This window comes from Flavobacterium suaedae, assembly GCF_014642915.1.
Lineage (GTDB): Bacteria > Bacteroidota > Bacteroidia > Flavobacteriales > Flavobacteriaceae > Flavobacterium > Flavobacterium suaedae.
In genome coordinates, this window is sequence record NZ_BMJE01000009.1 from 1 (window position 1) to 57,671 (window position 57,671).

General features: G+C 34.3%; 56 protein-coding genes and 1 pseudogene (1 of these 57 running past the window's edge). 32 read left to right on the plus strand and 25 right to left on the minus strand.

Going from position 1 to position 57,671, the window contains the following annotated elements; genetic code table 11:
• Both IEW45_RS13970 and IEW45_RS13975 read left to right on the plus strand, forming a co-directional pair.
• Positions 1 to 301 (plus strand): annotated as a pseudogene (locus tag IEW45_RS13970) (hypothetical protein); the annotation flags it as partial.
• A 1-nt stretch (position 302) separates the two neighbouring features.
• Positions 303 to 1,553, plus strand: coding sequence for a T9SS type A sorting domain-containing protein (locus IEW45_RS13975; protein WP_188621889.1), 1,251 nt, complete (start codon positions 303 to 305; stop codon positions 1,551 to 1,553).
• Positions 1,554 to 1,612: 59 nt separating this feature from the next.
• On the opposite strand, the gene IEW45_RS13980 is transcribed toward IEW45_RS13975, so the two are convergent.
• The 5 genes from IEW45_RS13980 to IEW45_RS14000 form a co-directional block, all read right to left on the minus strand.
• Positions 1,613 to 3,730: an outer membrane beta-barrel family protein gene (locus IEW45_RS13980; RefSeq protein WP_188621890.1), complete on the minus strand. Its 2,118-nt coding sequence runs from the start codon at positions 3,728 to 3,730 to the stop codon at positions 1,613 to 1,615.
• 66 nt (positions 3,731 to 3,796) lie between these two features.
• Positions 3,797 to 4,648: a TraB/GumN family protein gene (locus tag IEW45_RS13985; RefSeq protein WP_188621891.1), complete on the minus strand. Its 852-nt coding sequence runs from the start codon at positions 4,646 to 4,648 to the stop codon at positions 3,797 to 3,799.
• Positions 4,649 to 4,676: 28 nt separating this feature from the next.
• Positions 4,677 to 5,318, minus strand: a complete 642-nt coding sequence (locus IEW45_RS13990) for a DUF8845 family protein (RefSeq protein WP_188621892.1) — start codon at positions 5,316 to 5,318, stop codon at positions 4,677 to 4,679.
• Between the two features lie 6 nt (positions 5,319 to 5,324).
• Positions 5,325 to 5,819 carry an RNA polymerase sigma factor gene (locus IEW45_RS13995; protein ID WP_188621893.1) on the minus strand — a complete coding sequence of 165 codons (495 nt, stop codon included), beginning with the start codon at positions 5,817 to 5,819 and terminating at the stop codon, positions 5,325 to 5,327.
• Positions 5,820 to 5,859: 40 nt separating this feature from the next.
• Positions 5,860 to 6,921: a DUF3810 domain-containing protein gene (locus IEW45_RS14000; protein ID WP_188621894.1), complete on the minus strand. Its 1,062-nt coding sequence runs from the start codon at positions 6,919 to 6,921 to the stop codon at positions 5,860 to 5,862.
• A gap of 67 nt (positions 6,922 to 6,988) precedes the next feature.
• On the opposite strand from IEW45_RS14000, the gene IEW45_RS14005 reads away from it, so the two are divergent.
• Complete coding sequence (locus IEW45_RS14005) at positions 6,989 to 7,264, plus strand: (2Fe-2S) ferredoxin domain-containing protein (protein WP_188621895.1); 276 nt, start codon at positions 6,989 to 6,991, stop codon at positions 7,262 to 7,264.
• Between the two features lie 13 nt (positions 7,265 to 7,277).
• Positions 7,278 to 8,738 (plus strand): aminoacyl-histidine dipeptidase, encoded by a 1,461-nt coding sequence (locus IEW45_RS14010; protein ID WP_188621896.1) that lies wholly within the window; start codon positions 7,278 to 7,280, stop codon positions 8,736 to 8,738.
• A gap of 45 nt (positions 8,739 to 8,783) precedes the next feature.
• Here the strand turns inward: IEW45_RS14010 and IEW45_RS14015 are convergent, their stop codons facing one another.
• From IEW45_RS14015 to IEW45_RS14025, 3 genes are all read right to left on the minus strand, one after another.
• Entirely contained in the window at positions 8,784 to 9,350 is a 567-nt protein-coding gene (locus IEW45_RS14015) for a pentapeptide repeat-containing protein (protein WP_188621897.1), read from the minus strand.
• 8 nt (positions 9,351 to 9,358) lie between these two features.
• Complete coding sequence (locus IEW45_RS14020) at positions 9,359 to 9,847, minus strand: DUF6265 family protein (protein WP_229665960.1); 489 nt, start codon at positions 9,845 to 9,847, stop codon at positions 9,359 to 9,361.
• 129 nt (positions 9,848 to 9,976) lie between these two features.
• A complete protein-coding gene (locus IEW45_RS14025; protein WP_188621899.1) occupies positions 9,977 to 10,879 on the minus strand; it encodes an NAD(P)/FAD-dependent oxidoreductase in 903 nt (300 codons plus the stop codon).
• Positions 10,880 to 10,968: 89 nt separating this feature from the next.
• On the opposite strand from IEW45_RS14025, the gene IEW45_RS14030 reads away from it, so the two are divergent.
• The 4 genes from IEW45_RS14030 (at position 10,969) to IEW45_RS14045 (ending at position 14,281) form a co-directional block, all read left to right on the plus strand.
• Positions 10,969 to 11,343 (plus strand): Fur family transcriptional regulator, encoded by a 375-nt coding sequence (locus tag IEW45_RS14030; protein WP_188621900.1) that lies wholly within the window; start codon positions 10,969 to 10,971, stop codon positions 11,341 to 11,343.
• 79 nt (positions 11,344 to 11,422) lie between these two features.
• Complete coding sequence (gene prfA / locus IEW45_RS14035; protein WP_188621901.1) at positions 11,423 to 12,496, plus strand: peptide chain release factor 1; 1,074 nt, start codon at positions 11,423 to 11,425, stop codon at positions 12,494 to 12,496.
• 112 nt (positions 12,497 to 12,608) lie between these two features.
• Entirely contained in the window at positions 12,609 to 13,424 is an 816-nt protein-coding gene (pyrF, locus tag IEW45_RS14040) for an orotidine-5'-phosphate decarboxylase (protein ID WP_188621902.1), read from the plus strand.
• A 59-nt stretch (positions 13,425 to 13,483) separates the two neighbouring features.
• Positions 13,484 to 14,281, plus strand: a complete 798-nt coding sequence (locus IEW45_RS14045; RefSeq protein ID WP_188621903.1) for an ABC transporter substrate-binding protein — start codon at positions 13,484 to 13,486, stop codon at positions 14,279 to 14,281.
• 171 nt (positions 14,282 to 14,452) lie between these two features.
• On the opposite strand, the gene IEW45_RS14050 is transcribed toward IEW45_RS14045, so the two are convergent.
• Both IEW45_RS14050 and IEW45_RS14055 read right to left on the minus strand, forming a co-directional pair.
• The gene (locus IEW45_RS14050; RefSeq protein ID WP_188621904.1) at positions 14,453 to 15,172 is read right to left on the minus strand and encodes a DUF4197 domain-containing protein; all 720 of its coding nucleotides are present in this window, start codon (positions 15,170 to 15,172) and stop codon (positions 14,453 to 14,455) included.
• Positions 15,173 to 15,188: 16 nt separating this feature from the next.
• Positions 15,189 to 15,920, minus strand: coding sequence for a DUF4197 domain-containing protein (locus tag IEW45_RS14055; protein WP_188621905.1), 732 nt, complete (start codon positions 15,918 to 15,920; stop codon positions 15,189 to 15,191).
• A 162-nt stretch (positions 15,921 to 16,082) separates the two neighbouring features.
• Between IEW45_RS14055 and IEW45_RS14060 the strand changes: the two genes are divergently transcribed.
• The gene (locus IEW45_RS14060) at positions 16,083 to 16,745 is read left to right on the plus strand and encodes a VOC family protein (protein ID WP_188621906.1); all 663 of its coding nucleotides are present in this window, start codon (positions 16,083 to 16,085) and stop codon (positions 16,743 to 16,745) included.
• Between the two features lie 288 nt (positions 16,746 to 17,033).
• Complete coding sequence (locus IEW45_RS14065) at positions 17,034 to 20,450, plus strand: methylmalonyl-CoA mutase family protein (protein ID WP_188621907.1); 3,417 nt, start codon at positions 17,034 to 17,036, stop codon at positions 20,448 to 20,450.
• A gap of 67 nt (positions 20,451 to 20,517) precedes the next feature.
• Here the strand turns inward: IEW45_RS14065 and IEW45_RS14070 are convergent, their stop codons facing one another.
• Complete coding sequence (locus tag IEW45_RS14070) at positions 20,518 to 21,717, minus strand: hypothetical protein (protein WP_188621908.1); 1,200 nt, start codon at positions 21,715 to 21,717, stop codon at positions 20,518 to 20,520.
• A 182-nt stretch (positions 21,718 to 21,899) separates the two neighbouring features.
• On the opposite strand from IEW45_RS14070, the gene IEW45_RS14075 reads away from it, so the two are divergent.
• Positions 21,900 to 24,056 (plus strand): TonB-dependent receptor, encoded by a 2,157-nt coding sequence (locus IEW45_RS14075; RefSeq protein WP_188621909.1) that lies wholly within the window; start codon positions 21,900 to 21,902, stop codon positions 24,054 to 24,056.
• A gap of 2 nt (positions 24,057 to 24,058) precedes the next feature.
• Here the strand turns inward: IEW45_RS14075 and IEW45_RS14080 are convergent, their stop codons facing one another.
• Positions 24,059 to 24,916, minus strand: a complete 858-nt coding sequence (locus tag IEW45_RS14080) for a fructosamine kinase family protein (RefSeq protein ID WP_188621910.1) — start codon at positions 24,914 to 24,916, stop codon at positions 24,059 to 24,061.
• 157 nt (positions 24,917 to 25,073) lie between these two features.
• On the opposite strand from IEW45_RS14080, the gene IEW45_RS14085 reads away from it, so the two are divergent.
• Genes IEW45_RS14085 through IEW45_RS14110 form a run of 6 tightly spaced genes read left to right on the plus strand, consistent with a single transcriptional unit; the run spans position 25,074 to position 29,115 of the window.
• Positions 25,074 to 25,700: a tetratricopeptide repeat protein gene (locus IEW45_RS14085; RefSeq protein WP_188621911.1), complete on the plus strand. Its 627-nt coding sequence runs from the start codon at positions 25,074 to 25,076 to the stop codon at positions 25,698 to 25,700.
• 11 nt (positions 25,701 to 25,711) lie between these two features.
• On the plus strand, positions 25,712 to 27,070 hold the full coding sequence (locus IEW45_RS14090; RefSeq protein ID WP_188621912.1) for a 2TM domain-containing protein: 1,359 nt from the start codon (positions 25,712 to 25,714) through the stop codon (positions 27,068 to 27,070).
• 3 nt (positions 27,071 to 27,073) lie between these two features.
• Complete coding sequence (locus tag IEW45_RS14095; RefSeq protein ID WP_188621913.1) at positions 27,074 to 27,688, plus strand: 2TM domain-containing protein; 615 nt, start codon at positions 27,074 to 27,076, stop codon at positions 27,686 to 27,688.
• 12 nt (positions 27,689 to 27,700) lie between these two features.
• Positions 27,701 to 27,997: a 2TM domain-containing protein gene (locus tag IEW45_RS14100; protein ID WP_188621914.1), complete on the plus strand. Its 297-nt coding sequence runs from the start codon at positions 27,701 to 27,703 to the stop codon at positions 27,995 to 27,997.
• The gene (locus IEW45_RS14105; protein ID WP_229665961.1) at positions 27,990 to 28,316 is read left to right on the plus strand and encodes a 2TM domain-containing protein; all 327 of its coding nucleotides are present in this window, start codon (positions 27,990 to 27,992) and stop codon (positions 28,314 to 28,316) included. Before IEW45_RS14100 ends, IEW45_RS14105 begins: the two co-directional genes overlap by 8 nt.
• 43 nt (positions 28,317 to 28,359) lie before the next feature.
• Complete coding sequence (locus tag IEW45_RS14110) at positions 28,360 to 29,115, plus strand: LytR/AlgR family response regulator transcription factor (RefSeq protein WP_188621916.1); 756 nt, start codon at positions 28,360 to 28,362, stop codon at positions 29,113 to 29,115.
• A gap of 96 nt (positions 29,116 to 29,211) precedes the next feature.
• Here IEW45_RS14110 and IEW45_RS14115 read toward each other — a convergent pair whose 3' ends face one another.
• The 5 genes from IEW45_RS14115 to IEW45_RS14135 all read right to left on the minus strand — a co-directional run bounded on the left by IEW45_RS14115 (position 29,212) and on the right by IEW45_RS14135 (position 33,668).
• Positions 29,212 to 29,394: a CsbD family protein gene (locus IEW45_RS14115; protein ID WP_188621917.1), complete on the minus strand. Its 183-nt coding sequence runs from the start codon at positions 29,392 to 29,394 to the stop codon at positions 29,212 to 29,214.
• A gap of 93 nt (positions 29,395 to 29,487) precedes the next feature.
• A complete protein-coding gene (locus IEW45_RS14120) occupies positions 29,488 to 30,507 on the minus strand; it encodes a COX15/CtaA family protein (protein WP_188621918.1) in 1,020 nt (339 codons plus the stop codon).
• A 24-nt stretch (positions 30,508 to 30,531) separates the two neighbouring features.
• Entirely contained in the window at positions 30,532 to 31,977 is a 1,446-nt protein-coding gene (locus tag IEW45_RS14125) for a CCA tRNA nucleotidyltransferase (protein ID WP_188621919.1), read from the minus strand.
• An 8-nt stretch (positions 31,978 to 31,985) separates the two neighbouring features.
• Positions 31,986 to 32,561, minus strand: a complete 576-nt coding sequence (locus IEW45_RS14130; RefSeq protein WP_188621920.1) for an L-threonylcarbamoyladenylate synthase — start codon at positions 32,559 to 32,561, stop codon at positions 31,986 to 31,988.
• A 3-nt stretch (positions 32,562 to 32,564) separates the two neighbouring features.
• Entirely contained in the window at positions 32,565 to 33,668 is a 1,104-nt protein-coding gene (locus tag IEW45_RS14135; RefSeq protein WP_188621921.1) for a DegT/DnrJ/EryC1/StrS family aminotransferase, read from the minus strand.
• A gap of 104 nt (positions 33,669 to 33,772) precedes the next feature.
• Between IEW45_RS14135 and IEW45_RS14140 the strand changes: the two genes are divergently transcribed.
• Positions 33,773 to 34,885: a glycosyltransferase family 4 protein gene (locus IEW45_RS14140; protein WP_188621922.1), complete on the plus strand. Its 1,113-nt coding sequence runs from the start codon at positions 33,773 to 33,775 to the stop codon at positions 34,883 to 34,885.
• 2 nt (positions 34,886 to 34,887) lie between these two features.
• Here IEW45_RS14140 and IEW45_RS14145 read toward each other — a convergent pair whose 3' ends face one another.
• Together IEW45_RS14145 and IEW45_RS14150 are read right to left on the minus strand one after the other, a co-directional pair.
• Positions 34,888 to 35,691 carry a glycosyltransferase family 2 protein gene (locus IEW45_RS14145; RefSeq protein WP_188621923.1) on the minus strand — a complete coding sequence of 268 codons (804 nt, stop codon included), beginning with the start codon at positions 35,689 to 35,691 and terminating at the stop codon, positions 34,888 to 34,890.
• A 20-nt stretch (positions 35,692 to 35,711) separates the two neighbouring features.
• Positions 35,712 to 36,566 (minus strand): glycosyltransferase, encoded by an 855-nt coding sequence (locus IEW45_RS14150; protein WP_188621924.1) that lies wholly within the window; start codon positions 36,564 to 36,566, stop codon positions 35,712 to 35,714.
• A gap of 91 nt (positions 36,567 to 36,657) precedes the next feature.
• On the opposite strand from IEW45_RS14150, the gene IEW45_RS14155 reads away from it, so the two are divergent.
• Entirely contained in the window at positions 36,658 to 37,422 is a 765-nt protein-coding gene (locus IEW45_RS14155; RefSeq protein ID WP_188621925.1) for a lipopolysaccharide kinase InaA family protein, read from the plus strand.
• Between the two features lie 45 nt (positions 37,423 to 37,467).
• Entirely contained in the window at positions 37,468 to 38,301 is an 834-nt protein-coding gene (locus IEW45_RS14160) for a glycosyltransferase family 2 protein (RefSeq protein WP_188621926.1), read from the plus strand.
• Here IEW45_RS14160 and IEW45_RS14165 read toward each other — a convergent pair.
• Together IEW45_RS14165 and IEW45_RS14170 are read right to left on the minus strand one after the other, a co-directional pair.
• Positions 38,246 to 40,111 (minus strand): glycosyltransferase, encoded by a 1,866-nt coding sequence (locus tag IEW45_RS14165; RefSeq protein ID WP_188621927.1) that lies wholly within the window; start codon positions 40,109 to 40,111, stop codon positions 38,246 to 38,248. The two genes, IEW45_RS14160 and IEW45_RS14165, sit on opposite strands and share 56 nt — an antisense overlap.
• Positions 40,112 to 40,120: 9 nt before the next feature.
• The gene (locus tag IEW45_RS14170) at positions 40,121 to 40,936 is read right to left on the minus strand and encodes a 2,3,4,5-tetrahydropyridine-2,6-dicarboxylate N-succinyltransferase (protein WP_188621928.1); all 816 of its coding nucleotides are present in this window, start codon (positions 40,934 to 40,936) and stop codon (positions 40,121 to 40,123) included.
• Between the two features lie 141 nt (positions 40,937 to 41,077).
• Here IEW45_RS14170 and IEW45_RS14175 point away from each other — a divergent pair, with 141 nt between their 5' ends.
• From IEW45_RS14175 to IEW45_RS14215, 9 genes are all read left to right on the plus strand, one after another.
• On the plus strand, positions 41,078 to 41,812 hold the full coding sequence (locus IEW45_RS14175) for a class I SAM-dependent methyltransferase (RefSeq protein ID WP_188621929.1): 735 nt from the start codon (positions 41,078 to 41,080) through the stop codon (positions 41,810 to 41,812).
• Between the two features lie 11 nt (positions 41,813 to 41,823).
• Positions 41,824 to 42,279: a Holliday junction resolvase RuvX gene (gene ruvX, locus IEW45_RS14180; RefSeq protein WP_188621930.1), complete on the plus strand. Its 456-nt coding sequence runs from the start codon at positions 41,824 to 41,826 to the stop codon at positions 42,277 to 42,279.
• Positions 42,280 to 42,381: 102 nt separating this feature from the next.
• Positions 42,382 to 43,905, plus strand: coding sequence for a malate:quinone oxidoreductase (locus IEW45_RS14185; protein WP_188621931.1), 1,524 nt, complete (start codon positions 42,382 to 42,384; stop codon positions 43,903 to 43,905).
• A gap of 144 nt (positions 43,906 to 44,049) precedes the next feature.
• On the plus strand, positions 44,050 to 45,654 hold the full coding sequence (locus IEW45_RS14190) for a DUF6973 domain-containing protein (protein WP_188621932.1): 1,605 nt from the start codon (positions 44,050 to 44,052) through the stop codon (positions 45,652 to 45,654).
• A 13-nt stretch (positions 45,655 to 45,667) separates the two neighbouring features.
• A complete protein-coding gene (locus tag IEW45_RS14195; protein ID WP_188621933.1) occupies positions 45,668 to 46,003 on the plus strand; it encodes a hypothetical protein in 336 nt (111 codons plus the stop codon).
• Between the two features lie 29 nt (positions 46,004 to 46,032).
• On the plus strand, positions 46,033 to 46,560 hold the full coding sequence (locus tag IEW45_RS14200; protein ID WP_188621934.1) for a hypothetical protein: 528 nt from the start codon (positions 46,033 to 46,035) through the stop codon (positions 46,558 to 46,560).
• Positions 46,561 to 46,760: 200 nt separating this feature from the next.
• On the plus strand, positions 46,761 to 47,186 hold the full coding sequence (locus tag IEW45_RS14205) for a hypothetical protein (protein ID WP_188621935.1): 426 nt from the start codon (positions 46,761 to 46,763) through the stop codon (positions 47,184 to 47,186).
• Between the two features lie 63 nt (positions 47,187 to 47,249).
• On the plus strand, positions 47,250 to 47,774 hold the full coding sequence (locus IEW45_RS14210) for a hypothetical protein (protein ID WP_188621936.1): 525 nt from the start codon (positions 47,250 to 47,252) through the stop codon (positions 47,772 to 47,774).
• Positions 47,775 to 47,842: 68 nt separating this feature from the next.
• Entirely contained in the window at positions 47,843 to 48,469 is a 627-nt protein-coding gene (locus IEW45_RS14215) for a hypothetical protein (protein ID WP_188621937.1), read from the plus strand.
• A gap of 25 nt (positions 48,470 to 48,494) precedes the next feature.
• On the opposite strand, the gene IEW45_RS14220 is transcribed toward IEW45_RS14215, so the two are convergent.
• On the minus strand, positions 48,495 to 50,726 hold the full coding sequence (locus IEW45_RS14220; protein WP_188621938.1) for an FUSC family protein: 2,232 nt from the start codon (positions 50,724 to 50,726) through the stop codon (positions 48,495 to 48,497).
• Positions 50,727 to 50,921: 195 nt separating this feature from the next.
• Here IEW45_RS14220 and def point away from each other — a divergent pair, with 195 nt between their 5' ends.
• From def to mazG, 3 genes are all read left to right on the plus strand, one after another.
• On the plus strand, positions 50,922 to 51,509 hold the full coding sequence (gene def, locus IEW45_RS14225; protein ID WP_188621939.1) for a peptide deformylase: 588 nt from the start codon (positions 50,922 to 50,924) through the stop codon (positions 51,507 to 51,509).
• A 55-nt stretch (positions 51,510 to 51,564) separates the two neighbouring features.
• Positions 51,565 to 52,020, plus strand: coding sequence for a DUF5606 family protein (locus tag IEW45_RS14230; protein ID WP_188621940.1), 456 nt, complete (start codon positions 51,565 to 51,567; stop codon positions 52,018 to 52,020).
• Between the two features lie 89 nt (positions 52,021 to 52,109).
• Positions 52,110 to 52,883, plus strand: a complete 774-nt coding sequence (mazG, locus tag IEW45_RS14235) for a nucleoside triphosphate pyrophosphohydrolase (protein ID WP_188621941.1) — start codon at positions 52,110 to 52,112, stop codon at positions 52,881 to 52,883.
• Positions 52,884 to 52,891: 8 nt separating this feature from the next.
• Here the strand turns inward: mazG and IEW45_RS14240 are convergent, their stop codons facing one another.
• The 3 genes from IEW45_RS14240 to IEW45_RS14250 all read right to left on the minus strand — a co-directional run.
• Positions 52,892 to 54,715, minus strand: coding sequence for a toxin-antitoxin system YwqK family antitoxin (locus tag IEW45_RS14240; protein WP_188621942.1), 1,824 nt, complete (start codon positions 54,713 to 54,715; stop codon positions 52,892 to 52,894).
• A gap of 115 nt (positions 54,716 to 54,830) precedes the next feature.
• Positions 54,831 to 56,873, minus strand: a complete 2,043-nt coding sequence (locus tag IEW45_RS14245; protein WP_188621943.1) for a DUF349 domain-containing protein — start codon at positions 56,871 to 56,873, stop codon at positions 54,831 to 54,833.
• Between the two features lie 142 nt (positions 56,874 to 57,015).
• A protein-coding gene (locus IEW45_RS14250; RefSeq protein WP_188621944.1) for a shikimate dehydrogenase family protein crosses the window boundary here: on the minus strand, positions 57,016 to 57,671 show its 3' portion. It continues 94 nt past the right edge of the window; the window shows 656 of its 750 coding nt (coding positions 95-750); its start codon lies beyond the right edge, outside the window; the stop codon is at positions 57,016 to 57,018.

The window sequence follows — 57,671 nt, forward strand, 5'->3', positions numbered from 1 at the left end:
ACGTGGTGGAATATTAGCAGAAGAAGTAAGAATAAGAACTTATGCTACTTGGGCAGACTATGTATTTGCAGAAGATTACAAGCTACAACCGCTTAGTGAAGTAGAAGCTTATATAAAAAATAACGGTCATTTACCTAATATGCCATCTGCAGAGGAAGTGCAAAAAGAAGGCTTAGCTGTAAGTGAAATAATAAAATTGCAACAGGAAAAAATAGAAGAACTTACATTACACCTTATAGAGCAGGAAAAGGAAATGAAGCTTCTAAAAGAGCAAGTCCAACAATTACTAAATAAAGAATAATATGAAAAAATATATAAATACAATCTTTCAAGTGGGCTTTTTGCTTTTAGCAGGAGTCTCAATGGGGCAAAATGTATATGTATGTGATAATGGTGGTTTTGAATCAGGAAACACAACTAATTATAAATTTACTACAAAAGGACCTATAGATGAAGTTTATTGTACTGAAACGATAGGTACTGCATATACAGCAACTATTTCTTTAAATGATTTTACAGTCCCTGTAACACTTGTAGATAATAGCAATTTATCATCAGGAATTTATGACCCTACTTTGTATGCTGATGGAGTAAATATTAAAAGAGTAAATACAGGTAATTATGCTATTAAACTTAATGATAATAATGCTGATAAGGGATTGACCTCTATGAGTAAAATTTTTACACTAGATAGTGAGAAAGTAAATTTTTATTACTCTATTGTAACAGATCATAGTAGTAGTAATACTAATAAGGAGTCTCGGTTTATTGCAAGATTATATAATGCTTCTAGCTTAATTTATCAGGAATGTATTATAGTAGAAAATAGTAATACTTTATTTAGTATTACATCTTCCAAATCATTATATACAGGTTGGCAATGTATGGAGTTTGATACATCAACACCAGAGTTTGAAGAAGGAGATGAAATAACGCTTGAGCTTATAGTAATTGATGGAGGAAATGGGGACTATTATACTACTGTATATATAGATGATATATGTGATGGTTGTTGCCCTAATTGTCCAACTTTAAATACAGATGTGGGAACAAATCAGGTAGACTTGATGCAGGCAGTAACTTGTATTAATGCATATAATACAATACAGAGTGATGCAACCGGAGCTATATATCATGCAGGTGAAGAGGTTTTACTACACGATGGGTTTGAGGCGCTATATGGTTCTACAGATCATTTTTATATTGAAGGTTGTACGGATGAATATGTTTATCGCCAAGCAGCTACAGGCAGTCAAGATAAAGATGTTAAAAAACCTTCAAATCCGAACTCAAATGTAGTAAATGGAGTGCAAGAGTTTAAGGTTTACCCTAACCCTGTACAGAATGAGTTATATATAACCCCGGCGACAGATATGGAGATTGCTAAGCTGAGTTTATATGCAATAGATGGTAAAATGATTATGGAGTATATTCCTGAAATAGATTCTAAAGCTTATACATTAAATATAAGTTCTGTTACTCAGGGAGTTTATATTCTTACTGTAGAAACTACATCAGGAGAAGTAATATCATCTAAAGTGGTTAAAAATTAATTTTAGAGAATAGTATAAATAAACAAAAGCGGGATTAAATTTAATCCCGCTTTTTTATTTTAGTTACCAATTAAGCCTTCATCTTGCTTTTGGTTAGTATCATTTAAAATATTTGATTCCTCTTTCGCTAGCTTGTTTTTAGAAGGTATTTTGTAGCTTAAAGAAAAACCAATTCTTCTGGAATCATAACCGCTATTATACACAAAATCAGTGTCTATAAGGCTGAATTCTTGTTTGTTGGTGTTAAATACATCATTTATATATAAAGAAACAGATAAGTTATTAGATAAAAACTTTCTTGAAAAAGTTAGGTCTAAATGTTCATTAATTGGTCTTTCCGATTTGTAGAAGTAGTGATTTCCTCCCGTGTTACTGCTATTATAGGTCGCTGTAAATTTTACATTTGCAGGTAAAATAATTTGAGACATAAGGTTATAATTCCATATGCTTTTGCTTTCAACACCCGGTATATTATGCATTTGATTACCAACATACACATATAAAAAGTTAACCTCATCAGGGTTGAAATTGAATTTTAAAGTTTCATTTAGTCCCTTTGTAAAAAGCATATAAGGTATAGGAATACCAAAGTTGAAGTTACGTATAGTTATATTGGAGAAGTTTTCAGTAATATTGGCTGCTGCTCCTTCCGGTGTGTTTATTACACGATCTATTATTTGATTATCAGCATCAGTAACAGAGTAGCCTATAAAGAAGTACTCAAAGGCATTAAATTCAATTTCATAATTATTATAAATAGTAGGCTCTAAGTAAGGATTACCAAAAGCAGTTACATTAGGATTTTGGTATGATGTATTATTAGGATTTAACGAAGATGTATTTGGTAGTCTTATTTTTTTATTATAGCTGGCATTTATATGCATTTGAGGCATTATATTATATTGGACCACACCATTAGGAAAGAAACGGGTCTGTTTAAAAGGGCTTAGCTCATCAGTATCTGTATTACCGTCTATATCATAAGACTCCAATCGTCCACCTATAATAAACTCAAAATCTTTATAAGTTGCATGTGCTTCAGTATAGGCTGCTAATGAAGTTCTGGTATAGTCTAAGTTTCTCAGCCCAAAACTTTTTGTCTCAAAATCTAATAAGTTACCTAATACACCTGCACTTATTTTTGTTTTATCAAGGAATATTAACTCTTTAGAAAAATCAGATTTAAACTGATAGAAGTTTTGGTTACTGTTATTATCTAAAACAGGGGTTGGGTTATTTGTTGAGTTTAAATCTAAGTTACTGGTATTATCATTAAAGTTTAACTGAAAGTCCAGTTTTGTAAAAGGGTCTTCAAATCGTTTTTGATATGTTAATACAACATCATGATAAAAGTATTTAGACTTACTCCTATCGTTTGATGCGAACCCTAAACCATTAGCGTCAATGTAAGAACTGTTGTTATTAGTATTAATATCATAATTTACTAATAACCTATCCTTCTTAAAGTCAAACTTTAAACCTGTTTTTAAGTAGTAAAAGCGGTTATACCTGTCGGCTTGGGTTGCAGATAGTGTTGTATTATTACTGCTGTCATAAAACTTATTTTGCCTGTAGCTTTCGGTATAACTTTGCCCTCCTTGTACCTGCCAACTGAATAATTTATTGGCAGCACTAATTGTAACACTATTATTAAACCTGTGTCGCGCCTTGTCATAGTTTGTAAAACTATACCCATTAGCGTAAGTTAAGCTTAAATATTTTTTCGCTTTTCGGGATGATACTATATTAATAATAGCTCCGCCGGATGTTGCAGGGAACTCAGCACCTGGGTGGGTAATAACTTCAACCTTTTCAATAGCGTTTGCAGGCATTCCCTCTAAATAAGCAGAAAGTTCGTTTGAGTAGATATTTAAGGGACGACCATCCATATATACTTCCAGTTGCTTTCCTTGGTACATCATTCCTGCTACTTCGGAAATGATTAAGCCGGGAAGTTTTTTAAGTCCTTCCAGTAAAGAGCCTGAATTTAAATGAGATTGTTCTGAAAAATCGAATATTGTCCTGTCGGCTTTTCGTTCTACAGCTTTTTTCTTTTTACCGATTATAACTTCTTCTAATTCGGTTTTCATTTCTTTTATAGTATCATTAGCTGTTTCGTTTTGTGCAAATAAGCTAAATGAACTTATAAATAAAAGCGATGAAATAAGTAACCTCATAATTATATCTTTAGCGGATTAGGAATGGATGATGTAAAAATAGTTATATATTTTTATTGCAGGTATTTATTGTACTGCTTCTACCTTGTACCCTTGTTTTCGCAATAAATTAATTACACCGTTTTCTCCGGGTAAGTGTGCTGCTCCTACACCAAAAAAGGTAGGGTTATCCTTTACTGCTTTTTCAATATCTGCTATCCAGCTTTTATTTCTGTTATCCAGTAAAACATCACTATGCTCTTCGTACATTGAGTTATCTTCCTCTTTCATAAACTCGGCAATAGCTTTAAGGTCTTTGCTTTCGTATATGGCTATCATACGTTTGTACATCTCTTTACTTGATTCAATACCTTTCTCAGCTAATTTGGCTAAGTTTTCAGCCTGCTCTTCATAAGGTATAGCATCAAATATTTCCATTTGAGACTCTATTGTTTCTAAGCCATATACATCTTCATTTTGTTCTTTAGTTACTTTTAGCAGTTCGTTTTCTATAGACTGCATTGGGCAATCTAACATTGAAGGGAGTAACATCATCTCTACAAACGAAGGTTTAAAATTGTCCAGCATTTTTAAGGACATACCTATATTTTCAAGGAAAAGCATATTTAAAGCTTCGTACTGCTCAGCACTTACCATAGTGCTTATTTTTTTACCATCTTTCATCATCATACCCTGCATAGTTTTTACTTGCAGTTCAGGGTCATCCATGTCAATTTCAAGATATAGCTGATTAGTCTCATCCAGTGCCTTTAGTACTTTCTCGTCTAAAGTAGCATCGCAGGTTATGTGTATAGTTCCTAAAAGGTAAGAAGGTTGGGTTAATCCGTTACCTGATATTTTCCAAAGTAAGCTTTTTTCTTCCTGAGCGTTACTTACTAAAGATAGTAGTGCTGCAAGAGCCAGAAATATTTTTTTCATTTTTTTTAGTTATATAGATGAGATGGGGTTAAAAATCCAGTTTTTTTAGTTCATTGTAGTTACGGTTTAATCTCTTTAAAAGTAGTCCGTATATAAGTTTATAAAATAGCCAGAAAAGTAACAGTATTACGCCTGTAGCTAATAGTGCAAGTAATATATATAAAACGTAAAACCAACCTAAATTTCCATTCGCTTCAAACTTTTGCTCTGCACCTATAATATTAGGGTCATACATAAAGAACAACACAAAAAGTAACATCATCGAAATAAAGTTGTATACAATAACCGTTATAATATAGGTGGTTACAGCTTTTCGGGTTTTAAGTATACTTTGCATTAACCTTTTGGCATTATCGGTAACCTTTATTCTTCTGTAGTTTGTATAAAAAATAAACATAAAGTACAGAATAATTAAATAGTTAATTATCTCTAACGGAGTAGTAATATAATTAAGGTGTAAACTATTTATCCTTTTCATTTGTGAGCTGTCGCTTAATAAAAAAGAAATTACTAACCATAAAGTAAACTCTGTAATACTGATAACCAGTATCCATTTTACTATAGATGAAGAACGTTTATGCAACATTGCATAAATTTCTTTTGCAGAAAATTTAGGATAGTTATCCGTACTTTTCTTCCAGCTGTTTTTTAATTTATCTAAATCGTCCATAGTTTGTTATGGATTTAATATTTTTTTCAATTTTCCTTTTATTCTGTTCATTTTAACCCTTGCATTTACTTCGGTAATACCAAGAGTTTCAGCTATTTCTCCATAGTCCTTATCTTCCAGATACATAAAAACAAGTGCTTTATCAATATCATTTAGCTGATGTACTGCCTGATATAATAGCTTAATATGTTCTTCTTCCTCATAATTATATTCTTCCTGATTTATTTTGTGTAATTGATTGTCAAATTCAGTTGTTTTTACAGTTCTGCTCTTTTTTCTGTATAACGTAATAGCAGTATTAAGCCCAACACGATATGCCCAGGTAGTGAATTTAGAATCACCCCTGAATTTTGGGTAAGCTTTCCATAACTGTATGGTGATTTCCTGGAAAAGGTCCTTATGCGCGTCTTCGCTATTAGTATATAGCCTACAGATTTTATGAATGAGGTTTTGGTTTTCCTCAATTTGTTGCACAAAAGATTGTTCCAATTCTGAATTCATACTGTATAAGTGTGCAAAAGTTGCAAAATGTTACACAAGCCTATAAATCTTTTTCTTTATAGTAGTTAACTAAAAGCCCTACAAACTTACTGTAGGTTTTTAAGCCATCTTTTTGATGGTTGATTTTAAGGTAGTTATCGTAAAAGTATTTGAATATATCTTCTATAAACGATTCATACTTATCATGAAACTGCTCACTGTCTTCATAGTTAAGTAGTATACCTTTGTTTATTAATGGTAGTAAATCTTTTGCTTCCTGCTCATCAAATCGCTCTATATTACGTATGCAGTATTTTAAAGCGAAAGAATAACCGGAGTACTGAAAATAAATGTCATCATTATATATAGAAGTCATAAAACCGATAAAATTAGCCTCGCTTTCGGAAGCATAGCCCAACTGATGTGACATTTCGTGGCAGGCAGTAGTAGGCAGGTTATATAAAGGTAAATTACAGTTCACCTGAGCCTCATTAGTAAAAGGGTTAAGATAGCCACCAAACCCCATATAGGATAGAGGGGTGCTTATTAATGATGATTTTAAACTTTCATTTTTAAAAGTAAAATCAGGATATTTTTTAGAGAGTTTAGCATAACCATTTGGTGCAAGGTTGTAAATTTCTTCTACACTGTACGGGTTTACTACTTTAGCACTATCATTACTTGTAATTTGCAAGTGAAGGTTATTTGTTTTGTCAATTAGTCTTTTGGTGAAATCAATAAGTTCATCATGCGTATATTTTTTCTCTATACCCATTTTTTCGTGTAGCGGAACGCGATGGTAATTTACTGCCCACAAAAAATAAAAAAGAAAATAAAAAACAGAGAAAAAGCTACCTATGGTAAGCAGGTTAAATTTCCACTCTTTTCGCCATGTTTTACGGCGCCTCCATAGCCAGCGAATAATGAATATAATTACTATACCATAAATTATATCGCCTATAGAGAAACCAAAAATCCCAAAAATAATTCGTAATGTTTTGGATATGTAAGGATAAATGCCGTTACTGTAATAGTGCTCTACAAAATCAGGAAATAATGAAAGCAGGTTTATGATAATAATCTGGAGGATTAAAAACAGACACAGTATAATCTTTTTCTTCATTGGGTAAATAGATAGTGATTGTAAATATAAGTAGTATTTTTGTATCAGTATAATAGAGAAGTACCCGATGAAGAAGATTGAAGGAGCAGAAAAGGTTATTTTTATATGCGAGGGTAAAAAATGCGGTCGCTATAGTAAAGAACTGCGAAAAGCCTTTAAATCAGCTATAAAAGAAGCAGGTTTAAAAAAGGAAATTTTTGTAGCCCGAATGGGGTGTAGCGATAATTGCAAATGCGCCCCTGTACTATGTATACAGCCGGAAAACGAGTGGGTAGGAGAGGTGAAGAGCAAGGATATACCCGATATAATTAGCAAACAAACAGAAAATAATAATAAACAATAAACTACGAACGTACATGAACGAAGCAATAAGAAACCTGGAGCCAAAAGCACTATGGAACCAATTTGCAGACCTTAATGCAGTACCAAGACCTTCTAAAAAAGAGGAAAAGGTAATTGCTTTTATGAAAGACTTTGGAGAAAAGTTAGGATTAGAAGTAGTAATAGATAAGGTAGGTAATGTTATTATTAAAAAACCTGCAACTTCCGGAATGGAGGACAGGAAAAAAATAGTAATGCAAAGTCACCTTGATATGGTGCACCAAAAAAATGCAGATACTGAATTTGATTTTGACACTCAGGGTATTGAGATGTATGTAGATGGTGACTGGGTTCGTGCTAAAGGTACTACACTAGGAGCTGATAATGGGCTTGGTGTAGCAACTATAATGGCAATACTGGAAAGTACTGATATACCGCACCCTGCTCTTGAAGCATTATTTACTATAGATGAAGAAACAGGAATGACAGGTGCTATGGGGCTTGAAGGTGGTTTACTGGATGGTGAAATACTTTTAAACCTTGATACCGAAGAGGATGACGAAATTGATATAGGTTGTGCAGGCGGTGTTGATATTACCGCTACACGCGAGTATAACGAAGAAGACGTACCGGAAAACGCTGTAGGATATACCATTACTGTAAAAGGGCTAAACGGAGGTCACTCCGGTATGGATATTAATAAAGGCTTAGGTAATGCCAACAAAATAATGAACCGTCTTTTCTTTGATGGTTTTGAAAACTTTGGTTTACAAATAGCCGAAATTAATGGCGGTAGCTTACGTAATGCTATACCAAGAGAGAGCTTTGCAAAAGTTATAATTTCAGAAATTTTTGATGAAGCATTCCAGTTTGATATTCAGCAACTGATAAACGATATAAAAACAGAGTTTAAAACACTAGAGCCTAACCTTGATATAGTAGTAGAAAAATCAGAATTGCCAAGCAAAGTAATGGAGCTTGGCGTTCAGGAAGGTTTTGTACGTGCTTTATACACAGCTCATAATGGTGTGTACCGTATGAGTGCTGATATGGATGACTTAGTGGAAACATCTAACAATATTGCAAAGGTTACCGTAAAGGATGGTAAAATACACGTGGGTTGCCTTACACGCTCTTCTGTTGAAACTTCTAAGTTTGATTTAGCTAACTCTTTACGTTCAGCATTTGAGCTTATAGGTTGTGAGGTTACCCTATCAGGTGCATACCCGGGCTGGACTCCAAATGTAGATTCACCTATACTGGATGTACTTACTGATATTTACGAAAAACAAAATGGAGAGAAACCAAATGTAGTGGCTTGCCATGCCGGTTTAGAATGTGGTTTATTAGGTACTCATTACCCTGATATGGATATGATTTCTTTCGGACCAACAATTAAAGGCGCACACAGCCCTGATGAAAGAGCAAGTATTTCATCAGCGCAAAAGTACTGGAAGTTTGTACTGGAGATATTAAAAAATATACCAAAGAAATAAACTTGTAATACATAAAATAAAAAACTCCGCCACCGGCGGAGTTTTTTATTTTATAACAATATCATATTTATCCAATAATCCTGTTACTGCTGGTAATGAGAATTTTGCTTTTTTAATACGATTTATTTCAGGGTTTATAGAATAATTAATAGCGGTACGAAAATCAGCTTTTTCAATATTAGTATAACTAAATACAGCCTGTGCTAAATTGCATTCCTTAAATAGGGAATTAGTTAATGTAGCTTCAGTAAAGTCTACTTCACGAAGGCTACAGTTTATAAATTGTATACTTTTTAATGTTAATTCGTAAAAAGAAGCTAAATCTAAAGTACAGTCATTAAAGGTAAAGCCCAGTAAAAAGGTATCACACTTACTAAAGTCTATTCCTAATAATTTGCATTGAAAAAATAAAACATCTCTAAAAGCTGTTTTGTTAGCGGTTACCATGCTAAAGTTACAATCAGTAAAAGAGCATTCTGTAAAAACAAATTCCGAAAGGTTACATTCGGAAAAATCACAACCTGTAAAATTACAATTATCATACTCCGCTTTAGGTAAATCACCTATTGTAAAATCTTCATTTGTGTAATCAACACTATCAGTTATTTGCATAGCTTTGTTTATTCCTTTTTCTTTACCATTGGGAATTCAATAATAGTAGTTCGTCCTTCATTTTGTCCTGATATTTCTGCCAATAAAGAATCCTCCGCAATTTTATTATAAATAATTCGGGTAGGAAAATCATGGTCAGGATTTTCAAAAATATATTTATTTGCAGCAAAACCGGTAAGAGTAAATGCCACAGGCTTATCGTTATTTTGATTACGGGCATTTATTACCAAGTGTAAAGAATCTCCTCTTTGATCAAGTATCATTTCTTCAGACATTATAGTGTCTTTATTAGGGCTTAAAATAAAAGAATAGCCTGTAAAAGTAGAATCATTTTGTTTTTCCCATACCTCAGTAGTTTCATTTTCTGACGAGTGACCTTCCCAATGTCCTACAAGCCAGTCAAACTCTTTTATCTGGTCATATTTCTCAGTAGTTTTTTCTTCCGAAAGTAATTTTTCCGTTTCTTCTTTCTTTTCCTCGCCTTCTTTACAAGACATAAAAAGAGCTAAACAGGTTAAGCTAGTCAAGAAAATAGTTTTTGTTTTCATGTTTTTATTGATTTTTTTAGGTGTGATTCCCAAAATAATAAAAACATCTTATTTATACATATAAATAACTGTTATAATTTAAAATATTTCTTGACACAGGTCACCATTTAACATTGCTCCTGCCTTTGTTCCCGATGCAATTGCTGTGCTAACGGTTCGTAAAGGTGTAGTGCAATCGCCGGCTGCATATATACCTTCAATATTTGTTTTTTGCATTTCGTTAACCGCTATATAGCCATTTTCATCCAGTAGACCGAGTTTTTTAGGAATGTCATTATGTTGCTCTGCCATTGGTCGGGCATAGGCAACATTATATTTATGAATGTCTCCATCTTCAAGTATTATTTTTTGTAATGCACCATTTACATGTTCTACCTGCTTTATACGTTTTTCAACAACAGGAATAGTATGCTTTTTAAGTTTTAATAGTTGTTCATCTGTAAAATTGCCTTTACCATTGCTAAATATAGTTAAATCATTAGTCCACTGTTTTAATAAAGAAGCATAATGGTATGCTGCTTCTCCATTGGCTATAATAGCCGTTTTTTCTCCCTTAAATTCATAACCATGGCAGTACGGGCAATGTATTATTGTTTTACCCCAACATTCTGTTATGTTCTCAATTTCAGGCAATATATCTTTTATACCCAAAGCAAAAATTACTTTTTTAGCTGTAAATGAGTCTTCACTTTCGGTTATTACAGTAAAGCCATTTTCATTTCTAACCACATCGGTTACTTTTCCCTGTTGGAAAGTTATGCTTGGGTATTTTAATACCTGATCTTTACCTGTTTGTGCTATTTTTTGTGGTGTTTCACCATCTTGAGTTAAGAAATTATGAGAGTGCGGAGTGTATCTGTTACAAGGTTTTCCGCTATCAATAATTAGTGTTTCTCTTGATGCACGGCCTAATGCCATACCTGCTGAAAGTCCGGCATAACTACCGCCTATGATAATTACTTCAAAATGCTTACTTTTCATGACTCTAAAAATCTATTTGTTAATAAGGTATTTGTTGTCAAAGTTAATTAAAATTAATATTATTGCAATATAGTTGCATTAAAAGAATTATGAAGAAACGATCAACTCCTGCAAAAAAAGAAGTAATAAAGCTGCTAAAGTCTTCTGAATCAGCAATGAGTCAGGAAATGATAGAAGAGAAAGTAAAAGGTAAGATGGATAGAGTAACCATATACCGAATATTAAACAGCTTTTGTGAAGACGGTATTATCCACCGTATTCTTTCGGATGAAGGAAAGTACTATTTTGCGCTATGCATGGATTGCGAACCGGAAGAACATACACACGACCATTTTCATTTCCGTTGTCTTACTTGCCAAAAAGTGGAATGTTTGCCGGAACAAGTAAATGTTGAGCTACCCGAAGGTTACAAAAAGAAAAATGCCACAGGCTGGATTACGGGCTATTGCAACAATTGCAATTAAAAAGGAACGGTTGTTGATTACTGTTTTAGTATCAAATTTTTACGTACTTTTGCACGGCTAAAAAATAGGAGAAAATAATATGTTAGACAGGTTACAATATGTAAAACAGCGTTTTGATGAGGTGTCAGATCTTATCATCCAGCCGGATGTTATAGCTGACCAAAAACGTTATGTGCAGTTGAATAAGGAATATAAAGACCTGAAAGCGCTGGTAGAAAAGCGTGATGAATATATACAGCTTAACGGAAATATAGAGGAAGCAAACGAAATTATTGCTGACGGTAGTGATGCTGAAATGACAGAAATGGCAAAAATGCAGCTTGAGGAAGCAAAAGAAAGATTGCCAAAACTTGAAGAAGAAATTAAATTCATGCTGATACCAAAAGACCCGGAAGATGCCAAAAACGTAATGGTAGAAATTCGTGCGGGTACCGGTGGAGATGAAGCAAGTATATTTGCAGGAGACCTTTACAGAATGTACACTAAATACTGCGAAAGCAAAGGATGGCGAACTTCTGTTGTAGATATGAACGAAGGTACATCAGGAGGGTTTAAAGAAGTTGTATTTGAAGTATCCGGCGAAGATGTATACGGCACACTTAAGTTTGAAGCAGGTGTACACCGTGTACAACGTGTACCGCAAACGGAAACGCAGGGGCGTGTACACACATCAGCCGCTACAGTTATGGTATTACCAGAAGCTGAAGAGTTTGATGTACAAATTGATATGAATGATGTACGTATTGACCTTTTCTGTTCATCAGGACCTGGTGGGCAGTCGGTAAACACTACAAAATCGGCAGTACGTTTAACACACGTTCCTACAGGTTTGGTAGCGCAATGTCAAGATCAGAAATCACAGCATAAAAATAAAGATAAAGCCTTACAGGTATTACGTTCCCGACTTTACGAAATGGAACTTGCCAAGAAACAGGAAGAAGATGCGCAAAAACGTAGCTCCCAGGTAAGTAGTGGTGACCGTTCGGCTAAAATACGTACGTATAACTATCCACAAGGGCGTGTTACAGACCACAGAATTGGCTTAACACTATACGACCTTGATGGTATTATAAACGGAAACATACAAAAAATAATTGATGAGCTGCAGCTTGTTAATAATACAGAGAAGCTAAAAGAAAGCGAAGTTTTCTAAAACAATAAAAAATCCCGCCAATCGGCGGGATTTTTTATTACCATTAATTAAGGTATATTAAATACACTATATTGCTTATTTTTGCAAAATAGCTACACGACAACTTTACAACATGACAACACAACAATTATACGAACAAATACAACAAAAACAATCTTTCTTGTGCATAGGGCTGGATACCGATATGAATCGTATTCCGGAACACTTACTACAAACAGAAGACCCCATATTTGAATTCAACAAAGCTATTATAGATGCCACTCATGATTTAGCTGTTTCCTATAAACCCAATACAGCTTTTTATGAAGCACACGGGCTTAAAGGGTGGCATTCGTTAGAGAAAACTATTAATTATTTAAACCAAAAACATCCTGAAGTATTTACTATTGCTGATGCTAAACGTGGCGATATTGGGAATACTTCGGCTATGTATGCAAAAGCATTTTTGCAGGACATGAGTTTTGATTCGGTTACTGTAGCGCCATATATGGGTAAAGACAGTGTTTCGCCATTTCTTGCTGTAAAAAATAAGTTCACTATTCTGCTTGCTTTAACTTCTAATGAGGGCGCTTTTGATTTCCAAACACAGCAGGTTGGTAATGAAGAGTTGTATAAAAAGGTAATAAAAACCTCTCAAACTTGGGAGAGTAGCGAAAACCTAATGTATGTAGTGGGGGCTACCAAAGCAGAATTTTTTAAAGAGATAAGAGAAATTACCCCTCATAGCTTTTTACTGGTACCGGGAGTAGGCGCACAAGGTGGCAGCTTACAGGATGTTTGTAAGTACGGAATGAATGACAAAGTAGGCTTACTTGTAAACTCATCACGAGGGATAATATATGCATCACAAGGAGAAGATTTTGCACCAGCAGCAAGGGCAGCAGCACAGAAGTTACAACAGCAAATGGCAAAGCTTTTACATGTTTAATTGTTTCGTGTTACGGGCGGGGAAGCCAACCCGTAACTTGCAACTCGCAACTTATATGAATGAAAACATATACTGACCAGATAGGGAATACCATAACACTAAACGGAGTGCCAAAGCGTATTGTATCGTTAGTGCCTTCGCAAACGGAGCTACTATTTGATTTAGGTTTAGAAGATAGTATAGTAGGGATTACCAAGTTTTGTGTACATCCTTATCACTTAAAATCGACTAAAAAAGTTATTGGCGGTACTAAAAAAGTACATGTAGAGAAGATAAAACTTTTACAGCCGGATATTATAATTGCTAACAAAGAAGAGAATACAGAAGAGATAGTTGCTGCTATGCAGGAAATAGCTCCTGTTTGGGTTAGTGATATAGTTACCGTTCAGGATAGTTTGGATATGATAGAAGAGTTTGGAAAAATATTCTCTGCTCGCACACAAGCCAGACAATGGGTTGATAAAATAAACTATGCCCTTTCTGATTTTCAAAACTTTATGAAAAACAGAGAGCCGCAAAAAGTAGCCTATTTTATTTGGAAGAACCCTTATATGGCAGCAGGGGGAGATACTTTTATAAACGAAATGCTGAAGCTGAATAACTTTATTAATATCTACGAAGAAAGAGGACGTTACCCTGAAGTGATTATACAAAAAATGAGAATTCAGGGCGATCCTGATTTGGTTTTACTGTCATCAGAGCCTTATCCTTTTAAAGAAGAGGATGCTTTTGAGATAGGGCGCTTTACCCATCACGCCAAAACAGTATATGTAGATGGCGAAATGTTTTCGTGGTACGGAACGCGAATGGCAAAGGCTTTTAACTACTTTAAACAATTACAGCAACGGCTGGATTAATTCACTATCAAACTATTATAAACAAAAATGCCGATACGTACGTATCGGCATTTTTCTAACTAACCCTAACCAAATGTGAGAAAACCATTTTATTTTATCTCACTGCAAATTAAAGCATTAGTTCTCATTTACAGGTTAAGGCTGTGTTATGTATGTGTTATTTTGACAGATTTATTTATTATCCTGTAAAGCAAACACTTTTTTAAGCAGGGTAGATGTTCTTTCGTTTATATTGTGGCGTATTTCTATCTCTTCTTTAGCAATCATAGTAAACACACCTTCTAAGGCTTTATTAGTTACATAATCCGTAAGGTCAGGATTTACATCCTCTACTAACGGAAGTGTGTTGTATTTAGTAATAATGGTATTCCATATTTTATCAGCACCCACTTTATCAAAAGAGGATTTTATAACAGGGTTAAACTTTGTATACAGTTGTGTTGAAGTAGTGTTTTGCAAATAGTTAGTTGCAGCATTATCGCTACCTAACAGGATGTTTTTAGCATCGTTAAATGTCATGTTTTTTACAGCATCTACAAAAATGGGTGTAGCTTCTTTAACAGCATCTTCTGCGGCACGGTTCATCATTTTTAAACCTTCATCTGCAAGATTTCCTAAACCTATTTTCCGCAATGCGCTGTCAACTTTTTGTAATTCTTCAGGTAGTAGTATTTTAACCAGTTCGTTTTTATAAAATCCATCAGTTTGTGTAAGCTTACTAACCTGTTGGTCTATACCTTTGTCAAGAGCCTCTTTAAGTCCGGCAGCTATATCAGCATTGGTTATTGCCCCGCCTGCATTTGGCAGCTGAGAAGCAATTTGTTCCAGTTCAGCACAACCGGATAGTGTAAATAAACTTGTAGCCAGTAGAAAAACAAAAAATCGTTTCATTTATAAGTGTTTTTATTTAATCCTGTAAAGCAAACACTTTTTTCAATAAATCGGAAGTTCGAGATGATAAATTTGCTCTAATATCTTTTTCTTCAATAGCAATCATGGTAAAAACACCTTCCAGCGCTTTACCTGTTACATAATCGGTAAGGTCCGGGTTTACATTTTTTACTAACGGCAGGCTGTTATATTTGTTTATTATAGTTGCCCATATTTCGTTAGCGCCTACTTCATCTAAAGAGTTAGCTACTACAGGGCTAAATTTATTATATAAAGGTTGTGTAGTGGTATTTTTTAAATAGGTTGTAGCAGAGTTATCATCGCCCATTAAAATATTTTTGGCATCAGTAAAGCTCATATTCGTAATAGCATCTACAAAAATAGGGGTAGCTTCTTTAACGGCATCTTCTGCTGCACGGTTTAAAACTAGTATTCCTTTATCTGCCAAATCACTCATTCCCATTTTGCGAAGTGTAGCATCTACTTTTTGCAGTTCTTCGGGTAATACAATTTTTACCAGTTCATTTTTATAAAAGCCATTAGTTTGGGTAAGTTTCTCTACTTGTTCGCTAACCCCTTTTTTTAATGCTTCTTTTAGTCCTGAGCCTATTTCGGCATTACTTAAGCTACCTGTTCCGGTTGTATTATTTATTTTGTCTTTTGCTTTATTAAGCAAATCTTTAAACTGTGCATTAACAGTTAAATGTGTTAATACTGTACATAATAAGGAAAGAATTAGTTTTTTCATTTTTTTAATTTGTGTGTATGCAAACTTTACAAAAATCATTCCATAGGTTTTATATAATTGTAATATAATCGGTTAGCGTTAAACTATCACTATTTTTAGTTAATAAGGAGAAGGGATACAGAAGAATTGAGTAACTTGCTTGTAGATACAAAATTCATTTACATGAAAATAGTTGAATTGGAGCTTCTTACAGATGATATTTCGGATACGGAAGCATTTTACGAGAGTGTATTAGGTTTAAGCCCATATCATAAAGATGATAAAACGTATCTTTTTTATAAAATTGGTTTTACAAAGCTCATATTTAAAAAGACTGAAACAGCAATAACTCCGGTTTACCACTATGCTATTGATGTACCGAATAATCTTTTTAAAGCTTCACACGAATACATAAAGGAAAATACTAAAACCATTCCTGTTACTGAAAACAGTGACATAGCTGATTTTTCAAATTGGGAAGCAGAGTCGTTTTACTTTTCTGATAATAATGGCAATATACTGGAGTTTATTACTCGTTATGCTAACCAAACCTATAAAGCACCTCCTTTTACTAATGAGTGTTATATAGCGGTAAGTGAAATTGGGGTAGTAACCAAAAATGTTCCTGACCTTGCGGACAGGTTGCACGAAAAGTATGGTTTGCCGTTTTTTCACAGGCAGGAAAGGGGAGACAAATTTACTGTTATGGGTGATGATGAAGGGCTTTTAATTATTTCAAAAAGAGGCAGGGAATGGTATCCTACCCATGATAAAAAAGCGAATTCATTTTTTACCCGATTAGTTTGTCTTCATAAAGGAAATACACTACATTTTGCCTTTGAATAAACAAAACACAAAATGCTTAAATATATATCTCGATTTGTTTTTATAGCAGGTGCTGTACTTATAATTTACGGTTACCTGGCTACCGATACTTTTTTTACCATAAACATTCACGACAGTTACTATGTAATAGCATATCGGCATTTAGGAATGTTTATAATACTACTTCTGATTTTAATTTATTTAATAAACAGGCTATTTAAACAAATAAAGAATAAATAGCAGCCCCTTTTTATGGGAAATTTTATGATATTGCGTAAATTGCGGGCTTAAAATTGAATATTATTCATAATGGAACAAGCTAAACCATATACTCCTAAAAATAAAGTAAGAATTGTAACGGCAGCATCGCTTTTTGACGGACATGATGCAGCTATAAACATCATGCGTCGTATTATACAATCAACAGGTGTTGAGGTAATACACCTAGGGCATGACCGTAGTGTGGAAGAAGTAGTAAATACTGCTATACAGGAAGATGCAAATGCTATCGCCATGACTTCTTATCAAGGTGGGCATACGGAATACTTTAAGTATATGTACGACTTACTTAAAGAAAAAGGAGCAAGCCACATCAAAATATTTGGTGGTGGTGGCGGTGTAATACTACCGGAAGAAATAAAAGAACTTCATGAGTATGGTATTACCCGTATCTATTCGCCGGATGATGGCCGTGAGCTTGGGCTGCAAGGTATGATAAACGACCTTGTACAGCAGGCAGATTACCCTATAGGGGACAATCTTAATGACGAAATTAATCATTTAGAAGATAAAACGCCTACAGCTATTGCAAGAGTAATATCAGCAGCAGAGAATTTCCCTGAAACAGCGAAGGATGTACTGGATACTATCCACAAAAAGAATGAAGATTCAAAAATACCTGTATTAGGTATAACCGGTACAGGTGGGGCAGGTAAATCATCGTTAGTTGATGAATTAGTGCGTCGTTTCCTTATTGATTTCCCTGAAAAAACAATAGGACTTATTTCGGTAGACCCTTCTAAACGTAAAACAGGCGGTGCATTATTGGGTGACCGTATCCGTATGAATGCCATTAATAACCCAAGGGTTTATATGCGTTCATTAGCTACAAGGCAAAGTAATCTGGCACTTTCTAAATATGTAGCAGAAGCCATACAAGTGCTTAAAGCTGCAAAATATGACCTTATAATTCTTGAAACATCGGGTATTGGGCAAAGTGATACCGAGATATTAGACCATTCTGATGTTTCATTATATGTAATGACACCTGAATTTGGTGCAGCTACACAGTTAGAGAAAATCGATATGCTTGATTTTGCCGACCTTGTAGCAATAAATAAATTTGACAAACGCGGTTCGCTAGATGCGTTACGTGATGTAAAAAAACAATACCAACGTAACCACCAGCTTTGGGATGCCAATCCTGATGATTTACCGGTTTTTGGTACTATAGCATCGCAGTTTAACGACCCCGGTATGAATACGCTTTATAAGCGTATAATGGATAAATTGGTAGAAAAAACAGAGACGGAACTGGAATCTACCTTTGAAATTACTCGTGAAATGAGCGAGAAAATATTTGTAATTCCTCCAAACCGTACGCGTTACCTAAGTGAAATTGCAGAAAATAACCGAGGCTATGACGAAACAGCTAAAACACAGCAGGAAGTAGCGCAAAAACTTTACGGTATATTCAAAACAATAGAATCGGTATCAGGAAAAATGCCTGTACTTACTAAGTTTGGTCTTGAAGCGGATAATGATTGGGAGAATAATGATTTCTTAAAACTACTTGTTGCAGAGTTTGACCGAGTGAAAATGGATTTAGACCCATACAATTGGGAAATAATCCTTACTTGGGATGAAAAAGTAAACAAATACAAAAGCCCTGTTTATACTTTTAAAGTAAGGGATAAAGAAATAAATATAAAAACACATACCGAGTCACTTTCGCACTCGCAAATACCAAAGGTAGCCTTACCAAAGTATGAAGCGTGGGGAGACATTTTAAGATGGTGTTTACAGGAGAATGTTCCCGGAGAATTCCCGTTTGCTTCCGGATTATATCCGTTTAAGCGTGAAGGAGAAGACCCAACCCGTATGTTTGCAGGAGAAGGAGGACCGGAACGTACAAACCGTCGTTTCCACTATGTGAGTTTGGGTATGCCTGCAAAACGTTTATCTACAGCGTTTGACAGCGTAACCCTTTACGGTAACGACCCTGATTTCCGCCCGGATATTTACGGTAAAATTGGTAATGCAGGGGTTTCAATCTGTTGTTTGGATGATGCCAAAAAACTATACTCAGGTTTTGATTTAGCCCACCCTATGACATCAGTGAGTATGACGATAAACGGTCCTGCACCAATGCTGTTAGGCTTCTTTATGAATGCTGCTATAGACCAGCAATGTGAACTTTACATTAAAGAGCACGGACTGGAAAAAGAGGTAGAAGCCAAGATTGAAAAAATATACAAAGAAAAAGGGACTGAACGCCCAAGATATAATGGGCCACTACCGGAAGGTAACAACGGTTTAGGGTTAATGCTGCTCGGTGTTACAGGTGATTTAGTATTACCTGAAGATGTGTATAACGAAATAAAAGTACGTACACTAAGCCAAGTACGTGGTACAGTACAAGCCGATATATTAAAAGAAGACCAGGCACAGAACACATGTATTTTCTCTACGGAGTTTGCCCTTCGATTAATGGGGGATGTACAGGAGTATTTTATTCAGAATAAAGTAAGAAACTTCTATTCGGTTTCTATTTCAGGATACCATATTGCAGAGGCGGGAGCTAACCCGATTACACAGCTTGCGTTTACACTAGCTAACGGTTTCACATACGTGGAATACTACCTGAGCAGAGGTATGGATATTAACGATTTTGGTCCTAACCTTTCTTTCTTCTTTAGTAATGGTATAGACCCTGAATATGCTGTAATTGGTAGAGTAGCACGTAAAATATGGGCTAAAGCATTAAAGAATAAATACGGTGCAAATGTAAGGGCGCAGATGTTAAAATATCACATACAAACATCAGGTCGTTCGCTGCATGCACAGGAAATTGACTTTAATGATATCCGTACTACGTTACAGGCACTATATGCTATATATGATAATTGTAACTCACTGCATACTAACGCTTACGATGAGGCAATTACTACCCCTACAGAAGAAAGTGTACGCCGAGCTATGGCAATTCAGTTGATTATTAATAAAGAGCTAGGTCTTGCTAAGAATGAGAATCCAATACAAGGTTCATTTATTATAGAAGAGTTAACTGATCTTGTTGAAGAGGCTGTATTAACAGAGTTTGACCGTATTACCGAGCGTGGAGGTGTACTTGGTGCAATGGAAACCATGTATCAACGTAGTAAAATACAGGAAGAGAGTTTATATTACGAAACCTTGAAACATACAGGTGAGTTCCCAATTATCGGGGTAAATACCTTCCTGAGCTCAAAAGGTTCGCCAACGGTTGTACCTGCTGAGGTTATACGTGCTACGGAAGAAGAAAAGCAGTTCCAGATTAAAACACTGGAAAAACTGCATACTACTTATGCTAAAGCTGTTGAAGAACAAATAGGTAATGTACAGGAAGCTGCTATACAAAACGAAAATATATTTGAACACTTAATGGAAGCTACTAAGGTATGTTCATTAGGACAAATTACTTCGGCATTGTTTGAAGTAGGAGGACAGTACAGAAGAAATATGTAAAATGCTTACAGGTATAAAACAAAAAAGCCTTCCTGCTGGGGAAGGCTTTTTTGTTTTAGAATAATTACTAGAAAATTTTATACCCTAGTATTATATCAAATGTCTTTAGTTCGGAGTCCCAATAATTATAGTTTTTTAATATATCTTTAACTATATGAAAGCGACCTTCTATACTAAAGTTTTTATATGCGAAACCTGTACCAAAAGCAAAGGTAGTTGTTCTTTCATTACCTATAGGCAATTCTAAAATAGTTTCACGGTTATTGATGGCTGTATATTCCAGTTTTGAAGAGCTTAGAGAAATGGTGTAATTTACAATTGGATTTATATAAAATTTAGTATCAGTATTTAAGTAGAAATAATATCGTATACCAAGAGGAAGTTCAATATTATGATATTTAACAGAGAAATCAGATCTGCTATTAGAGCCATCTCCATTAAATGAGTAATAATTTGGATTTAGAAAAATAGCCCATTTATTCTTGTTAAAAGGCATTATATATTCTACCTCAGTACCTATTCTAAAAGATGTTTTATTGCCAAAGTCGAAAGTTCCGTAACTTATAACATTGTTATTAACCGTAAGTGAAGAAGGAACTAAACCTGCAGTAATTTTCACATTAAGACTACCGCTAAATTCCTTTTTAGATAAGTTTTTAGCTTTATCACCATTATATTCTAAAAAAAGCTTTGTTAAGGAGTTCTTTTTGTATGAAATATACTCAAATCTGCTTTTAGAGTTAATTCTATCTTTCATTAAATTATACAGTTGCTGTCGATAGTGATTATTTTTACGGATACCATCAATCACTTTATATTCCCTGTACATTAATTGCTCTGCTTTTTCGTGTGTATCGGTGCTAAAAAAGTACTTTTTAATATTACTGTCTTGATATTCATATAAGTTAATATCTCCCTCTACCAATACTTTTAAGAAAATAGTTTCAGTAGCCCATTCCGGGTTAGGACTTTCACTTAATTGATTCATTAATGTACTTGACTTGTCTATTGCTACAGTAAAGCGTTTAAACTTAGCTTCATTACTTATATAGAACTCTTTAACCTCTTCAATAGTCTTAATTTCTTCACTACTATTTTCATTAAATTTATATCTAAACTGTTCAGAGTTATTTTGCCATGCTCCACTTCTTATCAGGCACTCTGTTTTATTATTGTTGTTGTCAATGTAATATCCTTGATTATAAGTTGTTTGTGCTAATGCAATAGAATGAATAGCGATAAATAGGAACAGGAATAATTTTTTCATAATTAGTTTTATGGAGTGTATATATTTAAGCACTGCGAAAATAAAAATGATTTTTTAAATTAAAGTATTCTTTTTTCATAATTCACAACCCATCCCTAAAACATTACAGTTCAGTATTGTTTTTTATGTCGCGCTGTAATCCTTGTGCATCTTTGCCTTGTAAAAACAAACCAACCAAAGGCATGAAAGCACTATTTACATTCACAGTTTTAGTATTAACATATTTTACAGCTAATGCACAACATGTAATCAGCGGAAAGATAACTGACGGTAAAGGCAACCCGCTTATGGCAGCCAATATTTACCTTGATGGTACTTATGACGGCGCAACCTCAGGAGAAGATGGAAGTTTCTCATTTGAAACTGCCGAAACAGGAAATCAGGTATTGGTAATTTCGTTTATTTCTTTTGAAGATGTACGACAGCCGATAGTAGTTGAAAGTTATAAAGCGCAAACATTTAAAATGCGAGAAAGTGTAAACACTCTTGATGCAGTAGTACTTTCTGCCGGAACGTTTGAAGCTGGAGATAATGCAAAAGTAAATGCTTTAAAACCACTTGATATTGTAACTACAGCAGGCTCTATGGGAGATATAGTGTCAGCATTGCAAACCTTACCGGGTACAAATACTGTAGGTGAAAGTGGAAGGCTTTTCGTTAGGGGTGGAGAAGCTGACGAAACGCAAACTTTTATTGATGGTATAAGGGTGGCGCAACCTTATGGTGCAACGGCAAACAACTTACCTACACGCGGACGTTTTTCTCCGTTTTTGTTTAAGGGAATGACTTTTTCTACTGGTGGGTATTCGGCAGAATATGGTGAGGCTTTATCCAGCGTACTGTTATTAAAAACAATTGATGAACCTACACAGAACCAAACTGATATTTCTTTAATGACATTGGGGCTTGGTTTGGGTAATACAAAAATGTGGGATAATAGCTCATTAAGTTTTAATCTGTCGTATATTAACTTAGAGCCTTATCAGGAATTAATACCTCAAAATATTACATGGAATAAACCCTATCAGTCTTTAGCAGGGGAATCAGTATACCGTTATAAATTTACTAGTGGATTATTAAAAGTTTATGCAGCTTTTGACTATGCTGATTTTAGTATAAATCAGGAGGATGTAAATTTTGAAGAACCTGTGCGTACCGGTATTGATAATAATAACTTTTATACCAATGCATCATACAACGGTATGTTACCTAACCAATGGGTTATTCATACAGGGTTTAGTTACGGGTATAGCCATAATGATATAGGAATAAATGGTGTTGATGTAAAAAACAGAGAGCACAGTTCGCATATTAAATTAAAGTTTAAAAAGAAAATTACTAACCGTTTTAAACTGTCTTTTGGTAGTGATTATTTTTTAACGGACTTTAATGAGGATTATAACGACCCAAATATTTTTTCATTCAACAGTGAGTACAATAATTCTATAAGTGCCGTATATGCTGAAGCCGATATATTCTTTTCGAAAGATTTAGCTTTAAAAGCAGGGTGGAGAAATTCTTATTCCGAGATAGTAGATAATACTACCATTGAGCCAAGAGTGTCTTTAGCCTATAAAGCAGGTAAAAAAGGACAGTTTTCTTTAGCGTATGGTGATTTTTACCAAACTCCTAAACAAGATTACCTTAAATATTACAGTACACCTGATTACGAAAAAACATCACATTACATAGCTAATTACATGTATAATAACGAAGGTAAAGTTTTTAGGGCAGAGGCTTATTATAAAGATTATAAAGACCTGATAAAATACGACACGCAATCGCCACAATACAACAGTACTTATAACAATTTAGGAGAGGGGTATGCCCAAGGCGTAGATTTATTCTGGAGAGATGAAAAATCTATAAAGAATATGCAATATTGGGTGTCATACTCTTTTATAGATAGTGAACGTGATTATAAAAATTATGAATATCAGGTAACCCCATCATACATTGCAAAGCATAACTTTTCGATAGTTACAAAGTACTGGATAAATGATTTAAAATCACAGTTGGGGGTAACATACTCGTTCAACTCAGGGAGACCGTATGATAACCCGAATGAAAGTACATTTATGAACAGTCAAACCAAAGCATATAATAACCTTAGCCTTAGTTGGGCATGGTTATTAAGTCAGCAAAAAATACTATTCTTTTCGGTATCTAATGTTATGGGGAGTGATAATGTGTTTGGTTATAACTATGCAAATACCCCTAATGCTAACGGGCAGTATATGAGGCAGGCAATTACACAACCGGCAGACAGGTTCTTTTTTGTTGGTTTCTTCTGGACAATTAGCACTGATAAGAAAACCAATCAGTTGGATAACCTATAATTTTATACTACAAATTGGTCAACTATTTGTTTACAACTGGTAACATAATTACCGCCAAAAGCCCAGGCATGGAAAAGCAAGGGGTAAAGCTGTGCATAAGGTAAACGTTTTTCCCATCCTTTTTCCAGAACATAGGTATTATTATAAGCTGCATAAAATTCAGGAGAAAATCCGCCAAACAGCTTACTCATAGCAATATCCATTTCCCGGTGTCCATAATAAATGGCAGGGTCTATTAAAGCCGCATCCCCTGATTTGGTAATTATGAAATTGCCACTCCATAAGTCACCATGTAATAGTGCCGGCTGTTCAACAGGGAATATATTATTTAGTTCTTTGCAGAAGTTTTCGGCAGCTTTTACAGTATTGGTGTCAATTTTACCCTGTTGGTAGATTAATTTTATCATGGGCATAATACGGTGCAGTCCGTAAAACTCACCCCAGTTTTTGTTTAGTGTATTTTGCTGTATATAAGTACCTAAATAATTATCTTCTGCAAAACCAAAAGATTTTTCAGATTGCTTATGCATAAAAGCCAGCTTTTCTCCAAAGTTTTGCCACGTATTTTTTTCGGGTTTGCCTTCTTCAATCCATTCTAAAAGTAAATATTGGCTTTCTTCATTATTTCCGTAACCTATTACTTTAGGGATATAAAATGTTGAGGTTTCCTGAAGCGTTTTTAAACCATTGGCTTCTTTTTCAAAAAGTTGAGGATATTTGTGAGTATCGTTTACCTTTAAAAAATAATTACCCTTAGTAGTATCTATCAAATAAGCAGAGTTAATACTGCCACCATGTACAGTGCTTAGGTTGTTCACTTTAAAATCAAAGTCGTTTTCCAGTATATTAACTAGTTGCATAATATGGTTTTATTATTCCTTACTAACAAATCTAATTAAAAAACACAATTCGTCATGTAAAACTAACAGTTCAGTAATACACTTTTTATTAGGTGCTTAATACTTACAATATTTGTACTGTTAAAAAAAGAAAAACAATTTTTAAATTTACAGAGATATGATACGATTATTTACAGCATTAGCAATATTAGTTTGTGGTATAATAACCGCCCAAACAAAATATGAAGCAGGAATGGAAAAAGCCTTTGCTTTATGGAGCGAAGACAAACCAACAGAAGCTGTAGCACTTTTTGAAAGAATAGGTGCTGCGGAAAAAGATAACTGGTTACCGTATTATTATATAGCTTTAGCTAATACTACCGAGGCTTTTACAACAAAAGACAAAGAGAAAATAACAGGGTTATTAAACAAAGCGCAAGAGGCACAGGACAAAGCCACTATGCTGTCGCCTGATAATGCAGAGCTTTTGGTAATGCAGGCAATGATACACACAGCTTGGATAGCCTATGACCCTATGACGAATGGTATGAAACTATCAGGTATTGTAAACCAAATTTATGAAAAAGCACTAAAACTGGCTCCTAACAACCCAAGGGTTGTGTTTTGTAAAGCAGAGTTTGAATTGGGAGGAGCGAAATATTTCGGTACGGATACCGCTCCTATATGTGAGCAGATAAAGAAATCCCTTGTGTTATTTGAAAATTTTGAACCGGAATCGCCTTTTCATCCAAAATGGGGACTTGACAGAGCAAAAGCTATAGCAGCGACTTGTAACGAAGAATAAAAACAAAACAAATGATTAAAGCATTATATAAAAACCTTTTTAAAGCTATAGGACTCGGTTTTATAATTTTTATAGTACTTGTAGTAATGAAGGTTGCAGCGGGTGAAGAAGTAAGCTGGAGTAAGCATGTTGTACCGGGGTTCTTTATGACAATGCTTTATACATTATCGCTATATTCTGCAAATACAATGGTGTTTGCAGGAACAGAAATATTGTTTAAAGAAAAACGTGTATTACCGGTAGTACGAATAGCGGTAGGTTTTCTTGCTTCGTTCATTATTTCAGTAATTATAGTAATTCTTCTTAGAGTTTTTGAAGATATTATTATTGAAGGCGAAAGCTGGCAGGAGTTTATATCGGAAGAGAGTATCTCCATGTACTATATCCCGGTAATTATAACACTTATTATGAGTGTACTGGGGCATGTGTTTTACTTTTATAAAAAAAATCAGGAGAATAGGGTAAAACAACAAAAAATAATAGCGGGTACTGCCTCAGCAAAGTTTGAGTCATTAAAAAACCAGATAGACCCTCACTTTTTGTTTAACAGTCTTAATGTATTAACATCATTAATTGAAGAAGATACCGATGGAGCCCAACGCTTTACAACATCGCTTTCTAAAATATACCGATATGTACTGGAACAGCGCGATAAAGAGCTTGTAAGTATAGAAGAAGAACTAGCATTTGCAAAGACATATATGAGCCTGCTTAAAATGAGGTTTGAAAACAGTATTTTCTTTGAAATGCCGGAGGAGGTTATAAACCCAGAAGCCAAAGTAGTTCCGCTATCGTTACAGTTGTTGTTAGAAAATACCATAAAACATAACGTAGTAAGCGATAAAAAACCACTGCACATAAAAATATTTGAAGAAGGTGGTTACTTAGTAGTACAAAACGACTATAGGAAGAAAGAGGTATTAAGAGACAGGAAAGGGGTAGGCTTGCAAAATATTATAAGCCGTTATGCAATATTAACAGATAAGCAGGTAGCAATACAGCAGACAGAAAAATATTTTACTGTAAGGCTGCCCATACTTACTAAACAAGTTACAATAATGGAAGAGCCAACGTATGCAGATAAAGAGAACAGTTACTATAAAGCCCAAAAAAGAGTAGAAGAAATAAAAGGCTTTTACGGTCACTTAACATCATACATTACAGTAATGACAGGGTTAATGGTTTTAAATCTTGTTACATCGCCCCATAGTATTTGGTTTATATATCCTGCAATGGGTTGGGGTATAGGTGTATTAATACACGGAGCCACGGTATTTAAATATATGCCGTTTTTGGGGAACGATTGGGAAGAACGAAAAATCAAGCAGTTTTTAGATAAAGAAAAAGAGAATAGTAATAAGTGGAATTAAAAAATGGAAAAAGATTTTAATAAACACGCATATAATAAGGCTGTTGAAAGAATAAAAACGATAAAAGGTTTTTACTTTAACTTACTTATATATATAGTTACAAACGCCATACTTATATATATAAACCTTAAATACAGTCCGCAATTTCAGTGGTTTTGGTACTCTGTGGTTTCATGGGGAGCAGGGCTTTTAATATACGGTATAAAAGCATATGGCTATATGCCGTTTATGGGTAAAAGCTGGGAAGAAAAAAAGCTGAAAGAACTACTGGGAGAAGAAGATAAAAACACGCCCAACACTACAGCAGAGCCAATAAGCAAAGCAATGCAGTACGATAGAGTGAAAAATAAAGTACGTACTTTAAGAAACTTCTACAGGCACCTTACTGCCTATGTAATAGTAATTATTATTCTGGCAGTACTGTTATGGGTAGGTATAAAAGAAGAAAATGATGTATTTGTATACATAGCATACGGTACTGCATTCGGTTGGACTATAGGTCTTATTATTCATTTTTTTAAACTGTACAGCAGCTCACTATTTATGGGGAAAGGCTGGGAGCAGCGAAAAATTGAAGAATTAGTACAAAAAGAGCAAATCAACAATAAAAAAAACTAAATAATTATAGTTATGGAAGATGATTTTGACCGTAAGGAAGCATATAAAAGAGCCGAAAAAAGAGTAAAAGAAATAAAAGCTTTTTACATTCATTTAGCTTGTTATTGTATAGTTACTCCATTAATTATTTATATAAATCTGGAGTTTTCTCCGCACTATTACTGGTTTGTATATTCAGTTGTAGGTTGGGGTATAGGTATCCTAATGCATGCTTTAGCTACTTTTGTAATAAACAATAAGCGCTGGGAAGAAAGAAAAATAAAAGAATTAATGGAGAAAGAATATGAAAGAAAAACAAAATATGAATAAAGAGAACTCCTTTATTGAGGATTACAGATATGAAAGAGCTAAAAAAAGAGTTCGAAGTATAAAAGGCTTTTATATTCACCTTTTAGTATATGTGTTATTCAATTCAGTAAGTTTAATAATAAAATGGGTAAGCAAAGATTCAGTAGATGATTTTTTAACCATTAATACTTTTGGGACTCCAATTTTCTGGGGCTTTGCAGTGCTTTTTCATGCTATTGGAGTTTTTGCTTCTACGTTGTTTTTAGGGAATAACTGGGAAGATAAAAAACTTAGAGAATTTATGCAGGACGAGGAAGATAAATCAAGTAAATGGGAGTAATAAAACTTCATTATAAATTATAAACGTAACCAACTTACCAACTATGAATGTTATAATTATTGAAGACGAGAAACCGGCAGCAAGACTTTTACAACGTAAATTAAAAAAGCAGGATATAGAAGCGGAAACGCTTTTACACTCTGTTGAAGAAGCTATAAATTGGTTCCAAAACAACCCGCATCCTGATTTAATATTTTTAGATATTCAGCTTTCTGACGGGCTTTCGTTTGAAATATTTGATGAGGTTACTATAAACAGTGCCATTATTTTTACAACAGCTTATGATGAATATGCACTGCGCGCATTTAAATTAAATAGTATAGATTACTTATTAAAGCCTATAGATGAAGATGATTTAACGGTAGCTATTAATAAGTATAAAGAGAACAGACCACAACCGCAGAACCTGTCAATGGATTTTGAACAGATAAAGCGTATGCTGGTAAACCCAATTGATAAAAGCTATAAAAAGCGATTTACTATAAAAATGGGTCAACGCCTTAAAGTGGTGAATGTTGATGATGCCGAATGTTTTTTTAGTGAAAATAAAGGGACTTATATTCATACAACCGAGGGTAGGGATTACCTTTTAGATACTACTTTGGAGCAGCTGGAAGGAGAATTAGATCCCGATAAGTTTTACAGAGTAAGCCGAAAGTATATTGTTAATATAGAAACAATACAGGATATAGTTGTATATACAAACTCCCGTTTAAAAGTTATTTTACCTACTTATACTGATGAAGTTATAGTGAGTAGGGAACGTGTAAATGACTTTAGGGAATGGTTGGGCAACTAGCAATAAAAAACTGTTTTATAAACCATGTATTTCTTAGAGTGAATAGCATGCAGGTTTATAAAACAGTCTTAAAAAGTGGTTTTACCTAAAAACAGATTATTCAAAAGTAGACATTATCTCTTTTTTTGTTTTACCTAATTTTTTTTGTAGGCGTCCCCACATTTCATCTTCTTTACCTTCTTCATAGGTTAAATCATCCTCAGTAAGTTCTCCGTATTCTTGTTTAAGTTTTCCTTTAAACTCGTTCCAGTTTCCTTTAAATTCTTCTTGATTTGGCATGGTGTATAATGTTTTTTAGTTTTTATTACATTATAAAATTACCACTCCAAATGCAAAATTACTGTCAAAACAGTGCTAAGGTTATCACAAAGTTTATTTACTGATTCTGTGCAATGTATATGTCATTGCAGTAAGTAAAAAGAATGCTACTACCTGGTGTGCCAACCCTAACCATAGCGGAACCCTTAACAATAAAGTAAATACCCCTAGAGCAAACTGTATAAATACAATTACTACAAGTGCGTTAAGTCCGTTTTTCTGCTGTACATCAAGAGCGAATTTTTTACCTTTGAAGTATAAAAATAAAATCATACCTACTACAACATAAGCCATAGTACGGTGTACAAACTGCACCCCACTTTGTCCTTCAACCAAGGCAAGCGGTAATGAACTTTTTTCTATAAAAATACTGTCGTGCATAAACTGCCCATCACTCATTAAAGGCCAATGGTTATGTATAAGCCCCGCATTAAGCCCGGCAACAAAACCTCCGTATATAATTTGCAGTAATAATAGTATTAGCGCAATACGTGCAATTTTCTTTAAAGGTATAATAGGGTTTTTGCGTTCAGGGTAAATTAAATCTAAAGCTACCCAAAGGGTATAAGCAAAGGTTACAAAAGCAAAGGTAAGGTGTAACGATAACCTGAAGTGGCTTACATCAGGATGGTCCACCAAACCGCTTTTTACCATAAACCATCCGAAAAAGCCCTGTAAAGCTCCCATACCTAAAAGGATGAGGCACTTACCAATAGTAGCTTTATCCAGTTTTTTACGAATAAGGAAATAAATAAAAGGTATGATGAATACAATACCAATTACACGGCCTATAAGGCGGTGAAACCATTCCCAAAAGTATATGAACTTATAGTCCTCAAGAGTAAAATCATTATGGATGTTGATTTTTTGGTATTCAGGGAACTTTTTATACTCTTCAAAAGCCTCACTCCATTTCTCTTCACTCATAGGGGGGAAGGTATCGGTAACCAAATGCCAGTCCGTCATCGATAGACCGGAATTTGTCAATCTAGTTATACCACCTACTACCACCATGATAAATACAAGCAGGCAACCGGAAAGTAACCAGATTATGACAGCTCTATTTTGTTTCATATTTGTGTGTGCTATTGTTGTTTTCTAGTCTAATTTTTTCAACCCCATTTTTTCAGCTCTTTCCATCATATAGGCATAGGCAGCTTCACGTTCATTAGGTATAACCCCTTCCAGTATTGCCTCTTTTATAGCTTCTTTAAGTGTGCCTATTTCCCTTGATGGTTTCAGGTTAAAGGTTTCCATAATTTCCTCTCCGCTAATTGGTGGCTGAAAATTACGCACGTGATCACGTTCTTCTACCTCTACAATTTTTTGGCGCACTATCTGGAAGTTTTTATGGTACTTTTTATACCTGTTAGGATTTTTAGTAGTAATATCAGCTTCGCAAAGTGTCATTAAATCATCAATATCTTCACCTGCATCAAAAATCAGTCGTCGTACAGCTGAATCGGTAACAATATCCTGAGCCAACACAATAGGGCGGGAGCTTAGCATTACCATTTTTGCTACGTACTTCATTTTGTGGTTTAACGGCATGTGTAGCCTTTGGAAAAGTTTTTTAACCATTTTGCCACCTACAAATTCATGCCCATGGAATGTCCAACCTATTTTTTTACTGAACTTTTTAGTAGGTGCTTTACCAATATCGTGCAGTAGTGCAGACCAGCGTAACCAAACATCATCAGTATTTGGGGCTATGTTATCTACTACCTCAAGTGTGTGATAAAAATTATCCTTATGGGTTTGTCCTTCTACTTCCTCTACACCTTGCAGTGCGGTAAGTTCAGGGAGTATAATATCCAGTAAACCTGTTTCGTATAATAGTTTAAACCCAACAGAAGGGACATCTGCCATTAATATTTTATTCAGCTCGTCTACTATACGCTCTCCTGATATAATACTAATACGCTCTTTGTTTCGGGTAATAGCATTTAGTGATTTGCCTTCTATATCAAAGCCCAATTGAGCCGCAAAGCGTATAGCACGCATCATTCGCAAAGGGTCATCCGAATAGGTAATATCCGGGTCTAGCGGTGTGCGGATAACTTTATTTTCAAGGTCTTCCACACCATTAAAAGGGTCAACCAGCTCCCCGAAGTTATCTTTATTAAGCGATAGTGCTAAAGCGTTAATAGTAAAATCACGTCGGTTTTGGTCGTCTTCCAGTGTTCCTGTTTCAACGTGTGGTTTACGGCTTTCCCATTGGTACGATTCCTTACGTGCGCCTACAAACTCTACATCAATAAAATCATCGGGTGCATTTTCATAACGAAGCATAGCTGTACCATAGTTTTTAAAAACCTGTACTTTGGGTTTGTTTGGTAGCAGGTTTGCTACCTCTTTAGCAAGTGCTATACCGCTGCCAACAGCAACAATATCAATATCTTTTTTAAAATTTCGTTTTAAAAGAAAGTCTCTTACATAACCGCCAATAACATAGCAATCAACGTTACTATTTTGAGCGGCTTGCGAAGTAATATCAAATATTTTATTACGTAAGGCTTCTTTATATGAAGTTTTCTCTCTCATTAATTCAATTAAGGGCGGATAATTTTAACCTGTAAATCATTGCCTATCTTTATAATAGTAGATGGTTTTGCAGCGATTTTTTCGTGGTGCAAATTTACGACATAGTCTACGCCGTCCAAAATATGATGGTCTATTTCTTTAAAAGAATTTGGTGTAGGCATACCGCTAACGTTGGCAGAGGTGGAAACTAACGGTACTTTCATTCGCTCCATAAGTTTATAGCAAAAAGGTTCTGTTACCAACCGAACGCCTAAAGTGTTATCATCAGCAACCAGGTTAGGTGCTATGTTTTTAGGTTCGTCCAGTATGAGGGTAGTGGGTTTGTCGTTTAGCTCCATTATATCCCAGGCTACTTCCGGTATTTCTTTAAACACTTTATACAGCATGCGGTCGCTGTTCATGAGTACAATCATACTCTTGCTTTCTTCACGCTGTTTTAGCTCGTATATTTTTTTTACAGCTTCGGCATTAGTAGCATCACAACCAATACCCCAAACGGTATCAGTAGGGTATAGTATAATTCCACCTGCTTTTATAGCTTCATACGCGTTGTGAACCTCTTTATTTATATCTTCGTTACTCATCTTTTATTTAAATTGATTGATAACTTTTACTACTTTTTGTGTTTCCTCATCGGTTAAAACAGGGCTTATAGGTAAACTCAACACTTCGTTATGTATTTGCTCTGTTAATGGGAATGATAAATTATTCCACTCTTTGTATGCTTCCTGCTTGTGTGGCGGTATAGGGTAGTGGATAAGCGTTTGAATATTGTTATCCGTTAAAAACTGTTGTAATTTTTCTCTCTGCGTACAGCGTATTACAAATACGTGCCAAACGTGAGCCAGCTCATCTTTTGGTGGTTTTGGTAATGTAATATTGGGGTTTGTAATGTTTTCTATATAATACTTGGCAATTTCCCTGCGCCGTGCATTTTCATTATCAAGATGAGGTAGCTTAACATTGAGTATGGCCGCCTGTACTTCGTCAATACGGGAATTTAATCCCTGATATTTGTTTACATATTTTTGCTCTGAGCCGTAATTGGCAATAACCCGAATTGTTTTAGCTAATTCATTATCGTTAACTGTTACTGCACCTGCATCGCCTAAAGCTCCTAAGTTTTTGCCGGGATAAAAACTGAAACCGGCGGCATCGCCTAAATTTCCTGTTTTTATACCGTTCCATTCCGCACCAATAGCCTGAGCATTGTCTTCTATTATTTTCAGGTTATGCTTTTTCGCCAGTTGTTTTAATTTCTCAGAAAAAATAGCCTGCCCATATAAATGGACTATCAGTATGGCTTTGGTTTTGGCTGTAATTTTCTCTTCTATTTTATGGATGTCAATATTATAAGTATCAGTATCAGGCTCTACCAATACAGGGATTAAGTTATTATCGGTTACTGCTAAAATTGATGCAATATAGGTGTTGGCAGGTACAATAACTTCATCACCCGGCTTCATGATTCCCATTTCTCTATAGGCTTTAAATATAAGCCGTAAAGCATCCAGTCCGTTTGCCACCCCAATAGCATGCTGGCAACCAATATATTCCGAAAGGTTTTGTTCAAATTCTTTTACTTCTTCTCCAAAAAGATACCACCCGCTCCTGAATGTTTTTAACAGACGGGTTTCTATTTCCTGCTGATGTTGCAGGTTCACTTTTTGGAGGTCAAGAAATTTTATCATGAAATACAGATTTAAAGCAAAAATAATGAAAGTTACTGTGTTATTATATGCAGGTGCTATGCTTTAGTTTTTAATATTTACATTTGTGCATTATAAACGCTATTATGAAAGTATTACACGTATCAGGTGCCAGAGGTTGGGGAGGTAATGAACAACAACTTATAGATTATATCCCTGAACTGGAAAAACTGGGAACATCACATGTTGTATTTGGGGTGAAAGACTCTGTATTACATAATAAATGTAAAGATTTAGGAATAGCGTTTATAGAGGCTAAAAAGCACAAGCTTAATAAATTTGCTAACTATTTATATTTAAAAGAAGTAGTTAAGGGTGTAAAGCCTGATGTAATTCATTTACATACCAGTGATTCACTTACAGTGTATACTATTGCAGATTTATTAACCCGATTAAAAACAAAAGCGGTTTTTTCTAAAAAGGGAATGGGTAGCCGTAGTAGCTTGTTGAGTAAGTATAAATACAATTATAAAAATTTAGCAGCTATTATATGTGTATCTAAAAGAGTACAAGAAGAATTTTCAGCTATATTAGATGAGGCTACTAAAAAGAAAACAATTGTAATACACGATTGTGTTTCTCCTAAAATTTTAAATACTACTGATAAAGGTGAAGATATTAAAACAAAGTTTAATATTCCTGATAATGCTTTTATAATAGGAAATATAGCCAACCATACAGCTGCGAAAGACCATTTTACGCTTATTGAAACAGCAGATTACCTTATTAATACTCTGAATAAAAAAGATGCTTATTTTGTGCAGATAGGAGAGTACACAAAGCTAACGGATGAATTAAAAGAGCTTGTAAAACAAAAGGGGCTTGAAAACAGGATATTCTTTACAGGTCGTATTCCTGAAGCATATAAATTCAATCATCAATTTGATGTTTTTGTAATGACTTCGCAGCGTGAAGGCGGACCTACTTCTGTTTTGGAAGCTATGCTTTTAGGCGTACCAACGGTCTCTACAAATGTAGGTGTTATGCCTGAAGTTATTGAAAATGGAGTAAATGGTTTTATTTGTCCTGTTAAAGATTATAAAACTATTGCTGAGAGTTTAAGTAAACTTACAGATAATGCACAATTACGCGAAAACTTTTCCGCTAAAGGTAGTGCTGTTATAAAAGAAGGTTTTATGGCAGAAAAATTGGCGCCGCAAACCCTTAAGGTTTATAAAGCAGCAGCGCAGTTTAAATAGTTTTATTTTTTAAGGTATTGGTCTATACCTTTATCAACGTAAGTTATTTTTTTTGCAGTAGTTTCTTTTTCTATTTTTTTATTTATTTCCAAGTTGTTTTTAGGCTGCTCTTTATGATAAATGTGGTAAGCCAATCCTGTATATTTAAGTCGCTTACCCAATACGCCGTTATTGTGCATACGTTCTATCAATTCAGAATCATCCATACCCCACCCAACAATATTTTCATTATACCCATTGATAGCAAGAAAATCTTTTTTCCAAAAAGACATATTACATCCTCTTAATTTCTTAGAACGTAATGCTACAGGCTTTATAAAATTCATAAACAGAGGTATACGTAGTGTACGCCCTCTTTTTTTAATACCACTTGAAGAGAAATTAAAATGTATAAGCTTCTTTTTAAAAAGTTCCGGTAGTTTTTCTTTGGTAATAGTAGCCCTAGAGCCAAATAAGTACATACCCTCTTCAGCAAAACGCAGATGGTCTTCTATAAAATGTTTTTCCATTATTATATCACCATCTATTTCTATAATGTAATCACTTTTAGACTGTGCTATGGCTTTATTTATTATTATAGATTTTCTAAAGCCTTTATCCTCATGCCAAATGTGAAGTAAAGGAATACTAAGCTTTTCCTTGTATTTATCAATTAGTTCTTTTGTTTCTTTTCCAGAACCATCATCAGCAATAATTACCTCATCAGGCATTTTTGTCTGTTTAAGTAAACTCATTAAAATCAACTCTAATGCTTCAGGCCAGTTATAGGTTGTAATTAAGAGTGTTGAGGAAGGTAATTTTTGCATAGTAATGTTTTTACAAAAAACTATTTTTTTAATTTATATATACCCAATGCTTTTTTCAGCATTTTGTTGAATAAAACCCAGTTAACATAAAGCCCGTTTTTAAAACTTGTCCATGCCCATTTGCTGTGTGGTAATATATTTTCGGTAATGGTAGTTTGCATAGCAGACGAAAGCATAAAATCATTTTTAACATCCTCCCATTTTACATTGCCATAGCCGTCAAACTCATTTACTTTATTCTTTTCATGAATTATAGACATCCATAACCTGCGGTGGGTAACTTGCGTAATTCGGGTTTCTTTTTTCCAGTGGTTATGGTCGTTTAACCAAACTGTTTTAGGATTATCATTTTTTTCTATAAGGCTGATAAAAGGGTTAAAAATGTGCTCCTTTTTCCCCAGCATTATAGTTGGTTTTATTTGTAATGAAAACCCCCTAATCACATCAATAGCCATGTAGTCCTGCTGATTAAATTGCTTTTGTACTTCGGCTATAAAATCTTTGTGTATGCAATCATCATTATCAATGCGCGATGTAATAAGATAAGGCTGATTGCTGCTTTCCGCTTCAATCAGCTTTTGTATTTCAGGGTAAAAAGCAGGCATACCTTCTATATAAAACAACTTTATATTATCATGACCGGATAAAAGTTTTTCAATTTTCTGTCGGTAGGTTTCAGGTGTAGTAACATCAAAATAAATCAACCAGTTAAAGTCACGGTTGGTTTGTGCTACAACAGATGGCAGACAGAAATTTTCAAACAGCCATAGTCTATGTTCAAGCCATTCATCATTAAGTAGTGTTTCATTATTTTTAGTAACATCCCACTTTGGGTTTTTTAAATTAAAACGGGTAATAAGGTAATGATTGAACATAGGTTTATTTCTGTATTATTCGGTAAAAATAAAGCAATTATTTGAAGTCTAAAACGCAATTGGTTACTTTTGCTTAAAATTGCATTAGCTCATGAACAAAGTGATACACCCTGATTTTAGTAAATATGAAAAGGAAATTACTGATATTGTTGAAAACTTCTCTACTAAGGGTGCTTTGTTTATAGATGGCAGACGTAACAAAATTAAAACTTTTCCTTTAGGTGATATTACAGTAAATGTAAAATCGTTTAAAGTTCCTAACCTGATAAACAAAATAGTATATCGCTTTTTCAGGAAATCTAAAGCAAGACGCTCTTATGAGTTTGCTAACCGATTACTGCAAGAGGGGGTAGGTACACCACAGCCAATAGCTTATTTTGAAAACAGGAGCGAGGGAGTGCTTAAGGATAGTTACTACATGAGTGAGCAAATGAATCCCGATTTAACTTTCAGGCAATTAATTGAAATTCCTGATTACCCTGAGCATGAAATTATATTGAGGCAGTTTACTCAGTTTACCTATCAGCTACATGAAAAAGGAATTGCTTTTTTAGACCATACTCCGGGTAATACACTAATAAAGAAGGTAGGAGAACAGAATTACGAGTTCTTTTTAGTAGACCTTAACCGAATGAAGTTTTGCAATACCATGAACCTTGAAGACCGTATTGTTAATATGGCGAAACTTACGCCTGAAAAGCACCTTATAAAGGTAATGAGTGATGAGTATGCAAAGCTGTACAATAAACCGTATGATGAGGTTTATAAGCTAATGGTAAAACATACAGAGTACTTCGCTAACAGATTTCACCGTAAAAGAGCCATTAAAAGAAAGCTGGGATTAAGGAAAAATTAAAAAGTATTACCTTTGCAGCTATTCTTTTAAGAAAATACTCCACACATGAAAATATCAGTTATAATAAGTACCTATAATGCCGAAGAATGGTTAGAAAAGGTGCTTATAGGCTACAGCATGCAAACCTATAAAGACTATGAAGTAATTGTTGCAGATGATGGTTCACGCCCTTCTACTAAGGAGCTTATAGATCGTTACGCAGCAAACTATCCTGTACCTTTACGCCACCTATGGCATGAAGATAAAGGTTACAGAAGGCAGGAAATACTTAATGTAGCTATTGTAGAAGCCGCCAATGAGTATATTATTATGACTGATGGTGATTGTATTCCAAGAGCAGACTTTGTAGAAGTACATGCTAAGTATGCTGAAAAAGGCAAGTTTTTATCAGGAGGGTACTGTAAACTACCCATGAGTACCAGTAAAGCTATTACTAAAGAAGATATTGAAGCGCAACGTTGTTTTGATGTTAAATGGCTGAAAAGCATTGATAAACTGGGCTTTTCTCAAACTTTAAAGCTGGCATCAGGTTCTGTATTGTCTACAGTTTTGGATAGTATTACTACAACCAATCCTTCATTTAATAATTGTAACTCTTCAGGGTTCAGAGAAGATATGATAGCTATAAACGGCTATGATGAGCGAATGAAATATGGTGGTCCTGACAGGGAGTTTGGTGAACGCCTTGAAAATTATGGTGTTAAAGGCAAGCAGATAAGACATAAGGCTATTTGCCTGCATTTAGACCATAGTAGGGGGTATAAAACACCTGAATCGCTTGCTGCTAATTTAGCAATACGAAAAGAAGTAAAAGAAAAGAATATTAAATGGACTCCTTACGGTATTGTAAAGGAGCTTGATCTTCCGCCTGTTTCATAACATGCAGAAGAAATTTTTCCAGTTCTTTTTCAAATAAATTAAGGGTAAGTTTTTGGTATAATTCTAAAGACTTATCCTTAAATTCTTTAGGGTGTTTATCCCCGTAAATTTCAGGGAAATAATCCTGTAAATGTATTGCAATGTGATTGTTACTTTCCGTAAGCATGTTCCATGAATTTTTGTTAATCCACGGAGAGAAAATAGTGAAAGTAGGTATACCTAAAGCTTTCGCCATATTAACAGAACCGCCCTCGTTACCAATTAAGGCATTACTGAAAGATAGTACTGCTAAAAACTCCCTTAAACTCTTTACATAAAAGTCAAAAGCTATTGCTGCTTTAGCCTCAGGGCTGCAAAGGTTGTATATTTCCTGTGCCTTTTCTTTTTGTGACGGCAAATAGTTAAATACCAGTTGAACACCATTACAAGTGCGGGCTATTTTATTAATAGTTTTAGCCATTTCGGAAGCAGGCAGGCTTTTAATATCATCACTACCCAACAAGCTTATTATAAAGAAAGGCTTGTTGATATCCAGTTTTTCAGCTATTAAATGTACTGCTTTGTCTTTTTCCTGTTCGGTAAGGTATATTTTAGGAAATGTAACAGGGTGCTCTTTACCTGTAACAGCTTGTGTAAGTTGCATTCTGTGGTATAGCGCAGAGTTTGACACATCCTTTTTAGGAACAACTGTTTTACTATAGAAGAATGAAGTATACCATTTTTTATAACCTACTTTAACCTTAGCACCTGAAAAGGAGGTTATAATGCCACTTTCCCACTTACCGTAGGCATCAATAACAATGTCGTATTTTATTTTTCTTATCTTTTTAAGAAAACTGAAAAACTCCCACTTACTTTTTCGGTACTCCTCCTTAAAAGGAATAATTCTGTTTATGTTTGGGTTGTTTTCTACAACAGGTAAAGTAAAATTATGTATAAGGTAATCTATTCTTGCACAAGGGTATTCCTGTTTTAGTGTATTGCATATACTACTGCTGGCAAGCACGTCACCAATCATTTTTTGCTGAATAACAAGTATTTTTTTGCATGCTGCATTCATTTCGCGCAGGTACACATAACGCATATATACGTGGTACCCAAGTATACGTGCAATTTCGTAACCGCGCCTGCCGTTTATAAACCCGAATTTTAAAACATAATATTTAAAAAATCGGAAAGCCGGTCTTACCGTAAAGTGAAATATATTGGTAGATATTCCCTCATTATAAAACTCTTTCGCCTTTAAGCGCGAGTAGTGAAGCCTCTTTTTAAGGAAGTCTTCTTTATTTATAAAGGAGTAGTGTTCTATAGCATATTTAAGTACACGGCTTTTTCCGTCTATAACCAGTTTTTCGTGTACCAGTTTATCGGAGTAACGACATTTGGATTTTCTGAATATTCTTGCAGTTCTGTCTTCGTTAAAGTTGCTGTTTACAAGCGGTTTTCCTTGGTAGTAAAAAACTCGTTTTACCCATAGTGCTACTTCCTCAGGATTACTGTTTACAACATCTACAAGTTCGTCAATTCCTTTTTGTGTTACTCTTTCATCAGCATCAAAAAAAGTAACCCAGTCATGCTTAGCTAAATCAAGGGTATAGTTACGCTGCGAAGAAAAATCGTCAAACTTACGTTGGTAAAATCTTACTTCGGGAAATTCTTTTTTTATAATATCAGGAGTACCATCGGTACTAAAAGAATCTACAACAACTATCTCGTCTGCAAACGACATGTTATGTAAATACTCCCTTATATTTTGCTCTTCATTAAAAACAATGGCAAGAGCAGATATTTTAGCTTTATTTTCGCTCATTGTCACTATTTAAACCGCTACATTATATTCTCTCAAAGCATCGTTAAGTGAAGTTTTTAAATCTGTTGAAGGCTTGCGTTTCCCTATAATTAATGCACATGGAACCTGATATTCTCCTGCGGCAAATTTTTTAGTGTAACTACCCGGTATAACTACCGATCTTGCAGGCACCACACCTTTGGTTTCTACCGGCTCGCTACCTGTAACATCAATAATTTTTGTAGAAGCTGTTAAACAAACATTAGCACCAAGTACCGCTTCAGTTTCTATTCGTACACCTTCTACAACTATACAACGCGAACCTATAAAGGCATTGTCTTCAATTATTACAGGTGCAGCTTGTAAAGGCTCTAATACACCGCCGATACCTACACCGCCACTAAGATGTACATTTTTACCTATTTGTGCACAACTGCCTACAGTAGCCCAAGTATCAACCATAGTACCTTCATCTACATAAGCGCCTATGTTTACATAGCTCGGCATCATTATAACACCTGACGATATGTACGCACCATGGCGTGCTACAGCATTTGGCACAACTCGTATTCCCTTTTCGGCATAATTATGTTTTAGTGGCATTTTATCATGATATTCAAAAATACCTGCTTCCATAGTTTCCATTTTTTGTATAGGGAAGTACATTACCACAGCCTTTTTAACCCATTCGTTAACCTGCCATCCGTTTTCGGTAGGTTCAGCTACTCTCAGTTTACCTGAATCAAGTAATTCTATAACTTCACGAATAGTTTTGGCTGTTTCTTCTTGTTGTAAAAGTGTTCGGTTTTCCCAGGCGTTTTCTATAATGGTTTGTAAGGTGGTCATGGCAATTCTTTTAAAGGCAAATATAGTAATATGGTTAAACTATTCTTAGAAAATAATCGAATCAAGTTACAAATCTTTTCATTCTATTTCCAAAATGTGATGTATTTCTTTAAATTTACTACAAAAGTTTGTTTTTAGGAAATGAAAGATAATTTTTCGATACAGGCTAAAGGCTACTCACAATACCGACCTCATTATCCGCAAGAGATGGTTGACTGTATACTATCTCATACTAAAAGTCTGGATACTGCGCTTGATGTTGCTACAGGAAATGGGCAGGTAGCAGTAATGCTTTCTGGTTATTTTAAAGATGTACATGCAATTGATATTAGTAGTAATCAACTGCAAAATGCAACACAAAAAACTAATATTACTTATACTGAGCAGAAAGCAGAGGCTACTAATTTTAAAGATTCATTTTTTGATCTTATTACTGTGGCCCAAGCTATACACTGGTTTAATTTTGATGTTTTTTATAAAGAAGTATACAGGCTATTAAAACCTGATGGAATTATTGCAGTAATGGGGTATGGCTTATTTAAAACAAATTCAGCAACTGATAGAATAATAAGTCGTTTTTACCATGATATTTTGGGACCATATTGGGATGGTGAGCGAAATTATATAGAGGAAAACTACAAAACAATACCTTTTCCATTTGAGGAAATTTATCCTGAGAAACAATTTTTTAATGAGTTTACATGGAGTTTTAAACAACTGAAAGGTTATTTAGAAACATGGTCGGCAGTGCAACATTATATAAAAGAAAATGGTAGTAATCCTTTTGATTTAATAGAGGAATCGCTAAAAGAAACATGGCAAAAAAGCGACAAACGTGTAACATTTCCGTTACTTTTGCGCATAGGGAAAATGTAAACAATTAAGTTATGAGTAGTGATTTATTCGCAAAAGCAAACAATCAAAAAGGGAGAATACTGGCGATAGATTATGGAGCTAAACGAACGGGTATAGCCGTAACTGATGAAATGCAAATGATAGCTTCAGGACTTACTACTTTGGCAACTGCAGAGTTATTGGGATGGTTAAAAAATTATTTCGAAAAAGAAAAAGTAGAACGTGTTTTAATAGGAGATCCTAAGCAAATGAACGGCGAGCCTTCGCAAAGTGCTCCACTCATAAATGCATTTGTTAATAAATTTAAAATTTCTTTTCCTGAAGTATCTATTGAGGGGGTTGATGAGCGTTTTACAAGTAAAATGGCATTTCATACCATGATAAATAGTGGGTTAAAAAAGAAACAGCGTCAAAATAAAGCGCTGATTGATGAGATTTCTGCAACAATAATGCTTCAGGATTACTTATCACGAAAAAATAACCTTTAAAAACTTTATTTTCGGTAAAAATTACTTTTTTTGATTTTTATCATACTTTATTAATAAAAGTTTTAGACTACGAGAGTTACCTTTGCATTTTAAACTTTCGCAATGTCTCAAATTACCCAAACAGAACCCGATGTTATATTAATTGGCGCGGGAATAATGAGCGCCACGCTGGGCATGTTCCTAAAAGAATTAATGCCTGAAATGCGAATTGATATTTATGAAAGGCTTGATGTAGCTGCTGCTGAGAGTTCAGATGCCTGGAATAATGCAGGCACAGGACATTCTGCCTTTTGCGAACTTAACTACACTCCGCAACTTCCAAACGGTGAAGTAGATACCCAAAAAGCTGTGAAAATTGCTGAATTCTTTGAGCAGTCAAAACAGTTTTGGACGTATTTAGTAAAACAAAACCGTATAACAAACCCTGAAGATTTTGTAAACAGTATACCGCACATGAGTTTTGTGTGGGGCGAAGAGAATGTTAACTTCCTTAAAAAAAGGTATGAAGCATTACAAAAGTTTACCATTTTTAAAGGAATGGAGTATAGCGAAGACCCTGAAAAAATAAAGGAATGGATGCCTTTAGTAATGGAGGGGAGAGAGAACAGTACCGAGCCAATAGCTGCTACCTGTATGAAAATAGGTACAGATGTAAACTTTGGCGAACTTACCCGAGATATGTTTGACTGGTTGGGGAAACAACCGGGAGTGAATATGCATTTTGGTCATGAAGTACGTGATCTTCGTCGTTCGGGTACAGGTAACGGTAAATGGAAAGTAAAAATAAAAGACTTAGAGCAACGTGAAAAAAGAAGTGTTTACGCTAAGTTTGTATTTATAGGTGCAGGAGGAGGATCATTACACTTACTGGAAAAATCAGATATTCCTGAAGGAGAAGGTTTTGGAGGTTTCCCGGTAAGCGGGCAATGGCTGCGATGTACTAATGAAGAAGTAATTGAAAAGCACCATGCTAAGGTATATGGTAAAGCATCGGTAGGAGCACCACCAATGTCTGTACCGCATATTGACAGTCGTGTGATAAACGGAAAGCGAGAGCTTCTGTTTGGTCCATATGCCGGTTTTAGTACTAAGTTTTTAAAACAAGGTTCTTATTTTGATTTAGCTACAAGCATAAGACTAAATAATATAAAACCTATGCTTGCTGCGGGGTATCATAACATACCACTTACTAAATACTTAATTGAGCAGGTAACACAGTCTAAAGAAGACAGGTTGGAAGCATTACGTAGCTATTTGCCGGATGCCAAAATGGATGATTGGGAACTGGAAACAGCAGGACAACGTGTACAGGTAATTAAAAAAGATCCTGAACAAGGAGGTAAGTTGGAGTTTGGTACGGAGGTTATTACAAGTGCCGATGGTTCACTGGCTGCATTGTTAGGAGCATCTCCCGGGGCAAGTACAGCAGTATCTATTATGCTTGATGTTATGAAGCGTTGCTTCCCTCAAATGGTAAGCTCTGATGATTGGAGAGAGAAACTGGAAGAAATGATACCTTCATACGGTAAGTCATTAAATAAACACCCGGAATTATTACGACAAGTACGCCATGAAGCTGCTGAAATATTAAAACTGGATAAACTTGATGACAAGTATTACGAATAACATAATTTTAGCTATATAATAAAAAAGCCACTCAATTGAGTGGCTTTTTTGTATTAACGATTTTTTATTGTTAAAAATACTATGATATAAAAAAGTTCGTTTATGTATGCATAGTTTCCAATTAATTAAAAATACTAAACAATCATGAAAAACAAAATTAAGTTTATAGTTGCTTTTGTAGCTATAGGTCTACTTTTTACATTGACAAACTGTCAAAAAGATGATGATATTTCATCAACAGAAACTTCAGGTAAACATGTTAATGGTATTAAAATAACCAAAATCTCTTTTGAGGAGTTTAAAAATAATGCTGAAGCGTTTTCAGAATTTCAAAATGCAATTTCACAAAATAGATTAGCAAAATCTATGGTTAAAGATACAGTGGGTGGTTTTTATTATTACGGTAGTGAAGTAAGCCGTATAGAATATAATAAAAACATAACCTATACTTTTGAAATTTTTAATAGAAATGCCAAAAAAGACCATTATGAAAATTTAGTGATTTTTGAAGATGAAAATCAAAAAACAGAATCATATATTCTGGATTATCATTTTGATGCTACTGATTTAGATAACTTGTCTAGAGATAAGGAGATAGTAAATTTTTCAGATAAATTTTCTGTAAAGAATATAGGAGGACATGAAAGTGATTATTTATTTCGAGGAGAAGATGGAAATTGCTATGTAAAAACTTGGTATGATCCTGAAACTGGTCGTTATAGAGGAGATGAAGGAATATATTATATTGTAAGGGTTGAGTGTCCATCTTCTTTACAATATAGCGAGGGCGGTTCTAATGGAGGTGGCTCACCAGGAGGCGAATCGCCTTTTCCAATTAATATAAATATTTTAATTCCCGGTCCGGTTGATGGACCAATAACAGATCCCGGAGGAGTTGTTGGCGGAAATTACGATTATCCTGATCCAGTTGTAATCCGCCCTGTTGTAAATTTTAATTATAAGATATATAATGATTTAATGGTAGAAGAAAATGATATTTATATATGGTTATTTGATAATCTTGATTTAAAAGATAAGTTAGATGATTTTTTAAACTCTCAAGAAGTTTCATTTCAAGATAAACAAGATTTTGCAGATAAACTTATACATTTTGCTTATGAAGATTTAGACAAGAAAGAGCAGGCAATACAAATTCTAGACTTTTTAGAAGAAGAGGAATATTCAGAAGAGAGTATTGAAGCAGCAGAAAACATGATTTATTTATCTAATGTTTTAGATGTTAATGCAGTACAAGTATGGAATGACCGTTATAATTATGAAACCCGAATGTCTGAAGAGGAGTTACAAATATTTAATTCAATGTTACTAAACAGAAGAATGAATTATTTAATAGCAGCGTATAAAGCAGAAAATAAAGCAAGTGAATTGTTTCCTCCCACTGATGAAAACCCATGCAACAGTTATAATGGCAAAGGTGATGCTTTTAGACATGCTTTATGGAATGGAATTTCTTCTTTACTTATAGGAAGCAATTTAACAGAGCAACTGACAACAGCACATGAAAATAGACCGTCAGATCCAGACTATCTGTTTCCATATAAAGAAAAAGAAATGGATTTACATAATAATTGGCAGGGTAGAATTGTTGCTTCATACTCTGATTTGTTTAATATAACAGATGATGTATTACAGCGACATCAACAAGGGGACTTAAAATATTTATCAAATTTAAGTAGTTCTAATTGTAGAGCTACAATTTCTTCACAGTTATTACCCACTAACCAATAACAAAATATAAATTATGAAAAACAGTATTATATTACTCTTAATAGTAATAAGTTTTATTTCATGTACCAGTGATAAAGTTTGCCATAAGCACAAAATAAATGAGTTTAATAAAAAAATAACAGATACTCTATATCCTGTAAAAGAAGGAAGTTATGCAGTAAAGGTTATAAAAGTTAAAGGTTATGCTAATGACTCTATATATATTAATGGCTATAAGCTTTACTTTAAGCATAGTGTAGATACAGTACTGCAAGGGGGGGATTATTATGGTACACATCCTGCGGTATTTGAGTTCGATCCATATAAGGCAAAAGAGGGAGATTTAGAAATAGAGTTTTGTATTCTGTGATTTTTTATATAATATAAAATTAAGTTGCAATGAAATTTTTTATTTTTCACATATTAATCATTTCATCAAATTCTACATTTTCTCAAAATAAAGATGATGATCAGATATTAGTTAAAGAAATTTTAAATAAAATATGCTTAGTAGAAAATAATGGAGTTTTTATATCTCAAAAAGCTGATAATGAATATTTTTTAGATATTTATAAAGAAAATTTAAACGATAGTGTTTTACTTAAATCGTTTAAAAAAACTGATACAGTTACTTATATAAATAGAGAAGTTGTAAGAGAAATTTTCACACCTGCAAATTTTGAATATGTAAAAAAACAAACGGGAAAATATACTTGGAATAAAGATAAAATTAAACTACCTCCTAACTGTAATATCAGTTTTGAAGGAAAATATAAGAACAGATTATTTATTTCTAAACCTGTTTATACAAAAAATGATTATGCTCTTGTTTATTATACATACAAGAATATGATAGTACTATTGATTTTCAAAAGAGAAGGTGAAGAATGGTTAGAGTTAGAGTTTATTCCAATAGGAATGGTATAGGCTATATACTAATACTTTTTTACTAGATAAAAATATTGAGAATAAATAAAAAGTCACTCCATCAAGTGGCTTTTTATTGTTTTTAAATACGAACTAAAAATATTATGCGATTTACTTTACTACTAATATCATTCATTTGTTTACAAAGTTGTTGTCCTACAAGAGGCTTGAAAAGAAATAGTGATTATATAATAACTGAAATGGCTTTAGATAATTATTTTGAAAGAGACCAATATCGTTTATTAAAGAACCCTGATCAATCATCTGTTGATTGCTATTATGGAGGCTTCAATGCCGGAGATGTATTGTTGGACTATCGATTTACTTATAAAGGTACAGGTAGAGAAGAATGGAAAAAAGATGCGTTTACAGAAGGAGATATAAAAAATAAAATCGTAATTATTGATAACTTTAAAGAAGTACCAATAGTAAGAAATGCAAAAGAAGCAAAAGAGTATATGTCAATATCCAGACCTCTTTATTCCCCTGATGGTAAATATGCTGTTGTGGTGATTAACTCTTTTTATAATACAATAGGTGGTTCAGCTACAGGCTATGGGTATGTTTTCAAAAAAGAAAAAGGCAAATGGAAACTATATCTGGAATATGTACCATATGTTTCTTAGCAATAAAAAAGCCACTCATTTGAGAGGCTTTTTTATTATTTTTAAATTCTGACTAAAGAAATTATGAGAACTATTTTAATATTAGTATCATTAATGTGTTTACAAAGCTGTTGTTCTGTAAAACGAGGCTTAAAAGAAAATAGTGATTATAAGCTAATCACGATAGCATTAGAAAAATATTTTAAAAGAGAACAATATTGTATATTGAAAAAGCCTGATAACTCTATGACTGATTATTACTATGGAGGTTTTACAGCAAAAGATGTATTGTTAGATTATCGATTTACTTATAAAGGTACAGGTAGAGAAGAATGGAAAAAAGAAGCTTTTTTGGAAGGTGATATAAAAGATAAAGTTTTAATTATAGATGATTTTAGCAAAATACCTAAAGTAAATAGCGATAAGGAAGCAAAAGAATACATGTCAATATCAAGACCTATGTACTCTCAAGATGGAATATATGCAGTTATAGTAATCAATTCTTTTTTTAATATAGAACTTAGTCCGGTTACAGGTTATGGCTTTGTTTTTAAAAAAGAAAAAGGCAAATGGAAACTATATCTGGAATATGTACCATATGTTTCTTAGCAAGAAAAAAGCCACTCAAATTAGTGGCTTTTTTGTTATTTTTAAAACCTGACTAAAAAATATTATTAATGAAAAATTACTTAGCACTAATAATTCTAATTATAATACCTTCTTCATATTGCATAGCTCAGAATAGTAAAAATATTTTGCTTGAACGAGATCATGAGCAAATAATTGAAAGGTTAGAACTTATGAATTATCTTAATGATATTACAATGAAATTGAAGGCTACTTTAAAAAAAGACAACTCATCATTTAATTTTCCACACTATTATAGAGATAGCATTGTAGGGAATAATCCGATTTCAGTTTTAGATATTTCTTCTTATCTTGATTATAAAGAAAATGAAATTCCAGTTAGTATAAAAGGCTTCATAAATAGAGTTTACGAAAAGAATGCCTTCACTTTATTTAATATTATAAGGGGATATGGTTATCCGTCAACTTCAAGACTTAATAAGTTTGAAAAAATAGACCCATATAGAGCAACGTTTATAATAACTATGGCTTCGGATAAATGGAAGCAGATTTTATACCCTATCATCGAAGAACAAAATAGAGTGGGAAATATAACAGAGTTAGAATATACTTTTTGTAAAGTTGCTTTTAAAAACGGTATACTAAATGAAAAAGAATCTATAGCGACAGATAAGGTTTTAAATGCTCATGGCTATAGGGGCGTTAAAGTTGATTAAGATTTTGCGTGATAAATTTATTTCTTTATTTAACGACTTCGAGTTGCTTGGCAGATTTTACAATGTTTTCGGATATATTATTTAGCCATACCAATTGCTCGATTATTAATTGGGCTTCCTGCATTTTAGTCCGGAAGTTTTCTTCATCAACTAAATAGTTTTCTTGTAATTCTTTTGCTCTTATTTCTTTAAGTTCTGTAAATCGGGCTTTAAGTTCTTCTTTCTCTTCAGGGCTAATTTCTGTACTATCTGTATTTTCAAGCAGGTTAACCGCTAGCTCAAGGTTTCTTATAACGGCTTGCACTACTACATTAAAAGCTTTTGATGCTTTAGTAGTTTTATGCGACTGTGTATAAGTTCCTAAAGAAGCTAAAGAGGAAAGCAACGTGTGGTTAAGTACAGCAAGTTTGTATATCTGTGGTTGCTGTTTTTGTTTTCCTTTCGGCTCCTGCATCATTCGCTGGTAAGAGGCGGTAAGGTTACCCAGTTCTATAAAAGCATTTTTACGAGCTACTCTGTAGGATGTTGGTACAATACCTTTTTTATTATACAAGTCGGTAATCTCTTTTAAAAACGCTACATTAGCTTCAATAGATTTTTTTAGGAATACCCGTATTTGTATAAACTCCCAAGATGGGAAAAAGAAATGGTTTGCCCCAAAAGCTAAAGCAGCACCTATTGCAGTATCCAGCAGCCTGTATTTTATTACATGGATTATATCAGGGTTTAGCATACTGTATATAAATACCACAAATATGGTTACAAATGTGGCACCTATACGGTAGTTAATAGCTGTAAAGGTAAACCCCAGGAGCATTAAAATTATTGCCAGTACAGCTATTACTATTGGCTGATGCAAAACTGCCAGCACTCCAAACGCAATAACACAACCTGTTGCAGTACCTACTATACGCTGGTAAGAACGTTGTTTAGTGAGTCCGTAGCCGGGACGCATAATTACTATTACAGTAAGTAAAATCCAGTATACATTTTGTAGGGTAAAAATGTTACCTATTATAAAACCGAGCGCTATAGTTACAGTAAGCCTTAGCGATAGCCTGAAAATAGTAGAAGATAAACTAAGGTTTTCTTTTAGTATATGGAAGGGGTAATACTCAGGAGTAAGGAATTTCTCTACATCCCTGTCACGCCCCTGCATGTCTTTAAAACTCATATTTGTAGTAAAGGCACGCTCAATTACTTTTACTTTTTCGGTTTGTTTTTCAGCATAATGCAACATGTTTCTAAGTATAGAAATAGTTTCTGCTGCATTTTTATTATCTACAGTTTCTTCATACTCTTTAACAGCCTTTGCAAAAGCCTCTAAATCTTGTAATAACTTGTGTTTAGAAGTATATTTCTTCTTCTTGTTTAAACTCTTTGCTATCTTTTTTAAAGTAGAAGACAGGTTGTAAACTAAGGTTTGATAGTTAGCCAGTACTTTGGGGTGATCACTAAACTTTTCCTGTAAAGTATTATGGTCAAACGATGTTGAAAGTGCAAGTTCTAATACCTCTACCAGAGAGATAAACACCAAGAGCATTTTGCGGTTTTTGTTAGAGTTCCCCGCGTTAGACCTGTTTCTTAGTAATACTTCTCTCAGGTTCTCGTGTTTGGTATTTAGTTCTACCTGTAGGTATAGCTGTTTTTCAATAATTTTTTCTCTGTTGGCATCAATATCCCATAAATGCCCTCGTTGTTTAAGGTATTTACCGGTTAGTTTCAGGCAGTCTGCCATTTCCAGTTCGGTGTAACGATAAGGACGCAGGTAATTAAAAATAACGGAAACGAGAGTGTAAAATAAACCTCCGCCAAGTATTAGCCCGCAATATTGCAGTATATTATCGCTTGTTTGTACATGCCCTGTAGAAAGTGCTATTGCCAACAGTCCTGAGAATGATACCATAGTAGCCCTTTGCCCGTATACAGAAATCATGGAAAGGAAAAATACCATGAGTAACACTATAGGGTAAAATACAAACGGGTAGACTGTCGCGGTTGTTGCGTGTAGTATGTTTATTATAAGAGTGCAGGTGGTTACTATGCAGGTAGCTGCCAGCAAACCTTTTGCTCGGTGTTTCAGGCTACTGGGTATATCAGCAGGGTAGGTAAGTACAGCACCAATAGCTATAGCAAACCCTGTTCGGAATAAATCAAATTGTGCCAGAATAATAACAGGCAGCACTGCTGCAAGTGTCACAGTAAACGCTTTGTTAAAGTTAGTGCTGTCAGTAAACTGTTTTATTCTTTCTATCATTCCATGTCTAATTCTTTTACAAAGGTAGCAAATGAGGATGCCTTTATTTATACTACAAGGCAATTCTCACAAAAATTTAGCATTTAATGCATGGAATGATAAAATGCTAATTATATTTAATTTATTAATTTTGCGCACGCCTGAGTAAGCAGCTTTAATAAGTTGCAGTAGCAGCAATAATTTAAAAGAGAAAGAATGATATTACCGATTGTAGGATATGGAGATCCTGTTTTAAGAAAAAAAGGAGCGGATATAAGTAAAGATGACCCTAAGCTTAAGGAGATTGTTGAAAACATGTTTGATACCATGTACAATGCCTATGGGGTAGGGCTGGCAGCACCACAGGTTGGTCTTTCTCTACGTCTTTTTGTTGTAGATACGACACCTTTTAGTGAAGATGAAGATTTATCTAAAGATGAGCAGGAACAGCTTAATGGTTTTAAAAAAGCCTTTATAAACCCAACCATAGTTAAAGAAGAGGGAGACGAGTGGGCTTTTAATGAAGGCTGCCTTAGTATACCTGATGTACGTGAGGATGTTTTCCGTAAGGAGAAAATTACAATAGAATATTATGATGAGGACTTTAATAAGCATACTGATGTGTATGACGGATTAGTTGCCAGAGTAATACAGCATGAGTATGACCATATTGAAGGTATACTGTTTACAGATAAAATATCGTCACTAAAGAAACGTTTGATAAAAAAGAAACTTCAAAATATAATGGAAGGTAAAGTTAATGCTGATTATAAGATGAAATTTGTTGCCAAAAAAGGCAGATAATTTTTGTTTTTAAAATCAAACATTAGATATTTGTGACCTTTCAAAAAAATGATATATGAACATAGATAAAATATTAGCAATATCGGGTAAACCGGGATTATATGAATTAAAAATGCAAACGCGTACAGGGTTTGTAGCAGAGTCTTTAATTGACGGAAAGAAAGTAACTGTAGGTCTTAGAAACAACGTAAGCCTTCTTTCAGAAATCTCAGTATATACTTATGATGGTGAAAAGCGCCTTGCAGAAGTATTTGAAGCTATTGCAGAAAAAGAAGACTACGGTAAATCAATTTCTCATAAAGAAAGTAACGATACACTTGTAGACTACTTCCGTGAAGCATTACCTGACTTTGATGAAGACAGAGTTTATCCTTCTGACATTAAGAAAATCATAAGCTGGTATAATATGTTAGAAGCTAAAGGTTTAATAGTTAAGAGTGAGGCTGAAACTGAAGAAACTAAAGAAGAGGAAGCTGCAACGGAAGAAAAAGAAACTAAAACCGAAGAATAAAAAGATAATAACTTATTATTAATAATTATCCTGCTGTTGTATTAAGATAGCAGGATTTTTTATTTTTACACGAAACCAAATACACTACTATGAACACAAGACAGCAACAACTGGACGCTTTTAACCGACTTTTGGATATAATGGACGACCTTAGGGAAAAATGCCCCTGGGACAAAAAGCAAACGTTGCAAAGTCTTCGCCATCTTACTATTGAAGAAACCTACGAACTGGGTGATGCTATACTGGATGATAATCTTGAAGAGGTAAGGAAAGAGTTAGGTGACTTATTACTGCATATAGTATTTTATGCTAAAATAGGCAGTGAAACCAATGATTTTGATATTGCAGATGTAGCAAATGGTATTTGCGAGAAATTAATACACCGCCACCCACATATATATGGTGATGTTGAGGTAAAGGATGAAGAGGAAGTAAAACAAAACTGGGAGAAACTTAAACTTAAAGAGGGGAAAAAATCAGTGCTGGAGGGAGTGCCAAAAAGTTTACCTGCATTGGTAAAAGCCAGCCGTATACAGGATAAAGCAAAAGGTGTAGGGTTTGACTGGGAAGAACCGCAGCAAGTTTGGGAAAAGGTAGAGGAAGAACTGGGAGAACTCCAGGAGGAGGTTGCTAATGGCGATAGTAATGCAATAGAAGCCGAATTTGGGGATGTATTGTTCTCCATGATAAACTATGCCCGATTCTTAAAAATAAACCCTGAGGACGCTTTAGAGCGTACTAATAAAAAGTTTATTAAGCGTTTCCAGTATTTAGAAAGTAAAGCGGGTGAACTTAACAAACCATTATCGGAAATGACACTTGCCGAAATGGATTTTTTTTGGAACGAAGCCAAAAAACTGTAACCAAAAAGTTATTGGAAAGGGTAAATAGTATTAATAACTCCCCTTCCGCCTGTTTTGTTATTGGTATATTCTATAATTACTCTAAATGTCTCGTCATTATTCATTATCAAATCAAAGCCGGTAATACTAATATCATTTTCATTAAGTCCTAATCGATTATACATATTCACTATCTTGCCATCGGTATATAACGTATGGGTTCGCTCGCTTTCATTAAAAAGGCTGCCTGTGACTTTAGCTACAATTTGTTTTTTGTAGTAATAAACGGCTGAGTATTTATTTAAATTAGGTTCATAATGTTCTTCAAAAGTCAGGTTTCCGTTTTCATCATAATACTTCCATTTTCCAACCTTTATATTAGTTATGTAACTTCCCTCTGTTTTAAGCTGTCCGTTATCGTAATAAGCTAAATATGCACCTTCCTTATAACTATCTTCATAATAGATTATTTCTTTTTGGTTTCCATCTTCATGGTAATAAATTTCTTTTCCCTGCTTATAACCATAATTATTTCTGCTTATTACATGTTCTGTATTACTATTTTCAAAAAAGTAAGTCTCCGTACCTATTATGCGGTCATTACTATAGTTTGCTATATAAGCAGTATTGCCGTTGCGGTAGTATTCTTTAACAGTCCCGTTTTTTTGATTATTAGCATAGGTTACTTCAAGCTCTATTTTGCCATCGGGGTAGTAGCTATACCAAGTACCTGTTCTAATTGATTTTTTGATATTACCTTCTCTATACGCTTTAGACTCATAATCTACTACATCATAATGCTCCACGTTTTTTATATTTCCATTTGCATAATAATATTTATGTGCACCGGTTCTGTAATCTCCCTTTTTTTGTATGGAATCATACTCAAACATTCCTTCAAATTGCAGTTGCCCGTTTTTGTAATAACTTTGCCATAAGCCTATTTTACCACTACGCTTGTAATTACCTTTCTCGGCTATACTACCGTTTTTATAGCGTGCTGCGTAAAGCCCGTCTTTATGCCCTTTCTTCCATTTATAATGAATAATAGTATCGCCTAAGTATTCCGTAGTAGAATAGAGCCTGTAATCTACCATACTGTCTATTCTTTGTACGATACCAGCTTCATCATATTTTGTTTTTATAAAATCATCTGTTTCACCTTTTATAGTATGTACTTCTGTTTCTTCAGGATTACCATTTTCATAAAACTTCTTTTGCAGTATTATTTTTTTATCTTCAAGTTTTAAGTACCGCAAAACAGAACCATCAGGATAGAAGGTAGTATATTCTCCATTTCCGGTTTTAGGATCAAAGTGATTTACCCTTAGCTTTTTTCCATCCTTATAATATTCAAATTCGTCGGTAACAATATTGTCTTTATTATAAGTTACTTCCTTTCTTACATTATGGTTTTCCCAATACATAATGTGTTTTCCAGTCCCTTTCCCGTTTTTAAGCCTACCTTTTTCCTCAATATGCCCGTCGGCGAAATAAGAAACCAGTTTGCCGTGTAACTGTTTATTTTTATACTTTTTTTTTAGCTTAAGCTGTCCGTTTTCGTAATACTCTTTAAGTGTACCGTAATTATCGTCTCCATCTTTATATTCAGCGATTTTTAAGAGTTTCCCACTGCTATAGTAATACTTCCAAACACCATCCTTTTCATTATCCTTGTATTCGCCTTCTGCTTTCAGGTTTCCATTTTCATAATAGTACTTCCATTCTCCTGTTTTCTTTTTGTCAGTATAGTTGCCGGATTCTTTTATACTACCGTTATGGTAATACCGTTTTTCTTGCGCGGAAAAAGATAAAGTAATAAATAATGTAAGCAGGGTGATATAAAACTTCATTGGTAGGAATTAATGTTTACTAAATGCAACGCAATGTGCAAAAGGCTTGCCAAATGTATTGAGTGTAGTGTAGTATTAAAACAAAAAAGCCATCAAATTTTGATGGCTTTTTTGTTTATTCTTGGTCTTTGTTTTCCTCTTCCTGGCTTTCCGATTCTTTTGACTCTTCCGGCTCTTGGTTAAAGTTTCGGAGTTTTGTAAGCTTTTCTTTCCAGGTATTTAATTCTTCTTTATGGCGGTCTATATTTTTGTTTATTTCTTTTATGAATGGGTTATCTGCCTTTGCGTTAGAAATAAACTGCATATTGTTTTCCAGTTGAAGTATCTCGCTTTTTACCTCGTCAATTTTTCTCATAATGAAAACTTGTTCGTTTTCAAGTCTGCGAGAATCATCACTTTCGGCAAGGTGCTCTAAACGGTTATTAAACTTAACCATTTCCGTTTCTTTTCTCGAAAGGTTAAGCTGGTCAAACAATCCGTCCAGTACTTTATTAAATTTACCTTCTATATGCCTTCTGTTTTGTGGTACTCTGCCAATAGCTTTCCAGTTATTAATATGCTCCTTAATAGCATTAAGGTCTGTTTTATGGTCACCTGTAAGCTCAAAATCTTTTAAAGAATCAAGGTAGTCTTTTTTCTTTTCAAAAGCCTCTATACCATCTTTATTCATTTCATCTCTGTGAGCATGAAGTTTATCAAAATAATGGTTACACGCTGCTTTAAAGTCTTTCCAAAGCGAATCAGAGTACTTTCTCGGTACATGACCTATTTTTTTCCAATCCTCTTGAATTTGTTTCATTATAGGAGTGGTAGCAGCGTAGTCTTCACTATCCTTTAGTGATTGCGCTTGCTCTACCAATGCCTGCTTTTTATTAAGGTTTTCCTGTTGGCTTCTCTTTATTTCTTTATAGAAAGCATTTTTAGCACTATTAAAGTTTCTTACAGCTTCTTTAAAAGCAGCCCATGTTTCTTCATTAACTTCAAGAGGTACTTTGCCTGCATTGAAAAACTCATTGCGTAATGTTTCAATCTTTTTTATTTGGTTTTGCCAACCATTGTGACTGTTCACATCTTCGGCAGCTACAGCGTTTATTAGCGCTATAATTTCATTTTTCTTTTTAAGATTGTCTTCCTGGCGTTCTCTTAGCTTAGCATTATGAGCATCGCGCTTTTCATGCATTTGCTTGGTTAAATCACTAAATCGGTTCCATATTTCTTCACGGTGTTCGCGAGAAACAGGTCCTATCTCCTCCTTCCACATTTTGTGTAGTGACTGTAACTCACGGAAGGCTTTAATTATATCCTCTTCGTCAAGCAACTCTTCAACACGAGCAATTATTTTCTGCTTTTCTTCAAGGTTATGTTTGAAATCTACATCTCTGGCTTCACGATCCATATGCAGGTGGTCGTAAAAACGCTCCATGTGGAAATGGAAATTATTCCAAACATGGTTATACTTATCACGAGGAATTGGTCCTGCATTTTTCCAACGTTCACGAATGTCGCTTATGTGTTTTAAAGCTTCCTTCATGTTTTCGTCGCTGTCTACAAGGTTTTTAAGCTCCTCAATTAACGCCTCCCTGTTTTCAAGGTTGCTTTTTAAATCACTTTGCATTTTTTTAAAGTGATTATTCTTTTTATCCTTATACTGGTAGTATATATCGTCAAACTGTTTTTTTAACGGGAAGTTAAATTCAAAACCTTCTGTACTACCTTCGTTTTGTTCGCTGTATTCCTCTTTTTTCTCACTTAGAAGATCATGAAACTTAGAATAAAATTCCCTCTTAATATCTTCAACCTTATTTTTAACAGCCATTACTTTTTCTGCTGCTGTAGTTTTTTCCAGCTCAGCAGTAAGTTCTTCCATTGAAAGAGCTTCGTAATTTACTTCAGGAGAATCGTCAGATGAATCATCATCATCTTCATTTTCGTCTTCAGTATGTTCTTCTTCTTTATTTTTGAGAACAATTTCCTCAGGAGCAAAAGGCATTTGTCCTTCGGTTTCTTTTACATTAGTAATGTCCTCCCTATCTTCAGGAAGTTCACTATTGTCTACTAATTTATTACCGGGTATATATCCGTTTTCAAAGGTATCGCCGGCTCCGGTAATTTGCCCTCCATCTGCTTCTTGCAGGTTGTCATTCTTTTCTTCTAACATTGTGAGAAATGCTTAAGGTTTTTATAAATACTTTAATGCCGAAAGATAGTAAAGCCTGCTTAAAATTCAAAAAAAAAGATTAAATCCTGTTGGAATTGATATTTTTTTAATGTAAAGGCAATAAGTTTATTAAATTTCGCTGTTACTTATATTCTCTGTTCCATATGCTCCATGCTTTCTCTGCTTGGTAAACCAGCATATCATAACCATTTTTTATAACCGCCCCATTAGCTTTTGCAGCTTTTAAAAAAGCTGTTTCTTCCGGGTTGTAAACAAGGTCAAAAGCAATATGTTTTTTGGTAAATAAATTGTAGTTGAGTGGTGGTAATGCTTCTACATTGGGGTATGTTCCCAAAGGGGTAGTATTAATTATTATTTGGTATTCTTTAAATACCTGCTCATTAAGCTCGTTATAAGTGAATATATTGTCTTTCCCATTTCTGGAAACAAAGTTATACTCTATACTAAGTTTACGTAGTGCAAATGCCACAGCCTTTGAAGCCCCGCCTGTACCTAATATAAGTGCTTTTTTATGGTAGGGGTATAGTAAGGGTTTTAATGAGTGTTTAAACCCGTAATGGTCGGTATTATACCCTTTAAGTTTATTGTCATAAAAAGCAATAGTGTTTACAGCACCTATTTTCTTTGCTTTTTTTGATATGGAGTCGAGTAGAGGGATAACTTCTTCTTTATAGGGTATGGTTACATTAAGCCCTTTTAAGTTAGAAGTGTTGGCTATTATGTTTTTAAGTTCTTTAATATCGTCAATATCAAAATTTTGATAAGAGCAGTTTTCCA

Bases quoted from the DNA above. Each gene is read 5' to 3' on its own strand.
- IEW45_RS13980 (WP_188621890.1), bottom strand. From the start codon at position 3,730: ATGAGGTTACTTATTTCATCGCTTTTATTTATAAGTTCATTTAGCTTA.
- IEW45_RS14150 (WP_188621924.1), bottom strand. From the start codon at position 36,566: ATGTTCAATCATTACCTTATTACCCGTTTTAATTTAAAAAACCCAAAG.
- mazG (WP_188621941.1), top strand. From the start codon at position 52,110: ATGAACACAAGACAGCAACAACTGGACGCTTTTAACCGACTTTTGGAT.
- IEW45_RS14025 (WP_188621899.1), bottom strand. From the start codon at position 10,879: ATGAAAAGTAAGCATTTTGAAGTAATTATCATAGGCGGTAGTTATGCC.
- ruvX (WP_188621930.1), top strand. From the start codon at position 41,824: ATGAGTAGTGATTTATTCGCAAAAGCAAACAATCAAAAAGGGAGAATA.
- IEW45_RS14125 (WP_188621919.1), bottom strand. From the start codon at position 31,977: ATGAGAGAGAAAACTTCATATAAAGAAGCCTTACGTAATAAAATATTT.
- IEW45_RS14060 (WP_188621906.1), top strand. From the start codon at position 16,083: ATGAAAATAGTTGAATTGGAGCTTCTTACAGATGATATTTCGGATACG.
- IEW45_RS14155 (WP_188621925.1), top strand. From the start codon at position 36,658: ATGAACAAAGTGATACACCCTGATTTTAGTAAATATGAAAAGGAAATT.
- IEW45_RS14120 (WP_188621918.1), bottom strand. From the start codon at position 30,507: ATGAAACAAAATAGAGCTGTCATAATCTGGTTACTTTCCGGTTGCCTG.
- IEW45_RS14045 (WP_188621903.1), top strand. From the start codon at position 13,484: ATGAAAACATATACTGACCAGATAGGGAATACCATAACACTAAACGGA.
- IEW45_RS14215 (WP_188621937.1), top strand. From the start codon at position 47,843: ATGAAAAATTACTTAGCACTAATAATTCTAATTATAATACCTTCTTCA.
- IEW45_RS14110 (WP_188621916.1), top strand. From the start codon at position 28,360: ATGAATGTTATAATTATTGAAGACGAGAAACCGGCAGCAAGACTTTTA.
- IEW45_RS14145 (WP_188621923.1), bottom strand. From the start codon at position 35,691: ATGCAAAAATTACCTTCCTCAACACTCTTAATTACAACCTATAACTGG.
- IEW45_RS14140 (WP_188621922.1), top strand. From the start codon at position 33,773: ATGAAAGTATTACACGTATCAGGTGCCAGAGGTTGGGGAGGTAATGAA.
- IEW45_RS14220 (WP_188621938.1), bottom strand. From the start codon at position 50,726: ATGATAGAAAGAATAAAACAGTTTACTGACAGCACTAACTTTAACAAA.
- IEW45_RS14130 (WP_188621920.1), bottom strand. From the start codon at position 32,561: ATGAGTAACGAAGATATAAATAAAGAGGTTCACAACGCGTATGAAGCT.
- IEW45_RS14240 (WP_188621942.1), bottom strand. From the start codon at position 54,715: ATGAAGTTTTATATCACCCTGCTTACATTATTTATTACTTTATCTTTT.
- IEW45_RS14030 (WP_188621900.1), top strand. From the start codon at position 10,969: ATGAAGAAACGATCAACTCCTGCAAAAAAAGAAGTAATAAAGCTGCTA.
- IEW45_RS14010 (WP_188621896.1), top strand. From the start codon at position 7,278: ATGAACGAAGCAATAAGAAACCTGGAGCCAAAAGCACTATGGAACCAA.
- prfA (WP_188621901.1), top strand. From the start codon at position 11,423: ATGTTAGACAGGTTACAATATGTAAAACAGCGTTTTGATGAGGTGTCA.
- IEW45_RS14175 (WP_188621929.1), top strand. From the start codon at position 41,078: ATGAAAGATAATTTTTCGATACAGGCTAAAGGCTACTCACAATACCGA.
- IEW45_RS13975 (WP_188621889.1), top strand. From the start codon at position 303: ATGAAAAAATATATAAATACAATCTTTCAAGTGGGCTTTTTGCTTTTA.
- IEW45_RS14210 (WP_188621936.1), top strand. From the start codon at position 47,250: ATGAGAACTATTTTAATATTAGTATCATTAATGTGTTTACAAAGCTGT.
- IEW45_RS13985 (WP_188621891.1), bottom strand. From the start codon at position 4,648: ATGAAAAAAATATTTCTGGCTCTTGCAGCACTACTATCTTTAGTAAGT.
- IEW45_RS14015 (WP_188621897.1), bottom strand. From the start codon at position 9,350: ATGCAAATAACTGATAGTGTTGATTACACAAATGAAGATTTTACAATA.
- IEW45_RS14165 (WP_188621927.1), bottom strand. From the start codon at position 40,111: ATGAGCGAAAATAAAGCTAAAATATCTGCTCTTGCCATTGTTTTTAAT.
- IEW45_RS14070 (WP_188621908.1), bottom strand. From the start codon at position 21,717: ATGAAAAAATTATTCCTGTTCCTATTTATCGCTATTCATTCTATTGCA.
- IEW45_RS13990 (WP_188621892.1), bottom strand. From the start codon at position 5,318: ATGGACGATTTAGATAAATTAAAAAACAGCTGGAAGAAAAGTACGGAT.
- IEW45_RS14160 (WP_188621926.1), top strand. From the start codon at position 37,468: ATGAAAATATCAGTTATAATAAGTACCTATAATGCCGAAGAATGGTTA.
- IEW45_RS14115 (WP_188621917.1), bottom strand. From the start codon at position 29,394: ATGCCAAATCAAGAAGAATTTAAAGGAAACTGGAACGAGTTTAAAGGA.
- IEW45_RS14105 (WP_229665961.1), top strand. From the start codon at position 27,990: ATGAATAAAGAGAACTCCTTTATTGAGGATTACAGATATGAAAGAGCT.
- IEW45_RS14020 (WP_229665960.1), bottom strand. From the start codon at position 9,847: ATGTCTTGTAAAGAAGGCGAGGAAAAGAAAGAAGAAACGGAAAAATTA.
- IEW45_RS14100 (WP_188621914.1), top strand. From the start codon at position 27,701: ATGGAAGATGATTTTGACCGTAAGGAAGCATATAAAAGAGCCGAAAAA.
- pyrF (WP_188621902.1), top strand. From the start codon at position 12,609: ATGACAACACAACAATTATACGAACAAATACAACAAAAACAATCTTTC.
- IEW45_RS14200 (WP_188621934.1), top strand. From the start codon at position 46,033: ATGAAATTTTTTATTTTTCACATATTAATCATTTCATCAAATTCTACA.
- IEW45_RS14095 (WP_188621913.1), top strand. From the start codon at position 27,074: ATGGAAAAAGATTTTAATAAACACGCATATAATAAGGCTGTTGAAAGA.
- IEW45_RS14135 (WP_188621921.1), bottom strand. From the start codon at position 33,668: ATGATAAAATTTCTTGACCTCCAAAAAGTGAACCTGCAACATCAGCAG.
- IEW45_RS14170 (WP_188621928.1), bottom strand. From the start codon at position 40,936: ATGACCACCTTACAAACCATTATAGAAAACGCCTGGGAAAACCGAACA.
- IEW45_RS14190 (WP_188621932.1), top strand. From the start codon at position 44,050: ATGAAAAACAAAATTAAGTTTATAGTTGCTTTTGTAGCTATAGGTCTA.
- IEW45_RS14050 (WP_188621904.1), bottom strand. From the start codon at position 15,172: ATGAAACGATTTTTTGTTTTTCTACTGGCTACAAGTTTATTTACACTA.
- IEW45_RS13995 (WP_188621893.1), bottom strand. From the start codon at position 5,819: ATGAATTCAGAATTGGAACAATCTTTTGTGCAACAAATTGAGGAAAAC.
- IEW45_RS14065 (WP_188621907.1), top strand. From the start codon at position 17,034: ATGGAACAAGCTAAACCATATACTCCTAAAAATAAAGTAAGAATTGTA.
- IEW45_RS14080 (WP_188621910.1), bottom strand. From the start codon at position 24,916: ATGCAACTAGTTAATATACTGGAAAACGACTTTGATTTTAAAGTGAAC.
- IEW45_RS14085 (WP_188621911.1), top strand. From the start codon at position 25,074: ATGATACGATTATTTACAGCATTAGCAATATTAGTTTGTGGTATAATA.
- def (WP_188621939.1), top strand. From the start codon at position 50,922: ATGATATTACCGATTGTAGGATATGGAGATCCTGTTTTAAGAAAAAAA.
- IEW45_RS14205 (WP_188621935.1), top strand. From the start codon at position 46,761: ATGGCTTTAGATAATTATTTTGAAAGAGACCAATATCGTTTATTAAAG.
- IEW45_RS14055 (WP_188621905.1), bottom strand. From the start codon at position 15,920: ATGAAAAAACTAATTCTTTCCTTATTATGTACAGTATTAACACATTTA.
- IEW45_RS14185 (WP_188621931.1), top strand. From the start codon at position 42,382: ATGTCTCAAATTACCCAAACAGAACCCGATGTTATATTAATTGGCGCG.
- IEW45_RS14195 (WP_188621933.1), top strand. From the start codon at position 45,668: ATGAAAAACAGTATTATATTACTCTTAATAGTAATAAGTTTTATTTCA.
- IEW45_RS14000 (WP_188621894.1), bottom strand. From the start codon at position 6,921: ATGAAGAAAAAGATTATACTGTGTCTGTTTTTAATCCTCCAGATTATT.
- IEW45_RS14005 (WP_188621895.1), top strand. From the start codon at position 6,989: ATGAAGAAGATTGAAGGAGCAGAAAAGGTTATTTTTATATGCGAGGGT.
- IEW45_RS14230 (WP_188621940.1), top strand. From the start codon at position 51,565: ATGAACATAGATAAAATATTAGCAATATCGGGTAAACCGGGATTATAT.
- IEW45_RS14075 (WP_188621909.1), top strand. From the start codon at position 21,900: ATGAAAGCACTATTTACATTCACAGTTTTAGTATTAACATATTTTACA.
- IEW45_RS14245 (WP_188621943.1), bottom strand. From the start codon at position 56,873: ATGTTAGAAGAAAAGAATGACAACCTGCAAGAAGCAGATGGAGGGCAA.
- IEW45_RS14090 (WP_188621912.1), top strand. From the start codon at position 25,712: ATGATTAAAGCATTATATAAAAACCTTTTTAAAGCTATAGGACTCGGT.